Annotated in this window: 33 protein-coding genes and 1 pseudogene; 15 read left to right on the top strand and 19 right to left on the bottom strand. The window is 70.9% G+C overall.

Annotated elements, in window-relative coordinates:
• Together C3488_RS26800 and C3488_RS26795 are read right to left on the bottom strand one after the other, a co-directional pair.
• A partial coding sequence (locus tag C3488_RS26800; protein ID WP_103843491.1) for a glycoside hydrolase family 43 protein occupies window positions 1-1400 on the bottom strand: 1400 nt, incomplete at its 3' end.
• Between the two features lie 279 nt (window positions 1401-1679).
• Window positions 1680-1978, bottom strand: a pseudogene (locus C3488_RS26795) (permease); the annotation flags it as partial.
• Window positions 1979-2188: 210 nt separating this feature from the next.
• Here C3488_RS26795 and C3488_RS26790 point away from each other — a divergent pair.
• Window positions 2189-2854 (top strand): peptidoglycan-binding protein, encoded by a 666-nt coding sequence (locus tag C3488_RS26790; protein ID WP_258053660.1) that lies wholly within the window; start codon window positions 2189-2191, stop codon window positions 2852-2854.
• A gap of 89 nt (window positions 2855-2943) precedes the next feature.
• On the opposite strand, the gene C3488_RS26785 is transcribed toward C3488_RS26790, so the two are convergent.
• The 3 genes from C3488_RS26785 to C3488_RS26775 form a co-directional block, all read right to left on the bottom strand.
• Window positions 2944-4866 carry a phosphatase PAP2 family protein gene (locus C3488_RS26785; RefSeq protein ID WP_103843489.1) on the bottom strand — a complete coding sequence of 641 codons (1923 nt, stop codon included), beginning with the start codon at window positions 4864-4866 and terminating at the stop codon, window positions 2944-2946.
• Window positions 4867-5061: 195 nt separating this feature from the next.
• Window positions 5062-6171, bottom strand: coding sequence for a Gfo/Idh/MocA family protein (locus C3488_RS26780; protein ID WP_103843488.1), 1110 nt, complete (start codon window positions 6169-6171; stop codon window positions 5062-5064).
• A gap of 103 nt (window positions 6172-6274) precedes the next feature.
• Window positions 6275-7453: an ROK family transcriptional regulator gene (locus C3488_RS26775; protein WP_181139208.1), complete on the bottom strand. Its 1179-nt coding sequence runs from the start codon at window positions 7451-7453 to the stop codon at window positions 6275-6277.
• Between the two features lie 224 nt (window positions 7454-7677).
• On the opposite strand from C3488_RS26775, the gene C3488_RS26770 reads away from it, so the two are divergent.
• The 4 genes from C3488_RS26770 to C3488_RS26755 all read left to right on the top strand — a co-directional run bounded on the left by C3488_RS26770 (window position 7678) and on the right by C3488_RS26755 (window position 12641).
• Window positions 7678-9006 carry an extracellular solute-binding protein gene (locus tag C3488_RS26770; RefSeq protein ID WP_103843494.1) on the top strand — a complete coding sequence of 443 codons (1329 nt, stop codon included), beginning with the start codon at window positions 7678-7680 and terminating at the stop codon, window positions 9004-9006.
• 115 nt (window positions 9007-9121) lie between these two features.
• Window positions 9122-10033, top strand: coding sequence for a carbohydrate ABC transporter permease (locus tag C3488_RS26765; RefSeq protein ID WP_103843486.1), 912 nt, complete (start codon window positions 9122-9124; stop codon window positions 10031-10033).
• Window positions 10030-10932, top strand: coding sequence for a carbohydrate ABC transporter permease (locus C3488_RS26760; RefSeq protein ID WP_103843485.1), 903 nt, complete (start codon window positions 10030-10032; stop codon window positions 10930-10932). Before C3488_RS26765 ends, C3488_RS26760 begins: the two co-directional genes overlap by 4 nt.
• 2 nt (window positions 10933-10934) lie before the next feature.
• Window positions 10935-12641, top strand: a complete 1707-nt coding sequence (locus tag C3488_RS26755; RefSeq protein ID WP_103843484.1) for a hypothetical protein — start codon at window positions 10935-10937, stop codon at window positions 12639-12641.
• Between the two features lie 76 nt (window positions 12642-12717).
• Here C3488_RS26755 and C3488_RS26750 read toward each other — a convergent pair whose 3' ends face one another.
• Window positions 12718-13416 carry a nucleoside/nucleotide kinase family protein gene (locus C3488_RS26750; RefSeq protein ID WP_103843483.1) on the bottom strand — a complete coding sequence of 233 codons (699 nt, stop codon included), beginning with the start codon at window positions 13414-13416 and terminating at the stop codon, window positions 12718-12720.
• A gap of 317 nt (window positions 13417-13733) precedes the next feature.
• Between C3488_RS26750 and C3488_RS26745 the strand changes: the two genes are divergently transcribed.
• On the top strand, window positions 13734-14471 hold the full coding sequence (locus tag C3488_RS26745; RefSeq protein WP_103843482.1) for a beta-phosphoglucomutase family hydrolase: 738 nt from the start codon (window positions 13734-13736) through the stop codon (window positions 14469-14471).
• Complete coding sequence (locus C3488_RS26740; RefSeq protein ID WP_103843493.1) at window positions 14468-16825, top strand: glycoside hydrolase family 65 protein; 2358 nt, start codon at window positions 14468-14470, stop codon at window positions 16823-16825. Before C3488_RS26745 ends, C3488_RS26740 begins: the two co-directional genes overlap by 4 nt.
• Window positions 16826-16885: 60 nt before the next feature.
• Here C3488_RS26740 and C3488_RS26735 read toward each other — a convergent pair whose 3' ends face one another.
• From C3488_RS26735 to C3488_RS26715, 5 genes are all read right to left on the bottom strand, one after another.
• A complete protein-coding gene (locus C3488_RS26735) occupies window positions 16886-18628 on the bottom strand; it encodes an RICIN domain-containing protein (RefSeq protein WP_103843481.1) in 1743 nt (580 codons plus the stop codon).
• Window positions 18629-18692: 64 nt separating this feature from the next.
• Window positions 18693-19526 carry a carbohydrate ABC transporter permease gene (locus C3488_RS26730; protein ID WP_103843480.1) on the bottom strand — a complete coding sequence of 278 codons (834 nt, stop codon included), beginning with the start codon at window positions 19524-19526 and terminating at the stop codon, window positions 18693-18695.
• Window positions 19523-20506 (bottom strand): carbohydrate ABC transporter permease, encoded by a 984-nt coding sequence (locus C3488_RS26725; RefSeq protein WP_103843479.1) that lies wholly within the window; start codon window positions 20504-20506, stop codon window positions 19523-19525. The genes C3488_RS26730 and C3488_RS26725 overlap by 4 nt, the downstream gene beginning before the upstream one ends.
• Before the next feature lie 49 nt (window positions 20507-20555).
• Window positions 20556-21809 (bottom strand): extracellular solute-binding protein, encoded by a 1254-nt coding sequence (locus tag C3488_RS26720; protein ID WP_103843478.1) that lies wholly within the window; start codon window positions 21807-21809, stop codon window positions 20556-20558.
• A gap of 58 nt (window positions 21810-21867) precedes the next feature.
• Entirely contained in the window at window positions 21868-23817 is a 1950-nt protein-coding gene (locus tag C3488_RS26715) for a glycoside hydrolase family 127 protein (protein ID WP_103843477.1), read from the bottom strand.
• A 251-nt stretch (window positions 23818-24068) separates the two neighbouring features.
• Here C3488_RS26715 and C3488_RS26710 point away from each other — a divergent pair, with 251 nt between their 5' ends.
• Together C3488_RS26710 and C3488_RS26705 are read left to right on the top strand one after the other, a co-directional pair.
• On the top strand, window positions 24069-25088 hold the full coding sequence (locus C3488_RS26710; RefSeq protein ID WP_103843476.1) for a LacI family DNA-binding transcriptional regulator: 1020 nt from the start codon (window positions 24069-24071) through the stop codon (window positions 25086-25088).
• Window positions 25089-25247: 159 nt separating this feature from the next.
• Complete coding sequence (locus tag C3488_RS26705; RefSeq protein WP_146067925.1) at window positions 25248-27758, top strand: SpoIIE family protein phosphatase; 2511 nt, start codon at window positions 25248-25250, stop codon at window positions 27756-27758.
• Between the two features lie 46 nt (window positions 27759-27804).
• On the opposite strand, the gene C3488_RS26700 is transcribed toward C3488_RS26705, so the two are convergent.
• The 3 genes from C3488_RS26700 to C3488_RS26690 form a co-directional block, all read right to left on the bottom strand.
• Window positions 27805-28110, bottom strand: coding sequence for a DUF1232 domain-containing protein (locus tag C3488_RS26700; RefSeq protein ID WP_103843474.1), 306 nt, complete (start codon window positions 28108-28110; stop codon window positions 27805-27807).
• Between the two features lie 123 nt (window positions 28111-28233).
• Window positions 28234-28620 carry a hypothetical protein gene (locus C3488_RS26695; protein ID WP_103843473.1) on the bottom strand — a complete coding sequence of 129 codons (387 nt, stop codon included), beginning with the start codon at window positions 28618-28620 and terminating at the stop codon, window positions 28234-28236.
• Between the two features lie 308 nt (window positions 28621-28928).
• Entirely contained in the window at window positions 28929-29849 is a 921-nt protein-coding gene (locus tag C3488_RS26690) for a MurR/RpiR family transcriptional regulator (protein ID WP_103843472.1), read from the bottom strand.
• Between the two features lie 208 nt (window positions 29850-30057).
• Here C3488_RS26690 and C3488_RS26685 point away from each other — a divergent pair, with 208 nt between their 5' ends.
• From C3488_RS26685 to C3488_RS26675, 3 genes are all read left to right on the top strand, one after another.
• On the top strand, window positions 30058-30447 hold the full coding sequence (locus tag C3488_RS26685; RefSeq protein WP_103843471.1) for a hypothetical protein: 390 nt from the start codon (window positions 30058-30060) through the stop codon (window positions 30445-30447).
• A gap of 373 nt (window positions 30448-30820) precedes the next feature.
• A complete protein-coding gene (locus C3488_RS26680) occupies window positions 30821-31834 on the top strand; it encodes an alpha/beta hydrolase (protein WP_103843470.1) in 1014 nt (337 codons plus the stop codon).
• Between the two features lie 160 nt (window positions 31835-31994).
• Window positions 31995-33029 (top strand): helix-turn-helix domain-containing protein, encoded by a 1035-nt coding sequence (locus C3488_RS26675; RefSeq protein ID WP_103843492.1) that lies wholly within the window; start codon window positions 31995-31997, stop codon window positions 33027-33029.
• A gap of 4 nt (window positions 33030-33033) precedes the next feature.
• Here C3488_RS26675 and C3488_RS26670 read toward each other — a convergent pair whose 3' ends face one another.
• On the bottom strand, window positions 33034-34773 hold the full coding sequence (locus tag C3488_RS26670) for a cholesterol oxidase substrate-binding domain-containing protein (RefSeq protein ID WP_103843469.1): 1740 nt from the start codon (window positions 34771-34773) through the stop codon (window positions 33034-33036).
• A 134-nt stretch (window positions 34774-34907) separates the two neighbouring features.
• On the opposite strand from C3488_RS26670, the gene C3488_RS26665 reads away from it, so the two are divergent.
• Window positions 34908-35891 (top strand): aldo/keto reductase, encoded by a 984-nt coding sequence (locus tag C3488_RS26665; RefSeq protein ID WP_103843468.1) that lies wholly within the window; start codon window positions 34908-34910, stop codon window positions 35889-35891.
• 36 nt (window positions 35892-35927) lie between these two features.
• Here the strand turns inward: C3488_RS26665 and C3488_RS26660 are convergent, their stop codons facing one another.
• Window positions 35928-36215: a hypothetical protein gene (locus C3488_RS26660; RefSeq protein WP_146067924.1), complete on the bottom strand. Its 288-nt coding sequence runs from the start codon at window positions 36213-36215 to the stop codon at window positions 35928-35930.
• A gap of 251 nt (window positions 36216-36466) precedes the next feature.
• Here C3488_RS26660 and tgmA point away from each other — a divergent pair, with 251 nt between their 5' ends.
• Entirely contained in the window at window positions 36467-36658 is a 192-nt protein-coding gene (tgmA, locus tag C3488_RS26655) for a putative ATP-grasp-modified RiPP (protein ID WP_103843466.1), read from the top strand.
• Window positions 36659-36670: 12 nt separating this feature from the next.
• Window positions 36671-37627, top strand: a complete 957-nt coding sequence (gene tgmB, locus C3488_RS26650; RefSeq protein ID WP_103843465.1) for an ATP-grasp ribosomal peptide maturase — start codon at window positions 36671-36673, stop codon at window positions 37625-37627.
• 262 nt (window positions 37628-37889) lie between these two features.
• Here the strand turns inward: tgmB and C3488_RS26645 are convergent, their stop codons facing one another.
• From C3488_RS26645 to C3488_RS26635, 3 genes are all read right to left on the bottom strand, one after another.
• Window positions 37890-39509 (bottom strand): serine/threonine-protein kinase, encoded by a 1620-nt coding sequence (locus C3488_RS26645; protein WP_103843464.1) that lies wholly within the window; start codon window positions 39507-39509, stop codon window positions 37890-37892.
• A 114-nt stretch (window positions 39510-39623) separates the two neighbouring features.
• Window positions 39624-40898, bottom strand: a complete 1275-nt coding sequence (locus C3488_RS26640) for a 4-hydroxybenzoate 3-monooxygenase (protein ID WP_103843463.1) — start codon at window positions 40896-40898, stop codon at window positions 39624-39626.
• Window positions 40899-40975: 77 nt separating this feature from the next.
• Window positions 40976-41947: an LLM class F420-dependent oxidoreductase gene (locus C3488_RS26635; RefSeq protein ID WP_103843462.1), complete on the bottom strand. Its 972-nt coding sequence runs from the start codon at window positions 41945-41947 to the stop codon at window positions 40976-40978.
• Window positions 41948-41977 lie beyond the last annotated feature (30 nt).

Genomic DNA, 41977 nt, shown 5'->3' with positions numbered 1-41977 from the left:
TAGCCGACGGAGAACGTGGCGTCGGCCCGGTCGGTGGCCGTCGAGATCGGGTCGATGCGCAGCACGTAATCGGAGTGCCTGATGTAGCGGGTCGGGTAGTTGTACGAGCGGAAGGACGTCCACGAGGAGTCGGCGAGCCCCGCCGTGGAGTAGAACGTGGCGTCCTGTGCGAACGTCGACGTACCGTCGTTCACGTCCAGCCGCAGCCGGTAGTCGTAGTGCCGCAGATAGCGCGTCGGGTAGTTGACCGACTGGAAGGACACTCCCGAGCTGTCGGCGAGACCGGGCACGAGCTTCCACTGCGCGTCCGTGTACGGGTCGAAGGGATACTCGTCGATGCGGCCGACGTAGTCGGAGTGCCGCACGTAACGCGCCGGATAGTTGTACGACTTCAGCCGCCGCCAGGCGGGAGCGCCCCACCTGGCCACGAGGTTGGTGTACTCGGTCGTGGTGATCGGCTGGATCGTGCCGTGCTTGGAGTTGACCGGCTGGGTGTAGTCGCGCTGGTTCAGGGCCGTCCAGGTGCCGGAGGCCAGGTCGGTGCTCTGCCAGGCGTAGAAGACGCCGTTGGGTGTGTAGGTGTCGCCCCACAGGTACCAGGCGCTGGAGGTCTGCGACCTCACCAGGATCGGTGCCTCGGTGCCGCCGTGCGCGACCGGGGTGCTGAAGACGGTGAAGCTGCCGGGATCCAGGGACATGGACCGCGCGCCCACCAGAGCCTGCTTGGAACTGTCCTTGAAGTAGAGGTAGTTCATGCCGCCGACCCCTACCGCCATGTCGCCGTCGATGACGTCGTGGCCGGGGTCGAAGAAGACCTGCGGGGACGACGCCGTCAGGAAGTCGGCGGTGTAGTTGACCATGATCACGTTGTGGCCGCTGCCGTTGACGGCGGAGTAGATGATCGCGTACCGGCCGCGCGCCGGGTCCCAGAACGCCTCGGGCGCCCAGCTGTGGGTGTTCATGTCGTGCAGCCTGAGGCGGCGGTAGCCGGTGAAGGTGCGCAGGTCGGCGGAGTCCCAGACGTGGATGTACTGGCTGACGTAGCTCCAGTCGGTGCCCTTGAGGTCGGTGGCGAGGACGACGAAGGTGCCGTCCTGCTTGCGCAGGATGAACGGGTCGCGCAGGCCGCCGGCGCCCTCGGTGGGCGTGACCACGGGGTTGTTCTGGTTGAGCGGCATCCAGTGGCGGGAGTCCGTGCTGACCGCCAGGTGCAGGCCGTAGTCGGTGCCGGTGCCGCTCGGCGACTCGGTGAAGTAGCCCATCACATAGGCCGAGTCCGCGGCGCGCGCGGGCCGGGCGCCGGCGGTCAGGTCGGCGGACAGGGCCAGCGGCACCGTCGCGGCCATACCGAGGAACAGCCGGCGCGACGGCCGCGGACTGGGGCGGGGGTGGACGCTCATGCGCTCTCCAAAGGGGCGTGCGGGGGCCGGGATTTCGAACGCGGTTCGATGAATCGATCAGAAGGTAGAGGCGAGCTGAGTGAGCGTCAATGGTGAAGGCGATGCTTGCCGATTCCTGTGGGGCGGTGGCCCCCTCGGGCGGCGTTCCGGCGTGCCGTGGTCGGCACGGCCCGTTCCCGGCCTCACGCCCGGCCGGGGGCGCTCGGTGAACAGCCGTACTCAGGGGGAGTGATGACCCTCGTGCGTCGGCGTGTGCTGCTCGTCCCCGGGCGCCCCGCCCATCATGAGGTTGGTCGAGGCGATCTCGAACGCCATCGCCGCCGTGAAGTTCGCGCCCTTGCGGAACAGCGATCGGGCGAGCGCGACGGCGGCGTATGAGCACGAGGAGGAGGCCCGCCGAGTCCGGAGGCCAGGGCCAGCGTGCGCGGCCGGTCGTCACCCAGCAGCCGTACGACGGTCGACCGGCGCACCACCGCCTGCACCACGGCGGACAGGGCGAAGCCGAGAATCAACGCCCAGGTGATCTCCCAGGTCATCGATCCGGTGATGGCGAGCGCGTGGACGATCGCGTCCCACATGAGGTGCCCTCCTCCCTGATGGTCCGACACCGGACTGTACCCCCTGGGGGTATGCCGCAGTATGCCGGTGCGAGAGCCGGACCCGTCGCCGGGTGTCGGACGGACGCACCGTCACCATGGTGACGGTGGATTGCCGGTGAACCGGTCGGCATGCCCACGCGTATCTCTTCCCGGGACGGCGGGAGACCGCGGGCACGGAAGGAGAGCAGTGTGTCGACACCGACCGGGCAGGGTCAGTCGCTGCGGCGCCGGGTGCCGGAACCCACCTACGTCGTGCGCCGCCGCCGCACCGAGGCCCTGGCCGAACTGGTCAGAGAGCTGCAGGAAGGGGAGGGGCGCCCGCCGCAACCCGGCTACGAGCCGATCGTCGTCCACCTGGCGCCGGCGACCGCCGAGGACGCGACGGAGGAACTGCCTCCCGTACCGTCCGCCCGGGGCCGGCGCGAGCGGCCCGTCGACGACGGACTCACCCTGCGCCGCGCGGCGATCACGGTCGGGGTGACCGCGGCCGCCCTCATCGGCTTCGGCGCCGCCCTCCTCCTGCCCGGCCCGCAGGGTGACGGCACCGAGCAGCACGCCGCGGCCCCGCCGCCCCGGCCACCCGCCACCAGCGCCCCCGCCCAGCGGACGGGCACCGACCCCGACGGCCCCGGGACCCTGCGCGAGGGCGACAGCGGTCCGCAGGTGACGGAACTGCAAAAACGCCTGCTGCGCATCCCCGACGTCTACGAGCACGGCTCCACCGACGGCCGCTACGACGCCACGCTCGCCGCAGCCGTGGCCCGCTTCCAGCTCTGGTACGGCATCCGCGGCGACGAGACCGGCGTCTACGGCAACGACACCCGTCGCGACCTCGAGTCCCGCACCACGCTCTAGCGAGGTGCGGCACGGGCACGGGTACGCGTACGGCGGCCGCTCACCCTCGATCCGTACGCTCCCGTGCCCGTCCCCCGGACTGCGACCGGCTACCGCTTCAGCAGCCGCACCGCCAGCCCCTCCGCCGTGTACACCGGCACCGCCCGGTAGGCGTCCGACGCCACGGTGACGCGCCCGAACTGCCCGCGCAGCGACCTTGCCGCCACCACAGGTACGGCGGCGCCCGCGGCCGGCGGCCGGTCCTCGTCCAGGTGCAGCGTCAGCACGCCGGCGCGGTCGAGTACCACGCGCCGTTCCACCGTCAGCGCCGCCTCGCGCCCCGCCCGGAGCGTGACGTCCAGGGCCCCTCCGGCCGCCTGCGCGTAGGAGCCGCGCACCCGTACGGAGCCGGTCACCTCCAGCGTTCCGCCCGTCACCCGCACATCACCGTGGCCCAGCGCGCTCCGCGAAGCGGCGACCAGGGTGCCGTCCTCGACCACGGTGCCGCCCGTGTACCGGTTGTCCCCGGTCAGGGTCAGGGTTCCGCTGCCGCGCTTGGTCAGGCCGCCCTGGCCGTCGATGTCGTTGCGCCAGCTGTCGTGCGCGGCGAACCCGCCCTCGGCCGCGTTCATCGTCACACGCACGTCCGAGTCGAAGGAGCCGTAACCGTCCGCCGCCGCGAACAGGTTCAGCCGCCCCCACTGCTCGAAGCCGTCCAGCAGCACATAGCCGGAGGGCAGTGCGGTCGTGCGCAGCACCTCACGACGTTGCGCCGCGTCCAGGTACGGCAGCCGCGTCTCCAGCAGCACCTCGGCGCCCTTGGGCACGGTCAGGTCGCTGTGGCACCCGTGGCGGGTCAGCACATAGGTCAACCGGGGCCCGACCGCACGGGCGTTGGCGTCCCGGTCGGCGTACGGGTCGGTGTCCGTGCCCGCCGAGTGCGCGTAGGCGTAGAGCGTGTCGGCCGTCGCGCCGGTCTTCTCCTGGAAGTAGGCGAGAGCCTGGGCGCGTGCCGCGGCCTTGAGGCCGGCGTTGGCCGGGTCGGCGAGCGTGGCGGCGGCCAGGGCGGTGGCCATGACGCGCCCGCCGATCACGTCGACGGTGGAGTGCATGCCTGCCACGATCCGGGTGTGGCTCAGCTCCAGGGCGCGGGTCACCAGCTCCTGGAAGCGTTCCGGGACCGCGTACGCGTAGGCCAGCCCCGCCAGGTGGAAGGCGTTGGTGTGGCCGCTGGGGAACCCGCCGTCGTCGGTCGGGGAGGTGCTGCGCTGGCGCAGCAGCTGGGGGGCGACGACGACGTCGGACTCGTAGACCGGGTAGCCGAGCGCGTCGGTCCTCCCGGTGTCGACGACCTCGCTGTCCTCGTTCATGCGCCACGGACGCGGGTACTGGTAGGCGTACTTGGCCGGGTTGCCGGACGCGTAGGGACCGCGCACCGTGTCGACCAGCTCGGCCACCTTGCCGAGCGCGGAGTCGTGGGAGCCGGCGCCGAGCGCGGAACCTGCGGGGGCGTCGGCGGGCACAGCATCGTCGATCTTGGTGGGCGGCGTGCCGTCCGGCGCGCTCGTGATCGACGTGACCGCCTGGGCGCCCGCCTTGTAGAGGTCGGCGAGCGGGCCCAGGCCGGCGATCATCGCGTAGCTCTGGTGCTGCCGGTCGTACAGGAACGCCTCTTTCGCCTGCGCGTCGGTGCGGGCGGAGGTGATCCGGGCGCAGTAGCGCATGTTGGCACGCAGCACCTCGGGCATCAGGGGAGTGCCGGTGTTCCAGGCGTCGCCCGTCTTCCACACCGTGCTCATGCCGCCGAGGACGCGGACGACCGCGTTGGTCTCGGGGGTGAGGTTGGCGAGCACGTTCGTCCGGTAGTCGTCGACGAACGCGGCGGGGCCCGTGGCGGCCTTGGCGTCCGCCGCGGCGAGCCAGCCGGCGAAGGTGGGCGCGGCCAGGAGCCCCGCCGAGGCACCCAGCGAGGTCTTGAGGAAGCCTCGGCGGTTCACGGACGAGGTGGTGTGGTGCCCGGCGGGTGACGACATGCGTGAGCCTCTCTTCAGTTCTTCGGCCGTGCGGCCGGGGTGGGAAGTGGCGTGCGATCGCTTGCGACTCGTGGACGGCTCGTGAGGCACCCGAGTCAGCTGATGCGTACGAGCGAAGATCTACGGCCGAGCCGTGTCCCCTCGGCGAGAGTTCGTCGACCGGGACGTGTCCTGTACGTGAACGAGGTCGATCCGTCAGCCGGGGCCGACGCGGCTGCCGGCCATGCTGTCGTAGAAGGGCGTACCGGGAGAGACGTCAGAGGGTTTCACCGGGCGGTCGGTCGCGGCGGACGCGTAGATACCGGCCACCAGCGCGAGAGTTCGCCGGGACTCTTCGAGCGGCACGGGCGGCGGGGTGCCGTCGCGCAGGGAGGACAGCACCTTCGCGAACTGGGCCCAGTGCCCACTACGGGAGTTCTGCGCGGCCGCCCCGTCCCCGGCACCGGTCAGGCCGGCCTGCCACGCGGCGAGCACGTCGTCGTGCCCGGGTGCCGGCGTCACACGCCAGTCCTCGTCCCGGTACCCGTACAGGTGCGTCACCTCCACGGTGGCGTGCTCGAAGTCGTAACGCAGGTACGACTCCTGACGCGGCGAGAGGGCGCTGTTCACCACGGAGGCCACGGCGCCGTTGGCGAACGCCACATGCGCCAGCGAGACGTCCTCGGTCTCCGTGCGGCGCGCCTGCGTCCTGGTGACGGCCCGCACCTCGGTCCAGTCGCCGAGCAGGTCCAGCATCATGTCCATCTGGTGGATGCCGAGCCCCATCGTGGGTCCGCCGCCCTCGGTGTCCCACCGGCCGCGCCAGGGCACGTCGAAGTACGCCTGGTCGCGGAACCAGGTGGTGTGGCAGACCGCCAGCAGCGGGCGGCCCAGCAGTCCCGAGTCCACCAAGGCCTTGAGCCGGGCCTGGCCCCGGCCGAAACGGTGCTGGAACACGGTCGCGAACCACGGCGGGTCGCTCACGGCGGCGGCGATCTCGTCGAGTTCCCGCAACGACAGAGCAGGTGGCTTCTCCACCAGCACGCTGGCCCCGGAGCGCAGGCAGGCCAGTGTCTGTTCGCGGTGGAGACCGGGCGGCGTGCACAGATACACCAGGTCGGGGCGGGACCGGGCGAGCAACTCGTCGAGGTCGTCGTAGCCGGCCGGTGCCCCGTGCTTGGCCAGGAAGGCGTCCAGCCGGGTCCGGTCGGTGTCCGCCGCAGCCACGATCCGAGCGGCGACCGGACCGGGGGACGTGAGCGCGGCCGCGTGGTCCATGGCGACGTCGCCGGTACCCACCACCGCAATCCGTATCATTTCATCCATTGCTCACGCTCCATCCTGGTTCGGCTGGTGGTAGGAAGTAGGGCTGTCGCGCTGCCGACGGCGCGCCCGCCCGGTGACGTCCGGGCGCCACATGCCGACGGCATCATGCGAGGTACGTCGCGGAACGGGCGTGTTCGATCGTCAGCGCGCTCACGCCGGTGATCGCCGCGTCGAAGCCGAGTTCGCTCACCGCTATCCGCGGCACCCAGGGGATCCGGCCGACGAGGCGCTTGGTCAGCTGTTCCGCGGACTCCTCGCTGTACTGTGCGAACGCGCCGGCGAGCACGATGACCTGGGGCGAGAGCACGACCGAGGTGGCGACGAGGGCGAGGGCGATCGAGTCGAAGAACTCGTCGCGGGCCCGCGCGGCCTCGCTGTCGCCCTCCCGGCAGCAGGCCATCATCGCGCGGAACGCGGGACCGATGCGCTTGCCGTGCAGGCCCTCCCGGGCGGCGAACGGAAGCACCTGAGCCGCCAGGGTCGACTCGACGTCGCCCTGTTCCGTGAAGTAGCGGGCGAACGACGCGCTGGAGGTCAGCAGGAAGCCGATCTCACCCGCGGCCGACCGGTGCCCACGGTAGAGATGTCCCTCGTTGATTATCCCGGCGCTCAGTCTGGCGCCCAGCACGAGCGCGACGGCACTCTGTGCGTTCGCGAGGGCTCCGCCGGTCCACTCGCCGTAGGCCGTCGCGTTGGCGTCGTTCTCGATGTGGATCGGCAGACCGCACCGTGCCGAGACGATGTCGGCGAGCGGCACTTCCCGCCAGTCGAGTTCGACCGCCTTCGACACGACCCCCGCGTGCACGATGCCGGGAACCGTGATGCCGATGGCGACGATCGGCGCCGTCACCCCCGTCTCCGGGGAGGTCAGCCGGTCGACGAGGTGGAGCAGCCCGTTGATGCGGGCGGCGCCCGCGTCCTGGCCGTCGAGATCGAAGGTGTGGCTCTCCTCGTACAGCGTGGTTCCGCCCAGGTTGACCAGGCGTCCTCGTGCCGTGTACTCGGTGACGTCGACCGCCATGATGGCGCGCGCCGACGACGCGAAGCGCAGCAGCGTCGAGGGCCGGCCGACCGAGGATCGCACCTGTCCCGCGAGTTCGACCGAGCCTTCCTCTATGAGCGCCGAGCACAGGCGTTCGATGGTGGCCGAGCCGAGCCCGGTGCGCTCCTGGATGTCACGTCGAGACAGTGGTCCGTGCTCGCGGAGTACGTCTAGGATCGCGGTCCGGTTGATCTCGGTGACGTGCCGAGTTGTCGCGGTGCGCGGCGCCCGTCGTTTCACAACCCTCCCCAATAACCATCGGACTGAGGATAAGTCTCGTCCGCTCGTTTCTCGGCTGTGGCCCGGAGACTATCAGCCCCCTGCTGCGCGACAAGAGCGCCAGATGTGCAAATGAGATGCCGCCAACCCTTGTGGGTATTCCATCACAGTGATAGGAAACGGGAACCTGCTACTGCCAGCGGCCGGTGGCGTGCTCCGTCCGCTACGACGAAAAGGGATCGAAGATGACCAGTGTGGGTGTGCGGCGCTCCCGCCGACTCGGCCGTGGCGGCATACGCCGCGTGGTTCCCCTCGCTGCCGCGGCCGCGGCAGGTGCCCTTCTGCTCTCCGCCTGCGGGTCGGGGTCCGGCTCGGGCGGGAACTCGAAGTCGCTGACGTTCTGGATCTCCACGGTCCCGGGGCAGGACGCGGGCTGGAAGAAGCTGGTGGCGCAGTACAAGAAGGAAGCCGGCGTCGACGTCAAGCTCGTCAACATCCCCTACGACGGCTACACGACGAAGCTGCACAACGCCGCGCAGGCGAACTCCCTGCCCGACGTGGCGGCCGTGCCGGCACTGGACCCGATCTGGTCGAGCAAGCTGATCGACCTCAAGTCCATCGCCGGCAACAAGAGCTACAACATCAACGCCAACTTCCTCGCCAAGGACTCGTCCGGGAAGGTGCTGTCCATCCCCTCGGACATCACCGCGTCCGGCTTGTTCATCAACGAGTCGCTGTTCAAGAAGGCCGGCGTCTCCTTCCCGACCTCGCCCCAGAAGACCTGGACCTGGACCGACTTCATCGCCGCGGCGAACAAGGTCCGCGAGAAGACCGGCGCCAAGTACTCCCTGGCGTTCGACCAGTCGCCTTCCCGGCTCCGTGCCATGGTGTACGAGATGGGCGGGCAGTACGTCCACGCGGACTCCTCCGGCAAGTTCTCCGTGGACGCGGCGACCAAGAAGGCCGTGAACACCTTCGTCGGATGGAACGACGACAAGACCATGCCCAAGTCGGTGTGGACCAGCGGCGCCGATCCGTCCGCCATGTTCCAGAGCGGTGACGTGGTCGCCTACTGGTCCGGCGTGTGGCAGGTCGCGGCCTTCGCCGAGAGCATCAAGAAGTTCGACTGGGCCAGCGTCCCGACGCCCGCCGAGCCGGTGCAGGCCAGCGACGTCAACAGCGGCGGCATGATGGTCGGCTTCAACAACAACGGCGCCGCGGCCACCGCCGCGCAGAAGTTCCTGTCCTGGATCTACGAGCCGGACCACTACCGTGAGCTGTGCGAGGCCTCCGGATTCCTGCCGGTCGAGAACGGTCTGAACCCGAAGTACCCCTTCACCTCCGAGGCGGCGCAGGCGGCGTTCAAGCTGTACAACGAGGAGATCCCGCTCTACGCCCCGATCTCCGGCTACTTCAACAACGCGCAGACGCAGTGGGTGCTGAAGGGCAAGAGCCTCACCGAGGACCCGACCAAGACGGAGCTCGGCAAGGCGATCAACGGCCAGCAGTCGTCCGACAAGGCCCTGGAGAACATCGTGGCCGGCTACAACCAGCAGGTCGGCGGCGGATCGTAGGCCGCGGGGCCGGGCGGCGGAGTCGAGACACCGCCGCCCGGCCCTGACGCCCGTGTGATGCCGGGCTCATGCGTGAGCCCACAGCAATCCATTCCACCAGCACGGAGTCAGGAAGATGACCATAAGCGCCTCGGACGTGTCCGCGAGCCCGCCCAGGAGACGCAGTAAGTACACCCTTGCGCCGCTCGTCCTCATCGCGGCCAACGTCGTGCTCTTCGCGTTGTTCTTCGTCTGGCCGGCGGTGATCGGTCTCGTCTACTCCTTCACGAACTACACGGGCGTGGGGGTGTTCCAGTGGGTCGGACTGGACAACTACCACAACCTGTTCGGGGACTCCACGTTCTACGACGCGCTGAGCCGGACGCTGCTGTACACCGTCCTCTTCGTCCCGCTGAACTTCGCGCTCTCGCTGCTCGCCGCCAACCTGGTGGTGAACAAGCACGCCAAGGGCGCGTCGGTCGCCCGCGTCATCTTCTTCATTCCGTGGCTGCTGTCGCCCATCGTCGTGGGCGTCCTGTGGCGGTGGCTGTTCGGCGAGAACTTCGGACTGGTCAACTACGTCATCGAGAAGCTCGGCGGAGGTGCCGTTCCGTGGCAGTCGAACGCGGACCTGTCGCTGCTGGTGGTGGTGATGGCGGCATCCTGGATGTGGACGGGTTTCACGATGCTGCTGTTCATCGCGGCGATCAAGAACGTACCGGTGTCGTACTACGAGGCGGCCTCGCTCGACGGCGCCGGTCCGTGGCGCCAGTTCATCAGCATCACGCTGCCGAGCATCGCGCCCACCTCGTTCATCGTCATCCTGCTCAACACGATCAACGCGATGAAGGAATACCCGGTGTTCGTCGCCCTCAACAACGGCGGACCCGGATCGTCGAACAACCTGCTCGTCCAGTACATCTATGAGACCGGCTTCAAACGGGGCCAGATCGGCTACGCGAGCGCCGCGTCATTCGTGCTCATGCTCATCCTGATGGCCGTCGCGATCATCCAGCTGATCGTCAACCGGCGGGTGGAGAACCGATGACAACCACAGACATGCCACGCCCGCTCGACGCCGATGCCGAACAAGCCGTCTCCAAGAAGCTCCCCCGCAACGCGGCCGGCGGTGGGCTCCGGCGGGCGGTGCCCGCGACGACACTGATGTGGATCCTGGCGTGCCTGTACGGGCTGCCGGTGCTGTGGTTCATCCTCAGCTCCCTCAAGCCGGCCAGCGACCTGTTCTCCTATCCGCTGACGCTGGTGCCGCACCACCCCACCCTGTCGGGTTACCTGGCAGCGTGGCGCAGCGCCAACTTCTCCCAGTACTTCATCAACACGGCCATCGTGTGCGTGATCACGACGATCCTCACGGTGGGTGTCAGCTGCTGCACCGGGTACGCGCTGGCCAAGTACGACAACAAATGGCTCAAGGTCTTCTTCGTCTGCATCCTGGCCACCACGATGCTGCCGTCCGAGGTCATGCTCGCCCCGGAGTTCCTGGTGGTCCGCAACCTCGGCCTCTACAACTCGTTCGCCGGCATCATCCTCCCGGCCGTGCTCACCGCGACCGGATGCTTCATGTTCCGCCAGTTCTTCCTGACGGTGCCCGACGAACTCGTGGAAGCCGCACGCATCGACGGCGCCCGCGAACTGGCGATCTTCGCGCGGATCATGGTGCCGCTCTCCCGGCCCATCATGCTGACCCTCGCCATCCTGTCCTTCCAGTGGCGGTGGAACGACTACATCTGGCCGCTGCTGATGCTCAACGACCCGAACAAGTTCACCGTGCAGATCGGCATCCAGAGCATCGTCGGCGCGCAGAACATCAACTGGTCGGTCCTGCTCGGCGCATCGGTCATCTCCTTGATCCCTCTGATCGTCATCTTCCTGGTCTTCCAGCGCTACGTCATGAGCGCCGACATCAATGCCGGACTGAAGGACTGACCGTGCAGATCACGCTCGACCGCGAGTTCGTCCGCGCGGTGGCCCGGGCCGCCGACCGGCTTGCCGTCCCGCTGGCGGCCCGCCCGGACGAAGAACCTGCCGGGGTCTCCCACCGAGGTCTGGCGCACCGGGTGAAGACACTGCTCGCCGCGTACCGTTCACCGGACTCGACGCTGCACGGCAGCGGGCGGGCCATCGCCGCCACGATGACCCACCTCGCCGCTCTCCGGGCCGTGCAGACACCCTCCGGTCTCTTCGCCGGTGGCGACAACGTACAGTCACCCCCGGATTCCGCCTTCACCATCAACGACGTGTGCGACGCGTACGTCATTGCCGCGAGCGGGGGGTCGGAACTGCGCGAGGTCGCCGCCGCTCTCGCCGAGATCGCCGGCGCGGCTTCCGAGAGCCTCCGGACAGGCGGGGTCCACACGCCGAACCACCGATGGGAACTGTGCGCGGCACTGGCCCGGTTGCACCGGTCGTTCCCCGACGGCCGGCTGCTCGAGCGAATCGACGCATGGCTCGCCGAGGGCGTCGACATCGATGCGGAGGGCCTGTACTCCGAACGGAGCGCCAACTACGCGGCGCACGTGTCCAACCCGTCGCTGCTGCTGCTGGCCGACGTCCTCGGCCGCAACGACCTGCTGGATGCCGTCGAGCGCAACCTCACCGCGACCCTGGACCTCATCAGGCCGGACGGCACGGTGGAAACCGTCCACTCGCGGCGGCAGGACCAGAGCCGGCGGTTCTCGCTGGCGCCCTACCTGCCGCACTACCGGCTGCTCGCGATCCGTACCGGCCGGGGCGACTTCAGCCGGGCGGCGCGGCTGGCGGCAACCTGCGGCGTCGACGACCCCGATCTGCTCGCCGAGACCATCCTGACCCCGGACCTGTGCCGCGAGCTGCCGGCACCGGCGCCGGAAACGCTTCCCCGCGACCGGTACATCACCACGGCGCGCCTTGCCTCACGGGCCTCCGCCACCGCGCACACCGTCGTCTACGGCGGCTCGGACGTGCCCGAGCACCGGCACATCCGCTCGGGCCTCGCCTGCGATCCGACCTTCCTGCGGCTCTTCGCGGGCGACGCGGTCCTCGACGCGGTGCGGCTGTCGCGGGGCTTCTTCGACCTGGGGCCCTTCCGAGCCATGGACATGACATCTCTCGGAGACGGCCGGTACCGGCTCACCGAAACACTCACGGCCGCCTACTACCAGCCGCTCCGGCCGGCCGAGCGACGGGCGGACGGCGCCTACGAGATGGCGGACGAGGGACGCTTCTCGGCCGCGATGTCGTTCGCGCAGCGGCCGCGGGACGAGGTCTCGCTGACGACCCGCGTCGATGTGGAACTCCGGGACGACGGTGCCGACATCCGGTGCGACATGGCCGGCCCGCGGGTGCCGTGGGCACTCGAGCTGAGCTTCCGGCCGGGAGGCGTAGTGCACGGTGCCGTACCGATCGGCGACGGACACTGGTGTCTCGGGACCGGGGCGATGACCTACCGGGCGGGCGACAGTGAGATCCGCGTCGAGGTCGGCGTCCGCGCCGGGGAGCCGCTCGCAGGGCCGGACCAGACCGACGTCCTGCGGTACGACCCAGGCCAGGACTACACCTTGCTCGGCGGAACCGATGCGGTGACCGGGGAACGTGTCTACGTCGGTGGATACGGCCCGCACACACTGAGCGTCGCACTGCGTGCCCGCCGACCCTGACCTGTCGTTCAACCTGCGGGCCGGTCCGGGCGCGGGGCGGCCCGGCCCGGCTGACCCACCCGGAGGGCCGGGCCACTCACGCCTGCGTCAGGGGCGGGTCGACGGCTCCCGGCCCGGCCGGAGGCAGCCCGTACGGTACCGGCAGGGCCGTCGCCTGCACGATCAGGTCGGCGCGGTCCCGGGTCGCCGCGACCAGGTCCGCGTTGTGCTGGTCGGTGCCCAGCACCCAGGCCACCGCCGCGTCGTGCTCCTTGCCGAACTCCTCGTGCCGGGCCACCAGCCGCCGGACGCGCTCCTGCTCGTCGATCTCGCAGAACCACACCTCGTCCAGGTACGCCCGTACGCGTGCCCACGCCCCCGTACCCAGCAGCAGGTAATTGCCCTCGGTCACGACCAGCCGCGCCGACGGTGGCACGGGGATCGCCCCCGCGATGGGCTGCTCCAGCACGCGCTCGAAGCCCGGCGCGTACACGATGTCGCCCTCCCGCTCCTCGTGCAGGCGCCGCAGCAGCGCCGCGTACCCGGCCGCGTCGAACGTGTCGGGCGCGCCCTTGCGGTCGCGGCGGCCCAGACGGTCGAGTTCCGCATCGGCCAGGTGGAAGCCGTCCATGGGGACGTGCGCCACCCACGGCGGCCCGTCCCCGTTCAGCTCACGGACCAGGTGCTCGGCGAGCGTGGACTTGCCGGACCCCGGGCTGCCGGAGATGCCGAGGACAGCTCGGTGGCCGGGGCGGGTCAGGGCCGCGGCCCGCTTCAGGAGGTCGTCGAAGGTCATCGTCCCGTCATTCCACCAGAGGTCGCGCGGGATGGCGAGACCGGCGTACCGGTCCCGGCGACCGGCCGGCCGTCGAGTCTCCGGCGTACGTGAATCACTGCGGGAAGGGCGCGCACACGCGCGCCCGCTCGGGGCCGTGCCGCGCGAGGCGGTACCTGCACGCGCTCGGCCACGCCCGCACCGGCGGGCGGTCCACCAGGTCCTGACGCCGGGTCCGGCGACGGCGCCACGTCCCAGGCCCGCCGACGGAGTGTCGACAGGGCGCAATGTGGCACTCGCCACCCTCTGTCCGGCGTTCATGAGGGAAGGTGGCTCCTATGACGAAGCTCGGTCTTCCGGACGGTATCCAGGCCTGCCTCTTCGACCTCGACGGGGTCATCACCAAGACCGCCGTCGTCCACGCGGCCGCGTGGAAACAGACGTTCGACGACTTCCTGCGCGCACGGGACGGGGCTGACTTCCGCCCTTTCGACGACACCGACTATGACGAGTACGTCGACGGACGCCCCCGCGCCGACGGCGTCCGCACCTTCCTCGCCTCCCGCGGCATCCGGCTACCGGAGGGCGCCCCCGACGACCCGCCCGACCGGCAGACCGTGCACGGCCTCGGCAATCGCAAGAACGAGCTGCTGTTGGAGCTGATCCGCACCCGCGGCGTCGAGGCATACGACGGCACGATCCGTTACATCGGCGCCGCACGGGCCGAGGGCCTGCGCACGGCCGTGGTGTCCTCCAGCGCCAACTGCCGTGATGTGCTGCGGTCGATCAACGCCGAGCACCTCTTCGACGTACGCGTCGACGGGGTCGTCGCCGCCGAACGGCACCTGCCCGGCAAACCGCACCCGGACACCTTCCTCGCCGCCGCGCACGACCTCGGTGTGGAGCCCAAGGCCGCCGCCGTCTTCGAGGACGCGCTCGCCGGCATGGACGCCGGGCGCTCCGGCCACTTCGGATACGTCGTCGGCCTGGACCGCGTCGGCCAGGCGGACGCGCTGCGCGCCCACGGCGCCGACGTCGTCGTACCGGACCTGGTGAACCTGGGGGAGTGGTCGTGATCACGCACAACTCGTACACCGTTGAGCCCTGGACCCTGCGTGAACGCGGCCTGAACCTGGACGTCCTGCCCCAGAGCGAATCGGTGTTCGCACTGTCCAACGGGCATGTCGGCTGGCGCGGCAACCTCGACGAGGGCGAACCGCACGGACTGCCGGGCAGCTATCTCAACGGCGTCCACGAGACCCACCCGCTGCCCTACGCCGAGGCGGGCTACGGCTATCCCGAGTCCGGGCAGACCGTCATCAACGTCACCAACGGCAAGATCATCCGGCTGCTCGTGGACGACGAGCCCTTCGACCTGCGCTACGGCCGGCTGCGCTCCCACGAACGCGTCCTCGACCTGCGCACCGGACTGCTCACCCGGACCTGCGAGTGGACCTCACCGGCCGGCTCCACGATCCGTGTGCGCTCCACCCGCCTGGTCTCCTTCACCCAGCGCGCGATAGCCGCCGTCGCCTACGAGGTGGAACCGGTCGGCAAACCCGCCCGGATCGTCGTCCAGTCCGAGCTGGTCGCCAACGAGCAACTGCCCGGCCGTGACCGCGACCCACGCGCCGCGATCGTGCTCGAGTCGCCGCTGGAGGCGGAGGAGAACTTCGCGAAGAGCACCCGGCTGCGGCTGGTGCACCGCACCCGGCGCAGCGGCCTGAGGGTCGGCGCCGCCGCCGACCACGTCGTCACCGGCCCCGACCCCACCACGACCGAGAGCGAGGCGACCGACGACCTCGCCCGTCTCACCGTCGCCTCCGCCCTCGCCCCGGGCCAGACGCTACGGGTGGAGAAGTTCGTCTCCTACGGCTGGTCCGGCACCCGGTCCCTGCCCGCGATCAGCGACCAGGTCGACGCGGCGCTCGCCGCCGCCGCAGGCGTCGGCTGGGCGGGGCTCGTCGCCGAACAACGGGAGTTCCTGGACGAGTTCTGGGCGCGCTCGGACGTCGAGATCGACGGGGACGAGCAGATCCAGCAGGCGGTCCGCTTCGCCCTCTTCCACGTCCTTCAGGCCGGGGCCCGCGCCGAGCAGCGCGCGATCCCCGCCAAGGGACTGACCGGCTCCGGCTACGACGGGCACGCCTTCTGGGACACCGAGATGTTCGTGCTGCCCCCGCTCACGTACACCTCACCCGGAGCCGTCGCGGAAGCGCTGCGCTGGCGGCAGAACACCCTGCCCGCCGCGCGCGAACGTGCCGTCCAACTGGGTCTGCGGGGCGCGGCGTTCCCCTGGCGGACGATCGACGGCTCCGAGGGCTCGGCGTACTGGCCGGCCGGTACCGCCGCGTTCCACGTCAACGCGGACATCGCCGACGCCGTCGTCCGTTACGTCGCCGCCACCGGCGACGAACGCTTCGAGCGCGACACCGGGCTCGAACTCCTGGTGGAGACGGCCCGGCTGTGGCGGTCGCTCGGCCACCACGACCACCACGGCACCTTCCACATCGACGGGGTGACCGGCCCCGACGAGTACAGCGCCGTCGCCGACGACAACACGTACACCAACCTGATGGCCCGCGCGAACCTGCTGGCCGCCGCCGACGTGGTCGAGCGCCATCCGCGTCGCGCCGGGGAACTGGGCGTCGACGACGAGGAGGCCGCGGCCTGGCGGGACGCCGCCGAGGCCATGCACATCCCGTACAACCAGGAGCTCGGCGTCCACGAGCAGCACGCCGGCTTCACCCGCTACCAGCGCTGGGACTTCGCCTCCACCGGCGCCGACCAGTATCCGCTGATGCTGCACTTCCCGTACTTCGACCTGTACCGCAAGCAGGTCGTCAAGCAGGCCGACCTGGTGCTGGCGATGTACACGTGCAGCTCCTTCTTCGACGCCGAGCACAAGGCGCGCAACTTCACCTACTACGAACCCCTCACCGTCCGCGACTCGTCGCTGTCCGCCTGCTGCCAGGCGGTCATGGCGGCCGAGACGGGCTACATGCGGCTCGCCTACGACTATCTGCACGAGGCCGCGCTGATGGACCTGCACGACCTGGAGCACAACACGCGCGACGGTCTGCACATCGCCTCCCTCGCCGGCACCTGGATGGCGCTCGTCGCGGGCTTCGGCGGCATGCGGCACCACGGGCAGCGGATCGCGTTCGCCCCGCGTCTGCCGGAGAGGTTCGGCCGCCTCGCATTCACCCTGCAACTGCGGGGCCGTCGCCTGCGGGTGGAGATCGGCCGCGGCGCGGCCACCTACACACTGCAGAACGGCGACCCGCTGACCATCCACCACCACGGCGAGCCGCTCACGGTCGACGCGGACAAGCCGCAGACCCTGGACATCCCACCGCTCAAGCCCCGCCCCGCACCGGACCAGCCACCGCACCGGCGCCCGAACCACCCGGATGCGAACGAGGGCTGAGACCGCACGCGCCGCTGCTCACCATGCCGTCCGGCACGGTGAGCAGCGACTGCCCGGACCTCAGCGCGAGGTCAGCTTCCACAGGTGGTCGGCGGTGCCGTTGTCGGACCACTGAAGAACCTGCGCGCCGGAGGACGTGCTCATGTTGTTCACGCCGAGCAGGAGACCGCTGTTGTAGTTGGCGATCTTGTAGTAGCCGTCGCCGGACGGGATGAGCTGCCAGAGGTGGTCGTCCGTGCCGTTGTCGCCCCAGATCAGGGCCGTGCCGCCGTCACTGGTGCTCATGCTCTGGATGCCGAGCAGCAGACCGCTGGACTGCTGGACGATCTTGTAGAGGCCACGGCCCGCGGACACCAGGGTCCCGTTCTGGTCGGTGCCGGTGGTCGAGGTCGCCTGGACCACGGACGTGCCCTGGGCGGTGCCGGCGCTCTGGGTGTCCAGAGCCAGGCCGCTGTTCTTGTTGGTGATCTGGTAGCGACCGGCCAGCGAGGTGGAGGTGCCGGTGGGCGTGACGACGATGTGGTAGCCGTCGGAGGCGTTCATCGTCACCGGCACCGTGATCGAGCCGTTCGAGACCGTGTAGTCGGTGTCGGAGATGGTGATCGGGCCGGACACCGCCGTCGTGCGGCCCTTCGACGGCGTGTACTCCAGCTTCACGTGAACCGTGCCGCCGAACGCCGGCAGGGAGTTCAGGCCGTTGACCGTCACCGCGCAGGAACCGGTGCAGCCGCCCGCGACGACGCTGATCTGGTCGCCGGAGCCGTTGAGGGCGGCGAAGCCGTCGATGCCCGTCTGGGCCGGGGGCGTGGTCACGAGCATGTTCCCGGACATGTCGCCGTACCACTTGTACGCCCAGTAGGCGCCGTTGGGGGAACCGCCGGTGTCGGTGAGGGTGTCGCCGAGGGTGCCGTAGTGGTTCCAGAAGGCGAGCTCGGCGTCGTGCACACCGGCCCGCTCGAACTTGGCGGCGTACCCGATCAGCGGCCCGGGCACGCCGACCTCGCTCGTGGTGCCGTACTCTTCGATGGCGATCGGCCGCGGGCTGATGCCGAGGCTGGATTCCAGGGCGCGGTACGCCGACACGTCGGCGGCGATGCTGGACGCCCCCCCGAGCTCGTGCCAGGAGATGATGTCGGGCACGGTGCCGGAGGCCTTGGCGTCGGTGAGGAACTGGCTCATCCAGCTCTGGTTCCAATGCGAATAACTGGGGCCCTGGATGGGGGTCTTGGTGTCCTTGCTGCGCACCTCCTTGTACGTGCGCGCCCAGCCGGCGTCGAAGGCGCCCGCGTTGGTGGTGTCCCAGGTCCAGTCGGGCTCGTTCCACAATTCGTACGCGGCGATGTCGGTGGCACCCGACGCCTGCACGGACGCGACCTGCTTGTCCACGGCCGACAGCCAGTCGCTCCAACTGACCCACTTGTACGGGAAGTTCGGATACCAGTCCGGCATGCGGACGACGACCTTGGCGCCGGCCCGAGCGGCCTTGGGTGCCACGACCAGCGCGTCCCCGGCGGGCTTCGGCTCACCGTTGGGCAGCTGGGAGCCGCCCGGCGCCATCTGCACGAAGGTGTTCGGCTTCAGCGGGGTGACCAGGCTGTCGGCGGGGGTGGTGTCGTCGGCGAGGCCGTAGAGGCTGCCGGTGGCGACGTGCGTGACCGGGCGGAGGGTCTGGTTCGCGTTCACCACGAGGGTGGTCGAGGATGTCGGGGACGCCTGGACGGGGGCGGCCGTGGCGAGGCCGGCGGCGAGGACGGCTGTGCCGACGGCGGCGGTCAGACCGACGCGTCTGCGAGTGCGGCTCATGAAATTCTGTCTCCTGAGGAGAGGGAATCGGGGGGATGTCCGTCCTGGCCCGTCCGGGACGGACTCAGTCCTTCACCGCGCCCGCGGTCACACCCGCGGCCACGTAGCGCTGTGCGAGGACCAGCAGGACGGCTGCGGGGACGGACGCGACGACGGCGGTGGCCATGATCGCGTTCCACTCCTGGTTGTTGTTGCCGATGTAGTGGTAGATGCCGAGGGTGATCGGGCGCATGTCGCCGCCGCCGTCGAGGGTGTTGGCGAAGACGAAGTCGGACCAGGCCCACAGGAAGCTGAAGAGCGAGACGGTGACCACGGCGTTGCGGCTCACCGGGAGCACGACGGACCGGAAGGTGCGCCAGGTGCCGGCGCCGTCGATGCGGGCCGCGGCGATGAGCTCACCGGGGATGCCCGACATGAACGCCGTGAAGATCATGACGCCGAAGGGCACCGCGATGGTGGAGTCGGCGATGATCAGTCCCCACCAGGAGTTGAGCAGCCCGAGGTCGAGGAAGATGCCGTAGAAGCCCATCGCCATGACGATGCCGGGGATCATCTGGGCGACGAGCAGGGCGAGGCCGAGGAGTCCGCCGCCCCAGGGGCGCAGCTTGGCCAGCGCGAAACCGGCCGGCGCGGCCAGGACCAGGGTGAGGACGACGGTGCCCAGGCCGATCAGCAGGCTGGTGCCGAGGTAGGGCATCTGGTCGTTGAGGACGGCCCGGTAGCCCTCGAAGGTGGGGTGCAGCGGAAGGAGGTCGGGCGGGGTCTTGCGCATGTCCTGCTGCGGGGTGAGGGACACGTTGAGCATCCAGTACACCGGGAACAGCATCACGGCGGTGAGCAGGACGCCGATGGCGGTGTGGAGGCGCGAGCGCCGGGCGGTGCCGGGGCGGGCGGTCATGCTTCCTGCCTCCTCTGGACGCGGATGTACAGCAGCCCGAAGACGAGGGCGATGAGAATGAGGATGTTGCCGACGGCGGCGCCGGGGCCGAACTTCGGCAGGAGGGTGCCGAAGCCGAGTTGGTAGGACCAGGTGGCCAGGGTGGAGGAGGCGTCGCCGGGGCCGCCCTTGGTCATGATCCAGATCAGGTCGAACACCTTGAGGGTGTAGACGAGGCCGAGCAGCAGCGTGATCGCCGAGACCGGGCGCAGCAGCGGGAAGGTGACACGCCGGAACTGCTGCCAGGCGCTCGCTCCGTCCAGGGACGCCGCCTCGTACAGCTCCGCGGGGATGTTCTGCAGACCGCTGTAGAGGATGACCAGGTTGAACGGGATACCGATCCAGATGTTGGCGATGATGACCGACGTCAGCGCCCAGTCGGGGGAGTTGAGCCAGTCGACCGGTGACACGCCCACGAGGTGGAGGGCGTAGTTGATGACGCCGGACTCACTGTTGAACATCCACGACCAGGTCGACGCCGAGACGATCAGTGGGAGCAGCCACGGGATCAGGAACAGGGCCCTGAGCGTGCCGGCCAGTCGGAAGTGACGGTTGAAGAAGACCGCGAGGGCGAGCCCGGCCGCGTACTGGAAGGCGATCGACACGAAGGTGAAGACCATGGTGTGGCGTATCGCGGGGCCGAACGTCGGATCGTCGAGGACGGTCCTGAAGTTGTCCAGCCCGGAGAACGGCGCGTCGCCCGCCACGAACGACCGGACGGTGTAGTTGTGCAGGCTCAGGTCGAGGTTGCGGTAGAGCGGGTAGAGGTAGAAGGCGGCGAGGTAGACGACCAGCGGAGTGAGGAAGGCCAGCGCGGTGAGCCGGCTCCTGCGGCGCTGACGGCGCCGCAGTGCGGACGAGTCCTCGCCGTGGGTGGCGCCGGTCGCCCCGGACCTGGCCGGGGACCGCTGGGAGCGGCGGTCGACGCGGGCGATGGTCATGCGAACTCCTGAATGCGGGTGGCGTGTCCGGGGCGACTGCGTCCGGGTGTCAGCTCTTGCCCTTGGCGGCGGCCGTCTGCGCGGTGTCGAGGGCGTCCTTGGGGCTCTTGCTGCCGGACAGGGCCGACTGGACGGCGGTCCACATCGGCTGGGAGATGGTCGGGTACTTGGTCCCCAGACCGCCGCTGGTGCGACCGCGCGCCGCGGCCACCGCGTCCACCCACGGCTTCAGCGCGGGGTTCTGCTTCACCTGCTGGGCCTGGACCTCCTGGGTGGGGGCGACGTACATCAGGGTGTTGTCCGTGGAGAGAAGGTTGGCGGAGCTGGTCAGACACGTGACGATCTTCTTGCTGGCGTCGTAGCGTGAGGTGTCCTTCTGGACCGGGACGGTGACGAACTCGCCGCCGGTCGGAACGGGTGCCGAACCGCCGGTCTGCCCCGGGACGCTGATGACCCCGTAGGGGAACCCGGCCTTCGCCGCGTTGCCGAGCTGCCAGGTTCCGTTCTCGCCGAAGGCGTAGTCGCCGGTGGCGAACTCCTGCCAGCTGGTGGTCTGGGTGTTCTGCAGGACGTCCTTGGGCGCGTAGCCCTCGTCGACCCACTGCTTCCACAGCGACAGGGCGGCCACGCCCTTGGACGAGTCGAGCTTGGTGAGGTCGCCGCCGGCGCCCCAGAACCACGGCAGGAACTGGAAGCTGCCCTCTTCCGTGTTGATCGCGGAGAACGTGATGCCCTTCTTGCCGGCCGCCTTGACCTTCTTCAGGGCCGCCGTCAGGGAGGCCCAGTCCTTGATGGAGGCGGGGTCGACATGGGCGGCGGACAGGACCTTCTTGTTGTAGTAGAGGGCGAGGGTGTTGGCGCCGATCGGGACGCCGTAGGCGGATCCGTCGATGGTGCCCGCGCCGATGATGTTCTTCTGGATCGCGGACGTGTCCAGGCCGAGGTCGCTGGTCTTGTTGAGGATGCCCGCCTCCACCAGTGTGGAGACGACCGGGTTGTCCACGAGCATCACGTCGGGGGCGTTGCCCTGCTGCGCGGCCAGCAGGGCCTTGTTGCCCAGGTCCGTGGTGTCCATGCCGGTGCGCTTGACCTTGACGCCGGCGTCGGTACCGCACTTGGTGACGAGCTTGCCCCACGCCGAGGAGGCGTCGAACTGCGGGTACGGGTCCCAGAAGGTGTAGGTCGCGCCCGACTTGCCGGACGAGGACGAGGAGGAGCCCGAACCGCCGCTGCAGGCGGTGGCGGAGGCGAGGGTGCCGATGACGGCGACGGCGGCGAGCAGGGTGCGGCGGGTGTGTCTCACGGTTGACCTCGTTGTCTTGGGGTGGGGCGGGGCTGGAGGAGGGGGAGGAGGAGCGCGCTCAGGAGGTCGGCAGCCAGACGCGCATGCTGCCGTCCTGGCGGTTGGCCCAGGCGTAGTAAGGGATCGCGGTCAGCTCGACGGGCTCACCGGCCGAGGGCTCCTCGGCGCCCTCCGCGGTCCGGTACGGCCACCAGCCGGCGTGGGGGATGTGCCGTCGGTGCCCGGCGGCCACGACGGTGGTGACGCCGCCGAGAAGGTCCGGGCGGTGCTTGACGGCGAGCGGGCGGGTGGTGTCGATGACGATGTCGTCCAGGCCGCCGCCTGGGTGGTCGACCTGCTCCAGGCAGTACACGAGCGGCCCGCGTTCGATCGCCACACAGCCGCGTACGGCGTCCACCCGCGGGTCGGCCGCGGTGAGGCGGGGTTCGAGGGTGAGTTCGAGGACGACTTGGTCTCCGGGTGCCCAGGTGCGCTCCAGCCTCAGCCAGCCGTCGTCGACGGGCGCGTCGGTCTGGTCGTACGCCGTGTCGCCGACCCGGACCCGGTACTCGCGGCACCACTGCGGGACGCGCAGGGACAGCGTCCAGGGCCGCTCCTCGGGGGCCTCCTCGACGGTGAGGGCGATCGCGCCGTGCCAGGGGTAGTCCGTCACGGCGCTCATGGCGACCGGGACGCCGCCGATGTCGCCCTCGTAGCGGCCGGTGACGTACTGGTGGATCTGCAGGCCGGTGTCATCGCAGGTGGCGAGGTAGTGCTCCAGGGAGGCGAGCAGGCGCATGACGTTCGGCGGGCAGCAGGCGCAGCGGAACCAGCGGGTGCGGCGGGCCGACTGGTCGCCCCCGGTGTCGGTGTGACCGTCACGCACCTGAAGCGGGTTGACGTACAGCCAGCGCTCGCCGTCCAGGGAGACACCGGCGAGGAAACCGTTGTACAGGGTGCGCTCGATCAGGTCCGAGTAGCGTGCCTGGCCGGTGAGCAGGGCCATGCGCCAACTCCACTGCACGGAGGCGATGGCGGCGCAGGTCTCGCAGTAGGCGCGCTCGTTGGGCAGCTCGAACGGGTCGCCGAAGTCCTCCTCGTCGTGGTGGGCGCCGAGTCCGCCGGTCAGATGGGTCTTGGTGGCGGTCATCGCCTGCCACAACCGCTCGGCGGCGGAGCGCAGTTCGGCCTCCCCGGTCTCGGTCGCCAGGTCGGCCGCGGCGGCCAGCAGATAGAGCTGGCGTACGGCGTGTCCCTCGACGTTGGTGGCCTCGCGCAGCGGTACGCGGTCCTGGCAGTACGCCTCGCCGCCGAGCAGGCCGTGACCGTGGCGGTCGACGAAGTAGGCGGCGAGGTCCAGGTAGCGGTGTTCGCCGGTCTCCCGGTAGAGCTCGACCAGGGCGGTCTCCACCTCGGGGTGACCGTCGATGCCGTCGATGGGCCTGCCGCTGCCGGGCGGACCGAACACCGAGTCGATGTGGTCGGCGAAACGGCGGGCCACATCGAGCAGTTCGGTGCCTCCGGTCGCCCGGTGGTGGGCCACCGCGGCCTGGATCAGATGGCCGGCGCAGTAGAGCTCGTGGCCCCAGCGCAGGTCCCCGTAGCGCTTACCGCCCTCGCGGAGCTGGAACCAGGTGTTGAGGTAGCCGTCGGGCTGCTGGGCGTCGGCGACCAGCGCGACGATCCGGTCCACGGCGTCGGCTAGTTCACCGTCGTCCTCGGGCTCCGTCCGCTGGGCGAGCTGCCAGGAGGCGGCCTCCAGCCACTTGTAGACGTCGGAGTCCTGGAACGGGTACGTGCCCTGGAACTCGCCCTCGGCGGTGCCCGCGACCACCCGCAGGTTGTGCAGGTTTCCCGCCGACTCCAACAGGTGGGGGCCCTGCGGGATGGAGGTGCGTGCGTTGACCTCGCGGCGGGCGTGCCAGAAGCCCTCGCGGATGCCGGCGGCGGCGGGCCGCAGCGCGGTGTGGGCCCCCGGACCGGGGCGGACCGGGCCCGGGGAGGGCGGGGTTGTGCGTGTGCGAGGCATGGTTCTCCGGGGTGCGTCGCGGGACGGTGGCAGCCGACGCGGTCGCTTCGGCTGCGAGGAGGCAAGGAGACGAACAAGCGAAGCGGTGCATGTTTGAGCAACCGTTTTTCTGCGGTGAAAGTAGTGGACAGAAGCAGGCGGCGGTCAAGAGGTATGACACGATATTTTTCCGCTTGCTCACGGGCTGGCGCTCAGGCCGACGCTGCTGTCAGGATGATGCGCACCGTTACCCCCGAGGAAAAGGTTTGCCCGTGACTCCTGCTGCAGGCCTCCCCTCCGCCGGCCGGGCCAAGCTCGCCGATGTCGCCGCCCTGGCGGGCGTCAGCGTCGGCACGGCGTCGAAGGCGCTGAACGGCGGCGGCAGGATGCGTCCCGAGACCCGGCAGCGAGTGCTGGACGCGGTGGAAGCGCTGGGCTTCCGACCCAACCAGCACGCCCAGAGCCTGCACACCGGCCGCAGCTGGACGGTCGGACTGATGACGACGGACGGCATCGGCCGGTTCAGCACCCCGGTCCTGCTCGGCGCCGAGGACGCCCTCGGGGCTGGGAAGATCTCCGTGCTGCTGTGCGACACGCGCGGCGACGCCATCCGGGAGCAGCACCATCTGCGCAACCTCATGGACCGGCGGGTCGACGGCATCATCGTCACCGGCCGCCGCACGGACCCCCGCCCCCCGCTGACCGGCATCGAGTCGGTCCCCATCGTCTACGCGCTCTCGCCCTCCACCGACCCCGCCGACACCTCGGTGGTCTCCGACGACCAGGGCGGGGCGCACCTCGCCGTCGACCATCTGCTGGCCACCGGGCGTACCCGGATCGCGCACATCACCGGTCCGGAGCACCACGCGGCGGCCCGCGACCGGGCCCGCCACACCATCGAGCACCTGGAGGGCTCCTCACTCCGACTCGCCACCGGGCGTGTCCACTTCGGCGAGTGGAGCGAGGCATGGGGCCGCCGCGCCGCCGACGCCGTCCTGCGCACGGCACCGGACACGGACGCCTTCTTCTGCGGCAACGACCAGATCGCCCGGGGCGTCACCGACACGCTGCGCGAACGCGGGGTGAGCGTGCCCGGTGAGATCGCGGTCTTGGGCTACGACAACTGGGACACCATGGCCCTGGCCAGCCGCCCGCCCCTGACCACCATCGACATGAACCTCGCCGAGATCGGCAGGATCGCCGCGCTGCGCCTGCTGGAGGCCATCGATGCGGAGCCCGCACCGGGCCTGCACACCGTGCCGTGCCGGTTGGTGGTGCGCGAGTCGAGTTGAGAGCCACCGGCTGCACAGCGGTGACCGCTGACCTGCGCTGACGAGTCATGAACGCCGGTCCCCGGGGCGTCTGCGATGCGGTCAACCACCGATCGCCTGTTTTGCGATACTTAGGCCAATTGGGCCGATTGGGTCATTCGCTCACAGGGTGATGATGTGGTGACACACAGAGATCAGGCCGAGGGACTGCCGTTCCACGAGCCCGCTGTGGCCCGGGTCCGCGCCGTGGCTCAGGGAGCGGCCCTGATGAGCGCCGCGTTCGGCGTGGTGGGCCTGTCCGGCTGGGTCCTCGACATCGCCGTGCTGAAGAGCGTGCTGCCCGGCGTCGCCGCGTCCATGAAGCCGAACACCGCGGTGGCCCTGCTGGCGCTGGGCCTCTCCACGTTCATGCTGGCTCGCCGCCCCATGACCCCGCGGAAGACCAATACCGCCTGTGCGGCCGCGGTCGTGGCAGCCGTGATCGGCGGGCTCACCCTTCTCGAGTACCTGACCACGGCGAACGCAGGCATCGATCAACTTCTCTTCAGGGACGACACCGCGCGGGTGGCGACCGGGGCGCCCGGACGGATGGCGCCGAACTCGGCTGCCGCACTGACGCTCGGGAGCGTGGCGGCACTGTGCGGGAGCAGATTCCGACTGCCCGCCTGGACGAGTCAGATCCCCGCACTGGCCGTCCTCGCCCTGGGCATGCTCCGGCTCTACGGCTTCGCCTACGCCGTGCCCGAGCTGGAGCGGTTCGGCCCTTACACCGGCATGGCCCTGCACACCGCGCTGGCCCTGGTGCTGCTCGGCATCGCCGCCTTCCTGGCCCGGCCGGACGAAGGCCCAGCGGGACTGCTGATGAACGCGGGCACCACGGGCGCGCTGGGCCGACGGCTGTTCGCCACCATCCTGGTCGCGCCGCCGCTGCTGGGCTGGGGAGTCCTGGCCGGTGAGGACGCGGGTCTGTACGGGAAGCGTCTGGGCACCGCCCTGCTGGTGTGCGGCCACGTGATCGTGTTCACCGTGGTCGTCTTCGCCGCTCTGGTCGTGGGCCGGCGTATCGAGGTGGCGCACGCGCGTGCCGAATACCAGGTGCGGCAGAACGAACTGCTGCAGGCGTTCATGGACCACACGCCCGCGGTGATGTTCATCAAGGACCTGGACGATCGCTTGCTGGCGCTCAACACGAGGTTCGAGGAGAGCACGGGACTGTCCCGCGAACGGATTCTGGGCCGGCGGGAGCAGGAGGTCCTGCCGCCTGACATGGCGCGTCACATGCGGGCCGCCGGCCTCGACGTGCTGGCACGGGGCAACCCCGTGCAGCAGCAGGAGCATGTCGACCTGCCGGGAGGTCCGCGGGACTTCCTCGCCACGGTGTTCCCGCTCAACGATCCGAACGGCGCGCCCTACGCCGTGGCCGTCGTGCTCACCGACATCACGGAACGAGTCGCGGCCCAGTGCGAGGTGGAGCGGGCGAACCGGCGCTTCCACGCGCTGCTGGAATCCGCACCCGACGCCACCTTGATCACGGACGGCGATGGCGTCATCGTCATGGCCAACGCACAGGTGGAGCCACTGTTCGGTCGTGCATCGGCCGGCGTCGTCGGCACCAAGGTCGAGGACCTGGTGCCCGGCCCGCAGCGCCCACTGCACCGCGCGCTCCTGCGCCGGTATCTGCAGCTGCCCGACCCGAAGCCGACGGTACTGGACAGGGGTCTGCACGGGGTGCACAGCGACGGCAGCGAGTTCCCTGTAGAAGTGAGCATCAGCACTTCCCAGGCCGAACAGGAAACTCTCGTCTTCCTCACCGTTCGGGACATCACCGAACGCAGGCAGGCCGAGGCCGAACGCGCCGAGCGCTACGAGCAGCAACGACGCATCGCCTACACGCTGCAGCACAGCCTCATGGGCGAGCCGCCCCGCCTGCCGCACCTGCCCAGCGCGCACCGGTACCTGGCCTCCGTCCAGGACCCCGGAGTCGGCGGCGACTGGTTCGACATCATTCCTCTGGACCAGAACCGGACCGGCGTCGTCATCGGCGACGTGATGGGCCGGGGCCTGGACGCGGCGGCCGTCATGGGCCAGCTGCGCGCCGCCGCCCACGCCCTGGCCCGCACGGGTATACCGCCGTGGCGGCTCATGACCGGGCTGGACGCGTTCGTCAACGACCTGGCGGACCAGCTCGTCACGTGCTGCTACCTCGTGATCGACCAGGGCGCCCGCGAGGTCAGCCTGTGTTCGGCCGGGCACCTGCCGGTCATCGCAGTGGATCGTGAAGGCGTCACCCGCCGGCTGCAGGCACCGGTCAGCGTGCCGCTGGGCGTCAACGACCTGTGTGGCGGCGGACTGTCGTTCCGGGAGACGACCCGTCGGCTGTCACCGGGCAGCACACTCGTCCTTTACACCGACGGACTGGTCGAGAGGCCCGGCACCGACATCGACGCCCAGATCGACGTCCTCGCCCACACCCTCGGCACATCGCTGAAGGGCGCTCCGGCCGACCCGGAGATCCTCGACGAGGCCGCGGCCCGGCTGATCGAGACCCTCATACCGGACACGGCCGCCCATGACGACGACGTGACGCTGCTCCTGATCGGCGTGCCCGAGCCGGACGCGACCACCGTGGGCCCGACCGCAGGGGAAGTCGGATGCCGGCCACGCGCTGACAGGTCGCCGGGGCCGGCGTGACCACGTCCTACCGCCGCCACCGCGGGCGGGCCGCCCGGTCGCCCCGTCAGTCGGGCAACGTGCCGCCGTCACGCCAGGGTTCGCGTGCCGGTACGGCGGCCCGCATCGACCTCAGCGCCAGCAGCAGGACGCCGATGTCGTCCAGGTACACGGGATCGGGCAACAGGTCGGCCGGGAGCACCAGGTACAGGACCGCGCCCCAGAACAGCCAGCGCGGGCCGGTGGGCAGACCGGCACGGCGCAGGTCGCGGCGGGTGCGGACCAGCCGTCGCAGCAGGGCGAGGGCCACGCCGAGCAGGGCCGCCGCGAGGACGGCGGCGACGGCGAGCGCGGCCCAGGTCGTGGAGTCCATGCGCAGCTCCGGGCATCCGTAGGAGTCGTCCTCTCCTACGGATGCCCGCTTCGCGGTGGACTGTGCGCGTGCTGGACCGAACGCCCCGGACGGCGGCGGAGGAAAGGCGGTCGTGACGGTGCGTCAGTGCCCGGGGCGTGCCAGGTTGCTCTCCATCAGCGCCTGGCTGACGGCGCGTACGCTGCGCGCGATGTGCTGCAGCTGCATGACCTCGGCGGCGTACATCCTGATCGTGTGCTCGATGACCGACTCCGGCAGACCGAGAGCCGGCAGCTCCGCGCGGGCCGTCTGCAGTGCGGTGCGGGCCACCCGCACCTCGTTCTGGACCTGGATCTGGGCGTGCCGCGCGAGCAGGACGGGATGACGGATCAGGGCCGGGTAGCTGGCGTAGCGGGCGGGCACGAGTTCCCGCAGCCACTTGGCCGCCGACCGCTCCCAGTCGTAGCTGCCGGGGGTTTTGACCTGGCACGGCCAGTCCGAGCTGATCGGCGAGTACGTCGTCAAGGCCATGATGTTCGCTTCCGGGTCACGTCGGCTCAGGGTGCTGCGGCGACTTCGGGGGCGGCTCCGGTCTAGGGGAGGGCCGGAGCCGCCACCGGGGATGCCCGCGCAGCGGGGCCCGGCCGGACACCCGGAGCCCGTGGGTAGGAGCGGACGACTCCGGTGTGTCCGTACGGCGCGTCCCGGCTGTACCGGTCCGCGATCCGCGAGAAGTATTTATATATACCGGCGGATACGCAAGGACATGAAAAAATTCATGTTGTATTTGGTGCGAGAGATCCTGTTTGGCGGGATGGTCGGTCCGGCGCCCGGCCCGGTCAGTCCTTGAGGAAGAACTGGTGCTGGTCGGCGATCTGCTCGTACTCCTCCAGGCGCGCCTGCGTCCGCTCCGGATCGGCGTCGGTCATCGCCTGCAGCAGCGCCGCGGCCATCAGCCCGGGGGCGGCGTAGGAGTCGAACACCAGGCGGGAGCCGGTGCCGGTGGCGAACACGACGTCGGCCTCGTCCGCGAGCGGACCCAGTCCCAGATCCGTGATCAGGGCCACCTTGAGCCCCGCGCTGCGCGCCACCCGCACCGCGGTCAGGCTCTCCTGGGCGTGCCGGGGCATCCCGAAGGCCAGCACCCAGGTGCCGCCGGCCTCCCGTGACTGCAACATCGCGTCGTAGGCGACGGTCCCGCCCCGCGTCACCAGCCGTACGTCGGGATGGATGCGCCGCGCCCCGTAGGCGAAGTACTCGGCGAGGGAGGCGGAGATCCTCAGGCCCATCACGGTCAGGGGCGTCGACTCCGACAGCGCCCGCCCGATCCGGATCACCTGGTCCGGATCGGCGAAGTCCCGGCGCAGGTTCTCCAGGTTCTCGATCTCGGCGTCCACGGCCGCCTGCAGCTCGTTGGCCGTCTGCTCCGCCGGCGTACCCGGGCTGCCGAGGGTGCTCAGGGCGATGGACTGCAACTTCTCCCGCAGCGCGGGATAGCCGCTGAAACCGACCGCCGCGGCGAACCGGGTCACCGAAGGCTGGCTCACACCCACCCGCTCGGCCAGGTCCGTGATCGACAGGAACGCGGCCTCGGTGATGTGCTCGATCAGGTACTGGGCGATCCGGCGGTGCCCCGGGGACAGCCGGGGACCGTCGAACAACTCTCTGAGCTGGGACGTCGGGCTGGCACCCGCTTCCGGGGCCGTCTTGCCCGCAGTGATCGCAGATGCCTGCGCGCGTGCCTGCTGCGGCGATGGCACCGGACCTCCTCCGTCGTGTCCCAGGGCCTTCAACATAGCTCACGGACGGCGCTGACCAGGGGGCTTGGAGCCCATATCGCGGACTGCTCGCCGACAGGCGGGCCGGGGACGCGCGCCGTACCGTCGTGCATGGGCCCCTTGGGGCGGGGTACCCGCGTCGGCCGTCCGGTCGGCCCATCGGTCTGCCATCGCGAGGAGAGGAGCGGCCGTGAACGCGTCCGAAACGCACGCACCACAGGTCGAAGTAGTGGTCAGCGACTGCTCGGCGACGGATGCCGGGAACTTGTTCGCCGAACTGTGCCGGCACTTCGGCTCGGACCGAGACGCCGAGGAGGCGCCCCACGAGGCGCACACGTCCCGGCCCACGATGTGGACAGGGACGTTCGACACGTCGGCCACACGCGGCACGGACGAGCGCCAGTCACCGCCACGGCCGCTGTCCGGCCCGGTCAAGGCCGAGCTCCAGGGCGAGCCCAGGGCCGTGGAGCGACTGCGCCGCGCCCTGGACGAGCTCTACGCCGTCCACCAGCTCGGCGTGGTCGCCGGGGACCAGGAGGTCGACGTCGAGCTGCGGCTGGAGAGCCGGACGCGGCCCTGAACGTCACATCCGGGCACCACGCCGGCGCGTCGCCGCGTGGACCAGTAGGGCGGGGCGCGGAGGGAAGAGAACCATCCGCGGCCGCCCCCGTCCACGGCTGGCACCGGTCTGTGGCCTGCACCGGTCTGTGGCCTGCACCGGTCTGTGGCCTGCACCGGTCCGCGGCCTGCACCGGTCTGTGGCCTGCCGTCGTCGCACGGCTTGCCTTCGTTCCGCGCGCCGTCCGCGTGCTCGGCAGCGGCGGCCCGTTCCAGGTGCCGCCCCGCCGTTCGGCGGGGGATTCCCGCCGAACGGCGCGTACCGCGGCGACGGGGCGGCGGGCACCATGAACGGCACTGGCCACAGGGGCGTGGCCATGACGCGAGGAGCAGCCATGACCGCCGAGCCGACGACCTCCCCGGCACCCGCAGACGCCGAGCCCGTCTTTCCGCCGCCGCCCTTCGATCCGGAGCTGGCGGCCGCGCTCGAACTGATCGGCGAGCAGTTGTCCCCGGGCTTCCCGCCCGAGGCCATCCCCGAGGTGCGCGCCGGCATGATCGTCCCCCCGCCCTCCGACGAAGAGCTTCGCCGCGGCGGTGCCTTCGAGGTGGAGGAGCGGGCGGTGCCGGGACCGGCCGGCGCGCCCGATGTCTCCCTGCTCGTCTGCCGGCCCACGGGTGCGACCGGTCCGCTGCCGGCCGTCTACCACGCGCACGGGGGCGGGATGATCCTCGGCACCAACCGGTTCGGCGTGGACGAGGCGCTCGACTGGGCCGAGGAGCTGGGGCTGGTCGTGGTCTCCGTGGAGTACCGGCTGGCCCCCGAGCATCCGCACCCGGCCCCGATCGAGGACTGCTACGCGGGCTTGAAGTGGACCGCCGAGAACGCCGAGGAGCTCGGCATCGACCCTGAGCGCATCATCGTCGCCGGCGGCAGCGCGGGCGGCGGCCTCACCGCGGCGCTGGCCCTGCTCGCTCGGGACCGCGGCGGTCCGGCCCTGCTGGGCCAGATGCTGATGTGCCCGATGCTGGACGACCGCAACGACTCGGTCTCCGCCCACCAGATGGCCGGGCGCGGCGTATGGGACCGCACCGCGAACGCCACCGGCTGGGGCGCTCTCCTCGGCGACGCGCGCGGCGGCCCGGACGTCTCCCCGTACGCCGCCCCGGCCCGTGCCACCGACCTGTCCGGCCTGCCGCCCGCCTTCATCGACGTCGGTTCGGCGGAGACCTTCCGCGACGAGGACGTCAGCTACGCCACCCGCATCTGGCAGGCGGGCGGACGCGCCGAACTCCATGTGTGGCCCGGCGGGTTCCACGGCTTCGACGGCTTCGCCCCGCAGGCCCTGCTCTCCCAGGAGGCCCGAGCGGCCCGGTTGCGCTGGCTGCGGCGGCTGCTCAGCGCCTGACCGGCCAGGGGTGCCTTGCGGATCGGCGCGGAGTGGCGGATCCGCAAGGCACCCCTGCGCCCCTCCCCAGCGGGGCGAGCGGTCCGCGGCGCCGGGGATCCGGCTGTGGATCCGGCCCCGGAGCTTGGCAGACGCCCTGCTCACCCGCAGGATGGTGCCCGTGAAAGAGCTGGCAGGACGGCTCGCGGCACTCGATCCCGATGCGGGCGCCGCGCTGCGCGTCATCGCGTACTTCGACCGTCTGACGGAGGAGCGTGCGGGCCTCGAGGCCCTGGTGCGCGGCGCCGCGGTCCTGTCCGGCAGCCCGGCCCGGCTGGTCGACGAACGGCGCGGCGTCCGCGTTCGTGTCGAACCCGACGGGCGCCGCCACGACACGGCGGACCCCCCCCACCCCGCCTGGCCGAGGGCGACCCTTGCGGCGGGCACCGATGTCGCTGCGGACGACCCGGAGCAGGCCGGGCTGTGGCTGGAGCACCCCGGCCCGGCCGACGGCGTCCACGCCATGATCCTGGAGCGGGCCGTGGCAGCCGTCCGCCTGGTCCTGGACCGCACCCGGGGCCGGGCACCCGCCGACGACCCGGCGCTCCTGGAGACGCTGCTGGACGCCTCGGCGCCGCCGGCCGTACGGGTGAGCGCGGCGGCCCGGCTGGGACTCCACGCCGAGCAGCGGGTACGGGCCGTCGCGCTGTACGGCGGCGGCGCCCGCGTCGAGCCGGCCGAAACCGTGCGAGGGCCGGCGGGGGAGGAGCCGCGGGCCGGCATAGGTCCCGCGGTGGAGCCCGTACGACTGCCCGAGTCGTGGGCCGCCGCCCGCACCGCGCTTCGCTTCACCGCCGAGGGCACCACGCACGACCCCGGCCCGCGCACCGTCCACGCGGACGACCTGGGCGGACTCGCCCTGCTCGCCGGGGCGGTCGGCCCGGACACCCCGCAGATCCCGGACCTGCTCGCGCTAAGGCGGGCCGTCGCCGAGGCCCCGTGGGCCGCCGCGACCCTGCACGCCGTGGCGTCCGCGCCCAGCCTGCGGTCCGCCGCCGCGGAGCTGACGGTCCACCACTCCACGCTGCAGGAGCGTCTGGCCCAGCTGGAGCATGTCCTCGGCTGGGACGTGCACTCCCCGCAGGGCCGGCTGCGCCTGCAACTCGCCCTGGCGATACGGAGACTGCGGCGTTCCACGCCGGAGACCGCCGGCTGACCGCCTAGGCGAACAGCCGGTCCAGAAAGGGGTTGCCGAACACGCGGTGCGGGTCGAGCCGGGAGAGCACAGCGGACGTCTGGGTCCAGGACGGCCCGTCGCCGAACGAGTCGGGCACGGCGTCGTGCAGCACGTCCGGGTCCGCCCACGCCGCCTGGTCCGTGTACGCCCACCCCTTGGACCACTCCACGCGCGCGAGGCCCACCCCGCCGTCGTAGGTGTCGAGCAGGAACCGCTCCAGCTCCCGGTAGAACTCCTCCGCGTGGGGTGTGCCCGGCAGGGTGAGCACGTCGAGCCAGACCGCGGTGTCCCACTCCGGGTGATCGGCGCGCGGCCGCAACGCCGACAGCGACGGGGCCCGGGCGCCGGTGAGCCCGACGTCGGCGGGATCGTCGAGGCCCGTCACACGGATCTCGACCTGGCCGTTGACCGGGAAGCGCCCGCGTGCGGCGTACGCGGTGAGCCGTTCCCGGTAGAAGGAGGTGAACTCGTGGACTACGCGCTGCACTCCGTCGCGTGAGGTGAGGACCGCGTAGCCGTTGGCGGTGACCCGCAGCGTCGTGGGTCGGATGTACAGCAGCGTGTTCTTGGACGGCCCCCACAGGTCCGCGGAGAGCGTGGCGGTCAGACCGAGCACGGCGGCGTCCAGCTGTGCGTTGCCCAGCTCGGGCGCGAGGTACCAGGCGGCGTCGGACACCATCCGTCCCGCGAGGTCCGCCACGAGTGTGGGCACGTGGTCGGAGAACGGGTAGTTGTACGGCGACGTCACCGGCCGCGAGGTGAGCGGGCGTCGTGGGGCGACGCTCCACACCTTCAGCCAGGGGAACTCCGTGAAGGCGAACCAGATCGCCTCCGCCCGGCCCGTCTCGTCCAGGAACCGCGCGAAGGTCCGGCCGTCACTGCCGGGCGCGGCGAAGAGCTCGGCGGCCGGGACGTCGGTGCGGCTGACGCAGCGGAGGTTGGTGTTGACGCCCACGCGCAGCACCACCTCGGTGACCAGGGCGCGGCCGAGATGGGTGAGCAGCGCGGCACCTTCGGCCTCGTCGCGCCGGTACGTCCGCAGGACGTATGCGTCACTGTCCTCGTCCCACACCACCGCGGTCAGGGACAGCACGAGGTTGCTCAGCGAACCGTAGGTGTGCCCGGGCAGCCGGCTCTCGCCGTGGGCCGGGACCGCGGTGCCGTGGGCGTCGACGGCCAGGGCACCGCCGAGGGTCAGGTCGCCGGGTGCCGGTGCCGCGGTCAGACCCAGGCCGTGGTCCTCCAGGAAGCCGAGCAGGGCCTCGAGAGTGACGCCGGTGCCGGCCCGGACGGCGGCCGGATCGGTGGACTCCAGCGACAGTCCCGTGAGATGGGTGGCGGTGTCCACGAGCAGCACGGGCGACCCGGCCCCCGTGCCGGCGGGGATCGTCAGGGGCGACCAGCCGTGGGAACAGCCGCGGGCGCGGACCGTCCAGCCCTGCCGCCGGGCCCAGTCGACCACTTCCACGACCTCTCGCGCGTCCACCGGCGCACAGGCCCACAGTCCGTGGGCGGTGATCTCCCCGACCCAGTTGCGGTATGCCGTGCGGTACAGGCCGACGTCCGGCGGGAATCCGGGCAGCTCGTCCGCGGCGGCGATGCCTTGCGTCAGGACCGGGGAGGCGGCGGCCAGAGAGGCGGCGGTCAGCAGGAAACCCCGGCGCGTCCAGGAGGCTTCCGCTCCGCCTGCGGCGGGAGGGGGACCGGCTCGTGGTTCGGTCATGTCCTTTACCGTAGGCGCCAGTTGACACGTGTCTCCCTCCTGTCACATCAATTCACTCGTATGGGTGATGGAGATGTATCCGGTGTGGGAGGGGCGTTCCTGGTGGGCCCGGGTGCGGATGACACACTGACCGCATGGAAGAGCGAGAATTCCGCAGGTCGGGGCAGCACGCCTCGGTGATCGGCCTCGGCACCTGGCAGCTGGGCGCCGACTGGGGCGACGTCGACGACAAGGACGCCCACGAGGTGTTGGAGGCCGCGGCCGAGTCCGGGGTGACCTTCTTCGACACCGCCGATGTGTACGGCGACGGACGCAGCGAACAGGCCATCGCCGCCTTTCTGCACGGCAGGCCGGACCTGCACGTGCTGGTGGCGACCAAGATGGGCCGCCGCGTCGACCAGATCCCGGAGAACTACGTCCTCGACAACTTCCGGGTCTGGAACGACCGCTCCCGCCGCAACCTCGGCGTCGACCGCATCGACCTGGTACAGCTGCACTGCCCGCCGACGCCCGTCTACTCCTCCGACGAGGTGTACGACGCCCTGGACACCCTGGTCGAGGAAGGCCGCGTCGCCGCCTACGGAGTGAGCGTCGAGACGTGCGAGGAGGCGCTGACCGCGATCGCCCGGCCGAACGTGGCGAGCGTGCAGATCATCCTCAACCCGTTCCGTATGAAGCCGCTGCGTGAGGTCCTCCCGGCCGCGCGGGAGGCCGGCGTGGGTATCATCGCCCGGGTGCCGCTCGCCTCCGGCCTGCTGTCCGGCAAGTACACCAAGGACACCGTCTTCGCCGCGAACGACCACCGCTCCTTCAACCGGCACGGTGAGGCCTTCGACCAGGGCGAGACCTTCTCCGGTGTGGACTTCGCCACCGGTGTGGAGGCGGCGGCCGAGTTCGCCGCGCTCGCGCCGGAAGGCTGCACGCCGGCCCAGCTGGCGCTCGCCTGGATCCTCCAGCAGCCCGGCGTGACCACGGTCATCCCCGGCGCCCGCTCCGCGGACCAGGCCCGCGCCAACTCGGCGGTCGCCAAGCTGCCCCCGCTGCCGCGCGAGACGCTCGACGCGATCCGGGACCTGTACGACCGGCGGATCAAGGAGCAGGTCGAGGACCGCTGGTAGCCGTCCGCCGCCTCGGCCTGTTCCGCCCTCACGCCTTCAGGCCGTCAGGGCGGAACGGGTCGCGCGGGACGTGCCGCGCGCGGCGGCCCGGACCCGGTAGACGGTCTTCGACCGGTCGACCACCGGGTCGCCGAGCAGGATCCGCCCCGCCGCGCACAACGCGTCGCACTCCTCTGTCGGCAGGGCCACGGGACGGCCGTCGGTCTGCCAGTAGCCGTACCGGCGCCGCCCGTTCCCATGCACCGTCAGGAAGACCGCCAGGCGCTGGTCCATGATCAGGCGCAGCACTTCGGCGGCACGGGAACTGAGCCGAGGGCGCGTCATGGTCGGTCGGCCTTTCCGGGGGCAGGGCGGTGATCCTCCCGCCCGGAAGGCGAGATGATCTTTACCCCGCATTGTTGCCGAGGGCACTGACAGCGCGCATCCGGCGTGCCGGGGACGCCCCGTGACGTGACGGGGTTGCGTCTCGGGTATGTGACGACCTTCACCCTCATGTGTCGGAAAGTGATGAATTCCTTACAGGGGGGAGACGTAAAGATTTGGGAAGTGGCAACCCAAGACCGTGGAGGTTTCACGTGCGACCGTTCACCCTCAATTACGCCGTGCCCAGGGGGGCTCAGGCCACGGTGACGCCGTACCGCTTCGACGCCTCACGGCAGTTGAACGTGCTTGCGGACGGTCGCCCCGCCGTCAGTGACCGTGCCCTGCTGCTGGCGGCCGGCACGACGACGTCGACGGCGGGTTCCCAGACGCATTTCGACGACTGACGGCACGGACGGATGACGGTTCTCATCCTCACGTCGGAACAGGACGTGACGGCCGACATGGTGGTGGCCGAGCTGCACGAGCGGGCTGTGCCCGTGATGCGCCTGGACCCCGCCGACCTCCCGGGCAGGGCGGTGCTGTCGGCCGACTACTCGCACGGCGACTTCGACGGCTACCTCTCGGTGGGCGGGCACGTCCTGAGCATGGGTGGCCTGCGCTCGGTGTGGGTACGCCGGCCCGGCGAACCGGCCGCCCACGCCGCGGAGCCCTCGACCTGGCTGACCGCGGAGACCCGCCAGGCCCTGTACGGCATGCTCTGCTCGGCGTCCACACGGTGGATGAACCACCCCCGCAACGCCGAGCAGGCCCGCTACAAGCCGTGGCAGCTGCGGATCGCCCATCTCAGCGGCTTCGCCGTGCCGCCGACCGTCGTCACCACGGCGCCGCGCGTGGCCCAGCAGTTCGCCGAGGAGTACCGGGACGTGGTGGTGAAGTCGGCGTCGGGGCCGCCGCCTGACCACCCCGAACTGGCCCTTCCGACGACGCTGATCGGCCCGGACGCCGACTTCTCCGCGGTCGCGGCCGGACCGGCCCTGCTGCAGCGCTACATCCCCAAGCGCGCCGACATCCGGCTGACCTGCGTCGGCGCGCGGCTCTTCGGCGCCCGCAAGAGAGCGGCGCCCGGGCAGGTGGACGGCCGGTACGGCGACACCGAGTACTCCTGGGAACCGGCCGTGGTGCCCGACCGCATCGTGAAGTCGGTCCAGGAGTACCTGGCGCTGGCCGGCCTCGCGTACGCCGCCTTCGACTTCGCCGAGGACGGGGAGGGCGTGTGGTGGTTCCTGGAGTGCAACCAGGGCGGCCAGTTCGGCTTCATCGAACTGGAGACCGGCCAGCCGATAGCGGAGTCGATCGCCCACTGGCTGGCCCGGCGCGCACCCGACCGGCAGCCTTCGGAAAGCCGTTGGTGATCGCGGAGCCGACGCGGCGGAGGACCCGATCCGTACGGATCAGCCGCGCGGCCCCGTTCTGCGGCGGGACCCCGGCAGCAGATGCGGGGCGTGGTCCGCGGCCGTGTCCCGCAGTCGCCTCATCGGCGGCAGACGTGGGAGCGGCGGACGCGTTCGCAGTTTCGTGCAGTACGTGCACAACGGCCGCCGGTGGACGACCACTTCGTCCCGCGCCACCGTCACCGCGTTCCCCACTCCACTCGACGCCGTACGGAAAGTCCACTCACCCGGCCGGCGGCCGGAACGTTCTCAGGAACACGTCCAGTGCCTGCTCGTCGGCGGTGCTCTGCGCGTCCGCCGCCGGAGTCGTCCAGCGCAGGGAGCAGCCGCGGCCGTCGCCGAGGAGGAAACCCCGGCCGAAGGTGCGTACCCGGACGCCGTTGACCGTGGACAGCCACACCATGTCGGCGCCCTTGTGCCCCTGATAGGTCACGGCGCGGATGTCGCCCACCCGTGTGTAGTCGGCGTACGTGCTCTTCAGGGACGGCTCCAGCCTCCGCCACACCGCGACCGGATCCGTACCGAGCCGCACGCTGTAGGTGACCGCCAGTGTGCGAGGGTCCCCGCTCGCGCCGAACGTCACCCGGTAGGTGCCCTCGGCGGCCTTGAGGGTGTCGATGGGCTTCCATCCCTGGGGCAGGTCGATGGAGAAGCCCTCCGGCGCGTCGTAGCGGCGGAAGGTCGTCGCCGGCTTCCTGGTGGTGGGCGACGACGGGGGTGCGGACGGTGCCGGTGCCGTACTCGTCGTGGGAGGAGTCGTACCGTCGGTGCCGTGCCCGGACGGCGCGGCGGGCCGCGAGGGCGCGACGGAGCGCGACGGCTCCGTCCCGGTCGCCGACGCGCCGCCCCCCTCCGAACCGACCGTCGCGACGAGGATCGCGACCGAGGAGGCCACGAGTACGAGCCCCGCCCCCACGAGCACCGACCGGCGCACGGCCGGTCTGGCCCAGGCCCGCCCCGCCCGGTGGGCGACCAGCCACGCTCCCCTCAGGCGCGGCATCAGTGTCTCCTGCGTGGGCTCGTCGAGGTCGTCGCTCACGATGCGCACCAGCGAGGCGCGCACCGCGGATTCAGGGACCCGCTCCAGGGCGTCGCGGCGCAGCAGCCCCGTGATGGCCGGGGCCAGCGGCCCGGCGCTCAGCGGAGGGCGCAGCGGCAGCCGGTCCACGGCGCGCAGCGTCGCTTCGACCGGGCCCCGGTCCCGGAACGGCGGACGGCCCTCCACCATCGCGTACAGCAGCGCTCCGAGCGCCCATTGGTCCGCCGCCGGCCCGGCGCTCGAACCGCGGGCCTGCTCGGGGGAGGCGTACGACGGCGCGGTGACCCGCTGGGTGACCGACGAGCCGATCAGTCCGAACCCGGTCACCACGACCCGGCCCCCCTCCTGCACGAACACCTGCCCGGGGCTGAGGTCCCCGTGGGTCACGCCCCGCCGGTGGGCGGCGTCCAGGACGTCGAGGATGCCGAGGCCGATGCGGGCGGCACGCACGTGGTTCAGGGGACCGCGTTCCAGGATCTCCCCGAGAGGCGTGCCGTCGATCCGCTCCGTCACGGTCCACAGGACACCGTTGTCGTCGACCACGTCGAGGACGGTGGCGATCCGGCCGGGACACAGCGACTCCATGGCCTCCGACTCGCGCAGGATGCGGGCGATCGTGCGGCGCGAGGTGACCTCGGGCCGCAGTGGTGCGAGCCGCGACTCGGTGAGGGTGACCGGCCGTGCGAAGTCCGCGTCCTCGCCGAGCCACACGGTGCGCCCCTGCTCCCGGTGGACGACTTCGAGCGTCCGGTACCGTCCGGCGACCAACTCCCGTGTGGAGACCTGCCCGTCGTCCATCGTCATCCCTCGCAGCGCACCGGACTCTCCCTTTCCCGGATGTACGGCGGACGTGACGGTGGGTGTTCAAAGAAAGGCGATTTTCTGCGAGCCGGATTTCCCCGACCCGCCGCGCACCGCTCACACGTGCGAAAACGAGTCCCTTTTGCTACTGGCCGGTAGTTTACCGTCGGTTACCTCAACGGTCGCGCCGATGTACGACTCTGCGAACGCGGCCGCGGCTGCGGGGGAGTGGAACAGCCGTCGCAGCCGGGCGATGGCGCTGCCCGCGCGGAACGGATCACCCGACGAGGGCCCGTGCAGCAGCTCCGCGAACCACTCGGAGAACTCCTGGTACTCCCACACGCGCCGCAGGCAGGCCGCCGAGTAGCCGCGCAGGCCGCCGGTGTCACCTGCGCGGTGGTAGGCGATCAGCGCGTCCGCGAGCAGCAGCGCGTCGTGCAGGGCGAGGTTCATGCCCTTCGCTGCGATCGGAGCGACCAGGTGGGCCGCGTCGCCCGCGAGGAACAGCCGCCCGCAAGCCATCGGCTGGACCACATAGTTGTGCATGTCCAGGACGCGCTTCTCGATCAGCCGCCCTTCGGTCAGTGGCGGCGCCCCGGCGACGGACAGCCGTTCCCGCAGCTCCGACCAGACACGCTCGTCCGGCCAGTTCTCCGGGTCGTCACCGGGCGGCACCTCGAGGTAGTAGCGGGTCACCTGCGGGCTGCGCGCCATGTGGGCGGCGAAGCCGCGCGGATGGACCCCGAAGACGACGCAGTCCGACGACGGCGGCGCCTCGGCGAGCAGTGCCAGCCAGCCGACCCCGTGGTCGAACCGCGCGAGGTGCGCGCGCTCCGGCGGCAGCGCGGCCCGGGTGACACCGCGGGCGCCGTCGCAGCCGGCGATCACCTCACATGTGATGCGCCGGTGCTCACCGGAGTCCGGATCCGTGTACGACACGGACGGCTCGTCGGTGTCGATGCCGTGCACCTCCACGTCCCGCACACCGAACCGTATGTCGCCCCCCTTGACGTCCGCGTACTCGCGTACGAGGTCGGTGACGAGTAGCGGCTGCGGGTAGACGAAGTGGTGGTGGCCGGAGATCTCCGTGTACGGGAACCGGAGCCGCTCCCCCTCGGCGCGGAACTCGCACTCGCTGTGCGTCTGCGCCGTCTCCAGCAGCCGCCCGGCCAGCCCGTGCCGCTCGAGAGCCCGCACGGCCCACTCCTCGAGGAACCCCGCCCGGGGCCGCTGTTCGATGAACTCCCTGCTCTCCGCCTCCAGGACGACGCAGTCGACGGAGGCGTCCCGCAGGACGTTGGCGAGCGTCAGCCCGGCGGGACCGGCGCCGACGATGACGACGGGCACGCGCGGCTCGGGCGGGGGAACGGGGGCGGGGGAGGAGTCGATCATCCGGTCATTATGGCGGCGTACCGTCAATCCCTCGCAGGGCAGGCGCCGTTGCGCCTGCCCACCCCGTTGTCACGGCCTCAGCCCAGGGCCTCCCGCAGGGCCGGCAGAAGCTCCTTGCTCGACCACTCGATGTACTCGGGCTGCGACTCGCCACCGATCTGCACCAGCGCGATCTCCGTGAACCCGGCCTCGGCATAGGGCCGTACGGCCTGAACGAAGTCCGCCGGGTCGTCGCCGCACGGAATGGAGGCGGCCACGTCGTCGGGCGTGACGAACTGGGTGGCCGACGCGAACGAATCCGGATGCGGCAGCTCGGAGTTGACCTTCCAGCCGCAGCCGAACCAGCGGAACTGCTCGTGCGCCCGCCGGATCGCCGCGTCCCGGTCCCGGTCGTAGCAGACCGGCAGCTGCCCGACCCGCGGCTTGCCCTCGCCGCCGTGCCGGTCGAACGCGGTCAGCAGATCCGGCTTCGGCTCTGTGGCGATGACCAGGTCGGCGAGCCGGCCCGCGAGCGCACAGGACCGCTCGCCGGAGACGGCGACACCGATCTGCGGCGGCTCCTCCGGCAGGTCCCACAGTCGCGCCGAGTCCACGCTGAAGTGCTTTCCGCGCCGGCTGACATGGCCTCCGCCGAACAGGTCGCGGATGATGCCGACCGCCTCTTCCAGCATCTCGTGCCGCACCTCCACCGAGGGCCAACCCCGGCCCACCACGTGCTCGTTGAGGTTCTCGCCGGCGCCGAGCCCCAGCCGGAAGCGGCCCTCGGACAGCAGCTGCATCGTCGCCGCCTTCTGGGCCACCACCGCGGGGTGATAGCGGACGGTCGGACAGGTCACATACGTCATCAACGGGATGCGCGAGGTCGCCTGGGCGGCGGCGCCCAGCACGCTCCACGCGTACGGGGCGTGCCCCTGCTCCCTCAGCCACGGGAAGTAGTGGTCGGAGGTCACGGAGAAGTCGAACCCGGCCTCCTCGGCCCGCACCACATGGTCGACGAGCTCGCGCGGTCCCGCCTGTTCGGTCATCATCGTGTATCCGATTCGCACCATAAAGCGCGGGTTCCCGGTTGGAAGGGGCGA

Origin of the sequence: Streptomyces sp. Ru72 (assembly GCF_002920635.1) — a bacterium.
GTDB lineage: Bacteria > Actinomycetota > Actinomycetes > Streptomycetales > Streptomycetaceae > Streptomyces.
Note: the sequence above shows the minus strand (reverse complement) of the source record. Positions and strands in the feature narration are given on the sequence as shown.

Bases quoted from the DNA above. Each gene is read 5' to 3' on its own strand.
- C3488_RS26645 (WP_103843464.1), bottom strand. From the start codon at position 39,509: ATGACGATGGACGACGGGCAGGTCTCCACACGGGAGTTGGTCGCCGGA.
- C3488_RS26695 (WP_103843473.1), bottom strand. From the start codon at position 28,620: ATGGCCTTGACGACGTACTCGCCGATCAGCTCGGACTGGCCGTGCCAG.
- C3488_RS26765 (WP_103843486.1), top strand. From the start codon at position 9,122: ATGACCATAAGCGCCTCGGACGTGTCCGCGAGCCCGCCCAGGAGACGC.
- C3488_RS26665 (WP_103843468.1), top strand. From the start codon at position 34,908: ATGGAAGAGCGAGAATTCCGCAGGTCGGGGCAGCACGCCTCGGTGATC.
- C3488_RS26780 (WP_103843488.1), bottom strand. From the start codon at position 6,171: ATGGATGAAATGATACGGATTGCGGTGGTGGGTACCGGCGACGTCGCC.
- C3488_RS26680 (WP_103843470.1), top strand. From the start codon at position 30,821: ATGACCGCCGAGCCGACGACCTCCCCGGCACCCGCAGACGCCGAGCCC.
- C3488_RS26730 (WP_103843480.1), bottom strand. From the start codon at position 19,526: ATGACCGCCCGCCCCGGCACCGCCCGGCGCTCGCGCCTCCACACCGCC.
- tgmB (WP_103843465.1), top strand. From the start codon at position 36,671: ATGACGGTTCTCATCCTCACGTCGGAACAGGACGTGACGGCCGACATG.
- C3488_RS26670 (WP_103843469.1), bottom strand. From the start codon at position 34,773: ATGACCGAACCACGAGCCGGTCCCCCTCCCGCCGCAGGCGGAGCGGAA.
- C3488_RS26735 (WP_103843481.1), bottom strand. From the start codon at position 18,628: ATGAGCCGCACTCGCAGACGCGTCGGTCTGACCGCCGCCGTCGGCACA.
- C3488_RS26745 (WP_103843482.1), top strand. From the start codon at position 13,734: ATGACGAAGCTCGGTCTTCCGGACGGTATCCAGGCCTGCCTCTTCGAC.
- C3488_RS26750 (WP_103843483.1), bottom strand. From the start codon at position 13,416: ATGACCTTCGACGACCTCCTGAAGCGGGCCGCGGCCCTGACCCGCCCC.
- C3488_RS26725 (WP_103843479.1), bottom strand. From the start codon at position 20,506: ATGACCATCGCCCGCGTCGACCGCCGCTCCCAGCGGTCCCCGGCCAGG.
- C3488_RS26715 (WP_103843477.1), bottom strand. From the start codon at position 23,817: ATGCCTCGCACACGCACAACCCCGCCCTCCCCGGGCCCGGTCCGCCCC.
- C3488_RS26640 (WP_103843463.1), bottom strand. From the start codon at position 40,898: ATGATCGACTCCTCCCCCGCCCCCGTTCCCCCGCCCGAGCCGCGCGTG.
- C3488_RS26770 (WP_103843494.1), top strand. From the start codon at position 7,678: ATGACCAGTGTGGGTGTGCGGCGCTCCCGCCGACTCGGCCGTGGCGGC.
- C3488_RS26635 (WP_103843462.1), bottom strand. From the start codon at position 41,947: ATGGTGCGAATCGGATACACGATGATGACCGAACAGGCGGGACCGCGC.
- C3488_RS26760 (WP_103843485.1), top strand. From the start codon at position 10,030: ATGACAACCACAGACATGCCACGCCCGCTCGACGCCGATGCCGAACAA.
- C3488_RS26700 (WP_103843474.1), bottom strand. From the start codon at position 28,110: ATGGACTCCACGACCTGGGCCGCGCTCGCCGTCGCCGCCGTCCTCGCG.
- C3488_RS26660 (WP_146067924.1), bottom strand. From the start codon at position 36,215: ATGACGCGCCCTCGGCTCAGTTCCCGTGCCGCCGAAGTGCTGCGCCTG.
- C3488_RS26785 (WP_103843489.1), bottom strand. From the start codon at position 4,866: ATGTCGTCACCCGCCGGGCACCACACCACCTCGTCCGTGAACCGCCGA.